The 56110-nt window shown below is 62.5% G+C and carries 51 protein-coding genes (1 of these 51 cut by a window edge); 32 read left to right on the forward strand and 19 right to left on the reverse strand.

Annotated elements, in window-relative coordinates:
* The 3 genes from BUC04_RS24060 to BUC04_RS22285 all read left to right on the forward strand — a co-directional run.
* The coding region (locus BUC04_RS24060; RefSeq protein WP_407643886.1) for a hypothetical protein at positions 1-193 on the forward strand (193 nt) is incomplete at its 5' end.
* Between the two features lie 258 nt (positions 194-451).
* Complete coding sequence (gene folA, locus BUC04_RS22280; protein WP_067665264.1) at positions 452-937, forward strand: type 3 dihydrofolate reductase; 486 nt, start codon at positions 452-454, stop codon at positions 935-937.
* A 105-nt stretch (positions 938-1042) separates the two neighbouring features.
* Complete coding sequence (locus BUC04_RS22285; protein WP_067665267.1) at positions 1043-1435, forward strand: DUF3718 domain-containing protein; 393 nt, start codon at positions 1043-1045, stop codon at positions 1433-1435.
* Positions 1436-1496: 61 nt separating this feature from the next.
* Here the strand turns inward: BUC04_RS22285 and BUC04_RS22290 are convergent, their stop codons facing one another.
* The 7 genes from BUC04_RS22290 to lptD form a co-directional block, all read right to left on the reverse strand.
* Entirely contained in the window at positions 1497-3530 is a 2034-nt protein-coding gene (locus tag BUC04_RS22290; protein WP_073326161.1) for a methyl-accepting chemotaxis protein, read from the reverse strand.
* Between the two features lie 83 nt (positions 3531-3613).
* Positions 3614-4438: a symmetrical bis(5'-nucleosyl)-tetraphosphatase gene (locus BUC04_RS22295; RefSeq protein WP_067665273.1), complete on the reverse strand. Its 825-nt coding sequence runs from the start codon at positions 4436-4438 to the stop codon at positions 3614-3616.
* Positions 4439-4443: 5 nt separating this feature from the next.
* Positions 4444-4830 (reverse strand): Co2+/Mg2+ efflux protein ApaG, encoded by a 387-nt coding sequence (gene apaG, locus BUC04_RS22300; RefSeq protein ID WP_067665277.1) that lies wholly within the window; start codon positions 4828-4830, stop codon positions 4444-4446.
* The gene (gene rsmA / locus BUC04_RS22305; protein ID WP_067665280.1) at positions 4823-5626 is read right to left on the reverse strand and encodes a 16S rRNA (adenine(1518)-N(6)/adenine(1519)-N(6))-dimethyltransferase RsmA; all 804 of its coding nucleotides are present in this window, start codon (positions 5624-5626) and stop codon (positions 4823-4825) included. Before rsmA ends, apaG begins: the two co-directional genes overlap by 8 nt.
* Complete coding sequence (gene pdxA / locus BUC04_RS22310) at positions 5623-6609, reverse strand: 4-hydroxythreonine-4-phosphate dehydrogenase PdxA (protein WP_067665283.1); 987 nt, start codon at positions 6607-6609, stop codon at positions 5623-5625. The genes rsmA and pdxA overlap by 4 nt, the downstream gene beginning before the upstream one ends.
* 1 nt (position 6610) lies before the next feature.
* Entirely contained in the window at positions 6611-7900 is a 1290-nt protein-coding gene (surA, locus tag BUC04_RS22315; protein ID WP_067665285.1) for a peptidylprolyl isomerase SurA, read from the reverse strand.
* 78 nt (positions 7901-7978) lie between these two features.
* Positions 7979-10243 carry an LPS assembly protein LptD gene (gene lptD / locus BUC04_RS22320; RefSeq protein WP_067665288.1) on the reverse strand — a complete coding sequence of 755 codons (2265 nt, stop codon included), beginning with the start codon at positions 10241-10243 and terminating at the stop codon, positions 7979-7981.
* A 168-nt stretch (positions 10244-10411) separates the two neighbouring features.
* Here lptD and BUC04_RS22325 point away from each other — a divergent pair, with 168 nt between their 5' ends.
* Genes BUC04_RS22325 through BUC04_RS22340 form a run of 4 tightly spaced genes read left to right on the forward strand, consistent with a single transcriptional unit; the run spans position 10412 to position 13439 of the window.
* On the forward strand, positions 10412-11410 hold the full coding sequence (locus tag BUC04_RS22325) for an aminoglycoside phosphotransferase family protein (RefSeq protein WP_067665290.1): 999 nt from the start codon (positions 10412-10414) through the stop codon (positions 11408-11410).
* Positions 11407-12081 carry an N-acetylmuramate alpha-1-phosphate uridylyltransferase MurU gene (murU, locus tag BUC04_RS22330; RefSeq protein ID WP_067665293.1) on the forward strand — a complete coding sequence of 225 codons (675 nt, stop codon included), beginning with the start codon at positions 11407-11409 and terminating at the stop codon, positions 12079-12081. Before BUC04_RS22325 ends, murU begins: the two co-directional genes overlap by 4 nt.
* On the forward strand, positions 12065-12793 hold the full coding sequence (gene djlA / locus BUC04_RS22335; protein ID WP_067665296.1) for a co-chaperone DjlA: 729 nt from the start codon (positions 12065-12067) through the stop codon (positions 12791-12793). The genes murU and djlA overlap by 17 nt, the downstream gene beginning before the upstream one ends.
* 7 nt (positions 12794-12800) lie before the next feature.
* The gene (locus tag BUC04_RS22340; protein WP_067665298.1) at positions 12801-13439 is read left to right on the forward strand and encodes an outer membrane beta-barrel protein; all 639 of its coding nucleotides are present in this window, start codon (positions 12801-12803) and stop codon (positions 13437-13439) included.
* A gap of 38 nt (positions 13440-13477) precedes the next feature.
* Here the strand turns inward: BUC04_RS22340 and BUC04_RS22345 are convergent, their stop codons facing one another.
* Positions 13478-14071 carry a class I SAM-dependent methyltransferase gene (locus tag BUC04_RS22345; protein ID WP_067665301.1) on the reverse strand — a complete coding sequence of 198 codons (594 nt, stop codon included), beginning with the start codon at positions 14069-14071 and terminating at the stop codon, positions 13478-13480.
* Positions 14072-14154: 83 nt separating this feature from the next.
* Here BUC04_RS22345 and BUC04_RS22350 point away from each other — a divergent pair, with 83 nt between their 5' ends.
* The 9 genes from BUC04_RS22350 (at position 14155) to BUC04_RS22390 (ending at position 20462) form a co-directional block, all read left to right on the forward strand.
* Positions 14155-14547: a hypothetical protein gene (locus BUC04_RS22350; RefSeq protein WP_067665305.1), complete on the forward strand. Its 393-nt coding sequence runs from the start codon at positions 14155-14157 to the stop codon at positions 14545-14547.
* Between the two features lie 102 nt (positions 14548-14649).
* Positions 14650-15039, forward strand: coding sequence for a hypothetical protein (locus tag BUC04_RS22355; protein ID WP_067665308.1), 390 nt, complete (start codon positions 14650-14652; stop codon positions 15037-15039).
* A 12-nt stretch (positions 15040-15051) separates the two neighbouring features.
* Positions 15052-16008 carry a D-2-hydroxyacid dehydrogenase gene (locus tag BUC04_RS22360; RefSeq protein WP_067665311.1) on the forward strand — a complete coding sequence of 319 codons (957 nt, stop codon included), beginning with the start codon at positions 15052-15054 and terminating at the stop codon, positions 16006-16008.
* A 173-nt stretch (positions 16009-16181) separates the two neighbouring features.
* The gene (locus BUC04_RS22365; protein ID WP_067665314.1) at positions 16182-16376 is read left to right on the forward strand and encodes a hypothetical protein; all 195 of its coding nucleotides are present in this window, start codon (positions 16182-16184) and stop codon (positions 16374-16376) included.
* A 171-nt stretch (positions 16377-16547) separates the two neighbouring features.
* The gene (locus BUC04_RS22370; protein WP_067665317.1) at positions 16548-18512 is read left to right on the forward strand and encodes an exoribonuclease II; all 1965 of its coding nucleotides are present in this window, start codon (positions 16548-16550) and stop codon (positions 18510-18512) included.
* 144 nt (positions 18513-18656) lie between these two features.
* Complete coding sequence (locus tag BUC04_RS22375) at positions 18657-19043, forward strand: hypothetical protein (RefSeq protein WP_067665320.1); 387 nt, start codon at positions 18657-18659, stop codon at positions 19041-19043.
* 145 nt (positions 19044-19188) lie between these two features.
* The gene (locus tag BUC04_RS22380; protein ID WP_067665323.1) at positions 19189-19581 is read left to right on the forward strand and encodes a hypothetical protein; all 393 of its coding nucleotides are present in this window, start codon (positions 19189-19191) and stop codon (positions 19579-19581) included.
* A gap of 121 nt (positions 19582-19702) precedes the next feature.
* On the forward strand, positions 19703-20086 hold the full coding sequence (locus BUC04_RS22385) for a hypothetical protein (RefSeq protein WP_067665326.1): 384 nt from the start codon (positions 19703-19705) through the stop codon (positions 20084-20086).
* Between the two features lie 61 nt (positions 20087-20147).
* On the forward strand, positions 20148-20462 hold the full coding sequence (locus BUC04_RS22390; protein WP_143165847.1) for a hypothetical protein: 315 nt from the start codon (positions 20148-20150) through the stop codon (positions 20460-20462).
* Between the two features lie 57 nt (positions 20463-20519).
* Here the strand turns inward: BUC04_RS22390 and mgtE are convergent, their stop codons facing one another.
* Positions 20520-21869 carry a magnesium transporter gene (mgtE, locus tag BUC04_RS22395; protein ID WP_067665332.1) on the reverse strand — a complete coding sequence of 450 codons (1350 nt, stop codon included), beginning with the start codon at positions 21867-21869 and terminating at the stop codon, positions 20520-20522.
* Between the two features lie 305 nt (positions 21870-22174).
* Here mgtE and BUC04_RS22400 point away from each other — a divergent pair, with 305 nt between their 5' ends.
* Positions 22175-22795 carry a hypothetical protein gene (locus tag BUC04_RS22400; RefSeq protein ID WP_067665335.1) on the forward strand — a complete coding sequence of 207 codons (621 nt, stop codon included), beginning with the start codon at positions 22175-22177 and terminating at the stop codon, positions 22793-22795.
* 59 nt (positions 22796-22854) lie between these two features.
* Here BUC04_RS22400 and BUC04_RS22405 read toward each other — a convergent pair whose 3' ends face one another.
* Positions 22855-23829, reverse strand: coding sequence for a cytochrome-c peroxidase (locus tag BUC04_RS22405; RefSeq protein ID WP_073326165.1), 975 nt, complete (start codon positions 23827-23829; stop codon positions 22855-22857).
* A gap of 432 nt (positions 23830-24261) precedes the next feature.
* Between BUC04_RS22405 and BUC04_RS22410 the strand changes: the two genes are divergently transcribed.
* On the forward strand, positions 24262-25083 hold the full coding sequence (locus BUC04_RS22410; protein WP_067665341.1) for a putative porin: 822 nt from the start codon (positions 24262-24264) through the stop codon (positions 25081-25083).
* 91 nt (positions 25084-25174) lie between these two features.
* On the opposite strand, the gene rapA is transcribed toward BUC04_RS22410, so the two are convergent.
* The gene (rapA, locus tag BUC04_RS22415) at positions 25175-28066 is read right to left on the reverse strand and encodes an RNA polymerase-associated protein RapA (protein ID WP_067665344.1); all 2892 of its coding nucleotides are present in this window, start codon (positions 28064-28066) and stop codon (positions 25175-25177) included.
* Between the two features lie 240 nt (positions 28067-28306).
* On the opposite strand from rapA, the gene BUC04_RS22420 reads away from it, so the two are divergent.
* The 3 genes from BUC04_RS22420 (at position 28307) to BUC04_RS22430 (ending at position 33892) form a co-directional block, all read left to right on the forward strand.
* Positions 28307-29698: a PhoH family protein gene (locus BUC04_RS22420; protein WP_067665347.1), complete on the forward strand. Its 1392-nt coding sequence runs from the start codon at positions 28307-28309 to the stop codon at positions 29696-29698.
* A gap of 166 nt (positions 29699-29864) precedes the next feature.
* Positions 29865-33485 carry a response regulator gene (locus BUC04_RS22425; protein WP_082766809.1) on the forward strand — a complete coding sequence of 1207 codons (3621 nt, stop codon included), beginning with the start codon at positions 29865-29867 and terminating at the stop codon, positions 33483-33485.
* Entirely contained in the window at positions 33482-33892 is a 411-nt protein-coding gene (locus BUC04_RS22430) for a YbaN family protein (protein WP_234977479.1), read from the forward strand. The genes BUC04_RS22425 and BUC04_RS22430 overlap by 4 nt, the downstream gene beginning before the upstream one ends.
* Positions 33893-33940: 48 nt before the next feature.
* Here the strand turns inward: BUC04_RS22430 and hutW are convergent, their stop codons facing one another.
* Positions 33941-36055: a heme anaerobic degradation radical SAM methyltransferase ChuW/HutW gene (hutW, locus tag BUC04_RS22435; RefSeq protein ID WP_073326162.1), complete on the reverse strand. Its 2115-nt coding sequence runs from the start codon at positions 36053-36055 to the stop codon at positions 33941-33943.
* Between the two features lie 86 nt (positions 36056-36141).
* On the opposite strand from hutW, the gene BUC04_RS22440 reads away from it, so the two are divergent.
* Positions 36142-36609 (forward strand): YbaN family protein, encoded by a 468-nt coding sequence (locus BUC04_RS22440; RefSeq protein ID WP_234977481.1) that lies wholly within the window; start codon positions 36142-36144, stop codon positions 36607-36609.
* Positions 36610-36665: 56 nt separating this feature from the next.
* A complete protein-coding gene (locus BUC04_RS22445; protein ID WP_067665358.1) occupies positions 36666-38987 on the forward strand; it encodes a zinc-dependent metalloprotease in 2322 nt (773 codons plus the stop codon).
* A gap of 18 nt (positions 38988-39005) precedes the next feature.
* Here the strand turns inward: BUC04_RS22445 and BUC04_RS22450 are convergent, their stop codons facing one another.
* A complete protein-coding gene (locus BUC04_RS22450; protein ID WP_067665361.1) occupies positions 39006-40841 on the reverse strand; it encodes a protein kinase domain-containing protein in 1836 nt (611 codons plus the stop codon).
* Positions 40842-40996: 155 nt separating this feature from the next.
* Here BUC04_RS22450 and BUC04_RS22455 point away from each other — a divergent pair, with 155 nt between their 5' ends.
* Together BUC04_RS22455 and BUC04_RS22460 are read left to right on the forward strand one after the other, a co-directional pair.
* The gene (locus tag BUC04_RS22455) at positions 40997-41356 is read left to right on the forward strand and encodes a hypothetical protein (protein ID WP_067665364.1); all 360 of its coding nucleotides are present in this window, start codon (positions 40997-40999) and stop codon (positions 41354-41356) included.
* 78 nt (positions 41357-41434) lie between these two features.
* Complete coding sequence (locus tag BUC04_RS22460; protein ID WP_067665367.1) at positions 41435-42088, forward strand: thiopurine S-methyltransferase; 654 nt, start codon at positions 41435-41437, stop codon at positions 42086-42088.
* Positions 42089-42162: 74 nt separating this feature from the next.
* Here the strand turns inward: BUC04_RS22460 and BUC04_RS22465 are convergent, their stop codons facing one another.
* Entirely contained in the window at positions 42163-43185 is a 1023-nt protein-coding gene (locus tag BUC04_RS22465; protein WP_067665370.1) for a porin, read from the reverse strand.
* 348 nt (positions 43186-43533) lie between these two features.
* On the opposite strand from BUC04_RS22465, the gene tcdA reads away from it, so the two are divergent.
* On the forward strand, positions 43534-44328 hold the full coding sequence (gene tcdA / locus BUC04_RS22470) for a tRNA cyclic N6-threonylcarbamoyladenosine(37) synthase TcdA (protein ID WP_067665373.1): 795 nt from the start codon (positions 43534-43536) through the stop codon (positions 44326-44328).
* A 64-nt stretch (positions 44329-44392) separates the two neighbouring features.
* Positions 44393-45358: a hypothetical protein gene (locus tag BUC04_RS22475; protein WP_067665376.1), complete on the forward strand. Its 966-nt coding sequence runs from the start codon at positions 44393-44395 to the stop codon at positions 45356-45358.
* Here the strand turns inward: BUC04_RS22475 and BUC04_RS22480 are convergent.
* The 3 genes from BUC04_RS22480 to yjjX form a co-directional block, all read right to left on the reverse strand.
* Positions 45355-45804: a SufE family protein gene (locus BUC04_RS22480; RefSeq protein ID WP_234977483.1), complete on the reverse strand. Its 450-nt coding sequence runs from the start codon at positions 45802-45804 to the stop codon at positions 45355-45357. The two genes, BUC04_RS22475 and BUC04_RS22480, sit on opposite strands and share 4 nt — an antisense overlap.
* Complete coding sequence (locus tag BUC04_RS22485; protein WP_067665379.1) at positions 45791-47008, reverse strand: aminotransferase class V-fold PLP-dependent enzyme; 1218 nt, start codon at positions 47006-47008, stop codon at positions 45791-45793. Before BUC04_RS22485 ends, BUC04_RS22480 begins: the two co-directional genes overlap by 14 nt.
* Positions 47009-47089: 81 nt before the next feature.
* On the reverse strand, positions 47090-47626 hold the full coding sequence (gene yjjX / locus BUC04_RS22490; RefSeq protein WP_067665382.1) for an inosine/xanthosine triphosphatase: 537 nt from the start codon (positions 47624-47626) through the stop codon (positions 47090-47092).
* Between the two features lie 89 nt (positions 47627-47715).
* On the opposite strand from yjjX, the gene BUC04_RS22495 reads away from it, so the two are divergent.
* From BUC04_RS22495 to BUC04_RS22505, 3 genes are all read left to right on the forward strand, one after another.
* Entirely contained in the window at positions 47716-48504 is a 789-nt protein-coding gene (locus BUC04_RS22495) for a sulfite exporter TauE/SafE family protein (protein WP_067665416.1), read from the forward strand.
* Between the two features lie 264 nt (positions 48505-48768).
* Positions 48769-50043 carry an aromatic amino acid transport family protein gene (locus BUC04_RS22500; RefSeq protein WP_067665385.1) on the forward strand — a complete coding sequence of 425 codons (1275 nt, stop codon included), beginning with the start codon at positions 48769-48771 and terminating at the stop codon, positions 50041-50043.
* 78 nt (positions 50044-50121) lie between these two features.
* The gene (locus tag BUC04_RS22505; RefSeq protein WP_067665388.1) at positions 50122-51483 is read left to right on the forward strand and encodes an L-serine ammonia-lyase; all 1362 of its coding nucleotides are present in this window, start codon (positions 50122-50124) and stop codon (positions 51481-51483) included.
* Positions 51484-51547: 64 nt separating this feature from the next.
* Here BUC04_RS22505 and BUC04_RS22510 read toward each other — a convergent pair whose 3' ends face one another.
* Positions 51548-53998 carry a putative bifunctional diguanylate cyclase/phosphodiesterase gene (locus BUC04_RS22510; protein ID WP_067665391.1) on the reverse strand — a complete coding sequence of 817 codons (2451 nt, stop codon included), beginning with the start codon at positions 53996-53998 and terminating at the stop codon, positions 51548-51550.
* A gap of 296 nt (positions 53999-54294) precedes the next feature.
* Positions 54295-54648, reverse strand: a complete 354-nt coding sequence (locus BUC04_RS22515; RefSeq protein WP_073326164.1) for a MaoP family protein — start codon at positions 54646-54648, stop codon at positions 54295-54297.
* 355 nt (positions 54649-55003) lie between these two features.
* Between BUC04_RS22515 and BUC04_RS22520 the strand changes: the two genes are divergently transcribed.
* Both BUC04_RS22520 and BUC04_RS22525 read left to right on the forward strand, forming a co-directional pair.
* Positions 55004-55354, forward strand: coding sequence for a DUF3302 domain-containing protein (locus BUC04_RS22520; protein ID WP_067665394.1), 351 nt, complete (start codon positions 55004-55006; stop codon positions 55352-55354).
* Positions 55354-56110: the 5' portion of an efflux RND transporter periplasmic adaptor subunit gene (locus BUC04_RS22525; protein WP_067665397.1), read on the forward strand. The gene runs 239 nt beyond the window's last position; the window shows 757 of its 996 coding nt (coding positions 1-757); the start codon lies at positions 55354-55356; the stop codon falls past the right edge of the window. The genes BUC04_RS22520 and BUC04_RS22525 overlap by 1 nt, the downstream gene beginning before the upstream one ends.

The following is a 56110-nucleotide window of genomic DNA, read 5'->3' on the forward strand; positions in this document are numbered from 1 at the left end:
CAGGGCTGAGCGTGACAAGCAGGCAGAACTGAAGCGCGACTACCGTGAACAGCGGGACAGTTTCCAGGCATTGGCTGATGACGTGGTAAAGCGTGAGAACGCTCTGCTGTTTCGCTGTCACGAGCTCCAGTTGGAGCTGAATGCGCGTGATAACACGAAGGTTGTCCCGCTGCAGGACAAAGGCCGAGTGTGAAAAGTGGCGCTCGATACGCTCGGTTATTCACAGGAATTGTGGAAATGTTCGGGGATAATGAGAAATAACACTAAGGTAGTGTTTTTATTCGCAATTCACCCAACAACTCTCATAATTTACGTAACAGTGAGACTGGACGACTACGACGTGGAAGTGGTCTACCAGAAGTGATGGTCTCGCCTTGAGCCGTTGAAATATGAGAGAGTAAGGCGCCCTGAGGGGCGCCTTATTTTTTGCCTATGACGAAGGAGAGTGTGCGTGCACATTGCAATGATCGCCTGCATGGCAAGGGACCGGGTGATCGGTCGGGACAACCAGATGCCCTGGCACCTGCCGGCGGATCTGAAGCACTTTAAAGCGGTGACCCTGGGCAAGCCGGTGGTGATGGGGCGCAAGACCTATGAGTCCATCGGACGGCCGCTGCCGGGGCGGCATAACATCGTGATCAGCCGTCAGAGCGGCTACGCCCCGGAGGGGGTAACCGTGGTGGCCGACATCGAAGCGGCGTTGACCGCAGCGGGCGAGGTGGAGGAGTTGATGATCATCGGTGGTGGCCAGCTCTACCAGGCGATGCTGCCCCGGGCCAAGCGTCTTTACCTGACCGAGGTGGCGCTGACGGTGGAGGGGGATACCCGCTTCCCGGAATACGCGGATCAGCCGTGGCGAGAGCTGTCGAGGGAGGTGCGTCCGGCGGACGAGGCCAATCCCCATGAGATGACCTTCCTGACCCTGGAGCGATGCTAAACCCCTGGGCGACAAAGTTTGATTTTGTGTTACATTAATGCAGCATAATGAACGCCTTATATTCAGGCTAACAAAATCAATAAGAGTGTCGTTGAGGGAAAAACTATGCGTCTTACTGTAGCTGCCGTCGCCATCGGAGTGGGGATCGCCAGCCTGGGGTACAGCCCCGCAAGCCATGCCAACCTGGACCAGCTGGCTGCCAGCGTCTGTGATTACGTGGCCTCCGATGATAAGAACCGGCTGCGTCGCAAGCTGAAGGATCACCGCCTGAAGCTGCGCAACATCTATGACAATGTGCAGTGTGAGGGGGTCAGCCTGCTGCGTCTGGCGATGATCAAGGATGCCCAGGACGTGGGGGTGTTCATTGCCAAGCAGGTGCCCAAGCGGACCCTGACTGAGCCGGAGAGCGACGGCGCCACTGTACTGCAATGGGCCGAGAGCAACGGCCATGGTGGCAGCCAGATCGTGCAGGAGATCGGCGAGCGTACCGCCAGCTGAGGCTTCACCTGTCCCAATAAAAAAGCGCCGCATCTGCGGCGCTTTTTTTGTTGCCGGGTGATCACACCCGGAAGCGGCGAACCTCGCCTTGCAGCTCCTCGGCCAGCTGGGCCACCTGCTGGCTGGAGGAGGCGGTCTGGATAGCGCCAGTGCTGGTCTCCTCGGCAATGCCGGCGATCTGGTCGAGACGCTCGGAGATGTTCTGCGACACCTGGTCCTGTTCGCGGGCCGCCTGGGAGATCTGGTTGCCGGCACTGTAGACCCGCTCCACCGCCTGGGCGATGGACTCCAGCATGCGGCTGGCCTCTTCGGTCTTGGCCACGCTCTGCTGGGCCTGCTGCTGACCCTGCTCCATCACGGATACGGCCTGCTGTGCTCCCTGCTGCAGCACCTCGATCATCTCCTGGATCTCAGTGGTGGAGTCCTGGGTGCGGGAGGCGAGCGAGCGCACCTCATCCGCCACCACGGCAAAGCCACGACCCTGTTCACCGGCCCGGGCGGCCTCGATGGCGGCGTTGAGCGCCAGCAGGTTGGTCTGATCGGCGATGCCCCGGATCACGTCGAGGATGCCACCGATGGCGGCGCTGTCGGCATGCAGCTTGTGGATCACGCTGCTGGCCTGCTCCACTTCCCGGGCCAAAGCCTGGATGGTCTCACCGTTCTCCACCGACAGCTGACGAACCTGCTGGGCCTCGTCGTCGGCCAGCTTGATCTCACCCAGGGTGTCGTTGGCACGGGTCGCCACCTGGGTGGCGGAAGCGGACAGCTCGGTAGTGGCACTGGCAACCTGCTCCACCTGGCTGCGCTGCTCCTGGATCCCGGAGGTTGTCTGGGCGGTGATGGCGGAGGTCTCCTCCGCCGCCGTGGCCAGCTGATTGGAGCGATCCATGATCGCCTTGACCAGCCCCTGCAGGCTGTTCACCAGCTTATTGGTGTTGCCCACCAGGCGGCCAAACTCGTCGCGATGTGGGTAGCTCAGCTGCTCGGTCAGGTCGCCCTGGGCCAGCACCGACAGGGCGTTGTTGACCTGGTTCAGCGGCCGGGTGATGGCGCGGATGGTGACAAAGCCGATCAGGCTGGCGGCGACGATGGAGAGCAGCATCACCAGCAGGGTGCGGACACGGCTGTCGCTGATGGCGCTCTCTGCTGCTGCTGCGGCCTGGTTGCTCACCGTCAGCACCTGCGCCTGCAGCCCATCCAGGCTCTGTTGCAGCTGCTGCCACAGGGCCTGGGCCTGATCCCGGGCGGCGCTGGCCTGTTGCTGCGCCTCCACCTGCTGGCGCTGCAGTGCGGTCAGCCCGGTCTCGGTGTGGAAGTGCTCGCGGATTTGGCCGAGGTAGCCGGTGAGCTCATTGAGGGTGTTGCCGGACAGCACCTGGCCGCCGGTTTGGGCGTTCTGCTCCAGCAGGTCCTGGGTCAACAGGGCGGAGCTGCTGATCAGGTAAGCCAGCTCACCCTGCAGGGTGTCGACCCGCTCCAGGCTGTCCTGCAGCGGCAGCTCCAGGGACAGAGCGAACAGGCCGTTGAGATCGGTATCCAGCATGTTGGCCTGACCGGCCATCTGCTGATCCTGGGCGTTGTCGGAGAACTCCAGGTCCATCACGTCCAGCAGGATGGAGCTGCTGTCATCCACCAAATCCTCCAGCTGGCCCAGCTGCTGCTGTAGCGCCACCTGCTGTTGCAGCGCGGACTGACGGGCACGGTGAAGCTGATCGCTGGCCTGCTGATAGCGCTGGTATTGCTGTTGGAATTGTTCAAGGATGGCTTGAGACTGGGGCTGGCTGGCCAGCAGGGGGGTAAGGAGATCGAGCTGAGCCTGCATCTCGTCGTGTTGACGGGCGGCGCTGCTGGTGTGCTGGCCTTGCTCTGCCGGGGACTGGCTATGGTAGCTGGCCAGCAGGGTCAGTTGCTGTGCCGCCAGGCCGCGCTCCAGGGCGCTGGCTCCGTCCTTGGCCGGCAGTGTAAATTGCTGGAAGCTGCGGGTCTGTTCACCCACCCGATTCATGCTCCACAGCGACATTCCCCCCAGCAACAGCAACAGCAGCGTCACCAGAGTGAATCCGGCGATAATCCTTAGCGCCACCGTGATTCTCATACCCTCTCCCTAAGTATTTCTAATAGTTTTCAGCCATGTTACCAAGAAAAGAACGGCCTTTACCAAGGGGGAATTGAATCGGATTAACTGTAACTGAGCTCCAGGGCCGGCTGCTCGATGCGCTGCCGATCCTCCAGCCGCCAGAAGGTGAGGCTGCCGCCCCAGCAACAGCCGGTGTCCAGGGCGATGGCGTTAGGGTGGCTGCTGTGCCCCTCCAGGGCGGCCCAGTGGCCAAACACCAGGGTGTTCTTCTTCAGCAGCTTGTGCTTGGGGTACTCGAACCAGGGGCGTAGCTCAGTGGCGTCGCCGGGTCCGCTTTTGCAGGCAAAATCCAGTCGACCGTCCGGGTAGAGGAAGCGCATCCGGGTCAGGGCATTGACGGTGTAGATCTGCTGATCCCGCTTGCTCAGGGTTGGCTCGTCCGCATCGGGCTTCTCGCCATACATGGTGCCGATGAAATCGAGGTAGTCGTCCCGCTTGAGGGTCTTGCTGACCGCCTCGGCCCGCTTAAGCGCGGTGTTCAAGCCCCAGTGCGGCGGCAGGCCGGCATGGCTGAGCAGCAACTGGTGCTCCGGCAGGTGGCGCAGCAGGGGTTGCTGACGCAGCCAGTGGATCAGCTCCGCCAGGTCCGGGGCATCGAGTAGCGGCTGCTGGCGATCCTTGGGCTTGGCCCGTTTGAGTCCTGCTGCCACCGCCATCAGGTGCAGATCGTGGTTGCCCAGCACCACCCGGGCGGCGTCACCGAGCTGGCGGAACAGGCGCAATACCTTGAGGGAGTCGGGGCCCCGGGCCACCAGGTCGCCGCAGCTCCAGAGCCGGTCTCGGCTGGGATCAAACTGGACCCGGTCCAGCAGGCGGGCGAGTTCGGCGTAGCAGCCCTGAACGTCGCCGACAAAGTAGTTCGACATAGCTTTCAGTGTAGTGTGCCGGGTTGGCTCAATGAGAAGGGGGCGATGGGGGCCCGCACTTCCTGGCCGTTGCAGCTTAAGGTGTAGAATCCCTGCATGGTACCGACCGGCGTCGGCAGTGTCACTGAGCTGGTGTAGCGATATTGGGTGCCGGGGGAGAGGGTGGGGGTTTCCCCGACCACGCCGGGGCCCTCCACCTCGCTGCGCTCGCCGTTGCCGTCGGTGATAAACCAGTGGCGCCGCTCCAGCTTGAGGGTATCGTCGCCATGGTTGCGCAGGGTGATGGTGTAGAGGAAGAGATAGACCCCTTTGGCCGGCTCGGAGTGCTCCGGCGCATACTGGGTCGCCACCTCGATATGAAGTGGCGACAGCGCAGTCGGGTCGTTAGCCACGACGGGCCACCAGGTTGGCCATGGCTACGTACTGGGCCACGGTGATGCGCTCCGGACGCAGGCTGGGATCGATCCCCAACTGCTCGAACTCGGCGTCGTTGATCTGGCCCTTGAAGTTGTTGCGCAGGGTTTTGCGGCGCATGGCAAAGGCGCTGGCGACTACCCGCTCCAGGGTGGCGACATCGTCCGCCGGATGGGGCTTTTCGAGGTGGGGCACCAGGCGCACCACGGCGGAGTCGACCTTGGGCGGCGGGGTGAAGCAACCGGGCGGTACCTCCAGCACCGGCAGACACTTGCAGTAGTACTGCGCCATCACGGTGAGGCGGCCATAGTTCTTGTGACCCGGGCCGGCACAGAGGCGCTGTACCACCTCTTTTTGCAGCATGAAGTGCATCGACTCGACGCTGTCGACGGTTTCAAACAGGTGGAACATCAGCGGGGTGGAGATGTTGTAGGGCAGATTGCCAAACACCTTCATCCGTCGACCCGGCTCGGCCAGCTGATTGAAATCGAACTTGAGCGCGTCCCCTTCATGAATGGTCAACTTGCGGCCCCAGCGTGGCTGATGGCGCAGGCGTTCGGCCAGGTCCCGATCCAGCTCCACCACGTTGAGGTGCTCGACCTGCTCGGCCACTGGCTCGGTCAGGGCGCCCAGGCCCGGGCCGATCTCCACCAGAACGTGGTCATCGTCCGGGGCGATGGCGGCGACAATGCGGTCGATCACGTTGTGGTCATGGAGGAAGTTCTGACCAAAACGTTTGCGGGCGCGGTGGCCCATATGGATGTTGTTACTCATGAATTCTGGTTGTTCGCAAGCTCAATGGCTTTGTTCAGGGCGACGTGGAAACTGCCTGCGTCTGCCTGGCCGGTGCCAGCCAGATCCAGCGCAGTGCCATGATCGACGGAAGTACGGATAAAGGGCAGGCCAAGCGTGATATTCAATGACTTGCCAAACCCCTTGTATTTTAGCACCGGTAATCCTTGGTCATGGTACATCGCCAGCACCGCATCGGCGTTGGCCAGGTACTTGTCCTGAAACAGCGTGTCGGCGGGCAGTGGACCGGTCAGGTTCATCCCCTCCTCACGCAGTGCCGCCAGGGTGGGTTCGATCACCTCGATCTCTTCCCGGCCCAGGTGGCCGCCCTCGCCGGCGTGGGGGTTGAGGCCACACACCAGGATATGGGGCTGAGCCAGCCCAAACTTGCTTTGCAGATCGCTGTGGAGGATGCGGATGATCCGATCCAGTCGATCCGGGGTGATCGCCTTGGCCACGTAGGCCAGGGGGATATGGGTGGTGACCAGCGCCACCTGCAGCCCCTCGGTGGCCAGCAGCATCACCACGTCCTGGCAGCCGGCCTGCTGGGCAAAAAACTCGGTGTGGCCGGAGAAGGGCACACCGGCCTGGTTGATGATCCCCTTGTGCACCGGGCCTGTGACCACGGCATCGAACTCGCCGGCCAGGTTGTGCTCACTGGCAAAGCGCAGGGTCTCCACCACGTAAGCGCTGTTGGCCTCGTTGAGGGTGCCGGCCACCGCCGGCTCCGCCAGGCGGGTGGGGGCGATGGTCAGGCTGCCCGCCTCCTGGGGCTGGGCGGGTTGACCGGGCTGGTAGGGGCGCAGGTGCAGCGGCAGATGCAGCAGCTTGGCCCGCTGCAGCAGCAGATCGGGATCGGCGCACACCACCAGCTCCACCGGCCAGGCCTGTTGGGCCAGCTGCACCACCAGATCGGGGCCGACCCCGGCGGGCTCTCCAGGGGTGATGGCGATACGACGGGTCATGTTAGCGACGGCTCCGACGATCGTCTCGCTCGATCACCTCGATGTAGGCGGCGGCGCGCATCTCATCCTGCCAGGCGTTCACCTGCTCGCCGAACTTACGGCGGTAGATCAGCTGGTATGCACGGTCGTTGTTGAAGCTGTCGGTGGCGTCGGTGGTGCGACGCTCCATCAGCTGTACCACGTGCCAGCCGTGGCTGGAGCGGAAGGGCTCGGAGTACTCGCCCTCGTTCAGACGGCCCAGGGTGTCACGGAAGGCCGGCACGTACATGTTGGGATCGGCCCAACCCAACTCACCACCGCGCACCGCGGAGCCCGGGTCATCGGAGTGCTGGCGCGCCAGCTCGGCGAAGTCGGCGTTGCCCGCCTCGACGTCGGCCATGAACTCTTCCAGCAGCTGCTGGGCCATGTCTTCACTGAGGATGGGGGAGGGCTGCAGCAGGATGTGGCGGGAGTTGACCTCTTGCACCTCCTGCACCTCGACACCGCGGGATTCGAACACGGTGATGATGTGGAAGCCGGCGCCGCTTTTGATCGGGCCGATGATATCGCCGGTTTTGGCGTCGGTCATTACCTCGGCAAACAGGGTGGGCATCTCGTTGACGTTCATAAAGCCCCAGTCACCGCCTTCCAGCGCCTTGGGGCCGGAAGAGGCGGCCAGTGCGGTCTGGCGGAAGTCGTTGCCGTCGTTGAGCAGCTCCAGCACCTTGTCGGCCCGCTCCCGCGCTGCGGTCTCGTCACCGGCGACGTCAATGAGGATGTGGCCGATGTGGAACTCGGCGTTCTGCAGCCCCTGCTCCTGGATCAGACCCACCAGGGTGTCGATCTCCTGGGGGGAGATCTGGATGCGGCGCTGCATCTGGATCCGCTGCACCTGACCGATGGTGATCTCCTTGCGGATCTCCTCGCGGTAGCTGGCGTAGCTGGCGCCCTGGTTCTCTACCTCGTCACGCATCTGCTGCAGGCTCAGGCCCTGCTCGGCGGCCATGTTCTCCAGGGTCTGGTCCAGCTGGATATCACTGATCACCAGGCCCATGCGATCGGCCATCTGCAGCTGCAGGTTCTCGGCGATCAGGCGGTCGATCACCTGGGTGCGCAGGGCGGAGGCGGAGGGCAGTTGTTGACCGGCTTGCAGGGCATTGCGGCGTACCATCTCTTCCCGTTCGGCGATCTCGCTTTCCAGGATCACGCCATCGTTGACCAGCACAGAAACCTGGTCCAGTACGGTGGGGGCCGCTAGGGTGGCCATCGGCACCAGCATCAGGGCGCCCAATAAGGTGTTACGAAGTTTCATTGCTTTTATCCATCCTGGCAAAAACGTCGGCCAATGATTAATCGGTCGCATTGCGCCACTTTATCACAGTCGTTCTGGTCAGTTCCGCAAGTAATAGGGCTTGCGGTAGTTAAACAGGCCTTCATTGAGCATGTCGGTGACGCCCAGCGGACCGGTGGAGCCGAGGCCCTTGAGCACAAACTTGAGGGAGACGCCGCTGTCGAAGTCATCCCGTGGGTTGATGGTGGTGAAGTCCACGTCATCGTAATTGGTGTTGAGGTGGCGGTGGTAGGCCAGGCGGATGGCCCAGCAGCAGGACTCGTACTGAACGCCTGCGTAGTTCTCCACCGAGCGATCCAGGTTGAGGTCGTAATACCAGTTGCCGACGAAGTAGATCTCGTCGGTGAGCGGCCAGCTGGCCCGCACCCCGGCCTGGTTGATGTCAATGCTGTTGCCCTCCACGTCGGTGCCCAGATCCGGCACGTAGCGGTGGGAGAACTGCAACAGGCGGTTGTCACTGAGGCGGTAATCCAGCAGCAGCTCGCTCTTGTTGGTGTGGCCGCTCTCGGTGTCGAACTGGATGCCGCCGCGCAGGAACCAGTGATCCGATGCTTGCAGCTGCAGATCCGCCGCCAGGGCCGAGTTGGAGCGGTTCATCGTCTCCTCCTCGCCCAGGGTGACCCGGGGATCGCTGAAGAAGAAGATCTGACCCAGAGAGATCTGGGCCCGCTCGCGGTTGCCATCGTCGAGGAAGCGGGTGGCCAGACCCAGGGTCAGCTGGTTGGCATCGGAGATCCGATCCAGCCCCGAGTAGCGGCGATCCCGGAACAGGCCGTAGTAGTCTTCCTGCAGCAGCGCAGTGTCGTACAGGCCGATGTCGGACTGGTCCTCGTAGGGGATATAGAGGTACTGGAACTGGGGCTCCAGCACCTGCAGGTAGCGGTCGCCGCGATAGGTCATGTCCCGCTCCAGGTTGACCTGACCGTGCAGGCGGAACTGGGGCAGGGTCCGGCTGACAAAGTCCTCCAGCTGATCGTTGGGATCACGCTGCTCATAGAAGGTCTGCATCAGCTTCAGCTCGGAGGTGAGGCTGCCCGCCGGTGCCTGGTAGGGCAGGGTCAGGGTCGGTTCAACGTGCCAGCGGGTGGCGGTCAGGTGATTATCGCGCTTGTGGGCAAAGTGGGTCAGCTCGGTGCTGAAGGCAAAATCCACCGGGCCATACAGATCCGGCTGGTGGTAGTTCAGGCTGAGGCTGGGCATCACCTGGAACGGCTTCTCGCTGTCGCCGAGCACCTCGATGTCCTGCACCCGGATGGCGGCGTTCCAGTTGTCGGTGTAGTAGGACGCCTCGCCCTCCCGGCTGATCTGGTTATCGGTGGAGGCCTGCACCGAGGAGCTGAAATCGTTGAAGTAGTTGTCGTCGCTGACCTTGGTGTAGTTGCCGTACAGGCGCCAGTTTTCGTCCAGCTTGCCGCCGTGATCGAAGTGCAGCAGCCAGCGCTCCGGTGCGTCATCCACCAGGCGGTCGGAACCGATGTACTCCAGGTTGACTCGACCCGCGCCCCAGTCCTGCAGGTAGCGCCCCTCGGTTTGCAGGAACAGGCCCCGGGCACTCATGTACTGGGTGGTCAGGGTCATGTCGTAGTTTGGTGCGATGTTCCAGTAGAACGGCGCGGCGAGGTCGATGCCGTTTTTGGAGCTGGTGCTGATGTTGGGAAACAGGAAGCCGGTCTTGCGCTTATCGGAGACGGGCACCGTCATATAGGGCACGTAGAACACCGGCACATCGAAGATCTTGACCTTGGCGTTCCAGATCTGGCCCCACTCCTCCTCGGCGTCGATGGCGATGGTCTTGGCCTCCAGCAGCCAATCCGGGTCGTCCTGGGGGCAGGTGGTAAAGGTGGCGCCGGTCAGCAGCAGGCTGTCTTCGCCGTCGATCTGCAGCGACTCGGCGGTGCCGTGTACTTGCTGGCCGTTGAGCCAGTACTGGGCTTTATCCAACCGGGCCTGGTTATCATCCACGTCGGCATTCAGGGAGTCGGCGCTGATCACCACGCTGGGGTCTTCGTAGACCAGGCCACCGGTGGCGGAGAAGGTGCCCTCCAGCTGGCGGACCTCGGCACTCTCGGTACGGATCCGGCGGGCACCCTGGGTCAGGCGCACATTACCCTCGAAGCGTGCGGCGTCGGTCTGGGCGTCGCTGCGGTCGGCCTGAACACGGATGGCCGGATCGGTTTCATCGAGCGGTTGCTCGGAAACGCGAACCTGATCAGGGATCTTGACCAGGCATTGGTCCTGTGGGGCCGAGTCGGCCCACACGGCCGAGGAGGTCACACAGACAGCTAGGGTGAGGGGAAAGCGCATTATGTCCCTAAAATGTAAAAACTTTATTAGCCCTTTTCATTCAAGGGCACCCAAAACGGGATTCTATCGGCTCAGACCCGCATTCACCGCGAGGGGTTCAATTTGGGCAGCAAAACCTTGGTATGATAAAGCAAATTTCAGGATTCGACCATTGGGAGACCGGCCAGTATGGACCCCAGACAGCGTGAGTTAAGCCTCTGGCTCAAGCAGCATCGAGGGCAGGGGATCACTGACCCTGAGGCGATCTTTGCCGACGCCAGTTTTCGCCGCTATTTCCGCTATTGGCGCGATGGCCAGAGCGAGGTGGCAATGGACGCGCCGCCGCCCCAGGAGGATTGCCGCCCCTTCGTCGCGATCACCCAGGCCTACCAGGCCCAGGGCCTGCCGGTGCCTGCGCTGCTGGCGCAGGACCTGGAGCGGGGCTACCTGGCCCTGCAGGATCTGGGGGACGAGCATCTCTATCGTCGCCTGGTGGGGCCCGAGCCGCTGCCCTGGTACCGCCAAGCGATGGCGCTGCTGCCGGCCATTGCCCGGATCACCGGGACGGAGCTGGGCCCGCTACCGGACTATGACCGGGCACTGCTAACCCGGGAGCTGGCGATCTTTCCCGAATGGCTGCTGCAGCACCATGCTGGCCTGACCCTCAGTGAAAAGGAGCTGGCTCTCTGGCAACGCAGCTGTGAGCTGTTGATCGACAACGCCCTGTCGCAGCCCCAGGTGGGGATCCACCGCGACTTCCACAGCCGCAACCTGATGGTGCAGGACGACCAGCTGGCGCTGATCGATTACCAGGGGGCGCTGTTGGGCCCCATCACCTACGACGCGGTATCGCTGCTGCGGGACTGCTACCGGGTGCTGCCGGAGGCGGAGGTCAGCACCCTGCTCAAGGCCCACTGGCAGGCCCTCAAGACTGAGGGGCTGCTGGCGCCGGAGGTCTCCCTGGATTTGTACCAGCGCTGGTTTGATCTGATGGGGATGCAGCGTCATCTCAAGGCCGCCGGGATCTTCGCCCGACTGCATCATCGCGATGGCAAGTCCGGTTACCTGGCGGATCTGCCCCGGGTGTTCAACTACCTGGTGGAGGTGGGTCAGCGTCATGAGGAGACCCGCGAGCTGGCCCAGTGGCTGGCGGCGGAGGTGCAGCCGCGAATGGAGCAAGCCCAATGAAAGCGATGATCCTGGCCGCTGGCCGGGGTGAGCGGATGCGTCCGCTCACCGACCATACCCCCAAGCCGCTGCTGCCGGTAGCGGGCAAGCCCCTGATCCAGTACCACCTGGAGGCGTTGGCCAGGGCGGGGGTCAGCGAGGTGGTGATCAACCACGCCTGGCTGGGTGCGCAACTACCGGCGACCCTGGGCGACGGCGCTCGTTGGGGCCTGAAGCTGCACTACAGCGACGAGCAGGGCCAGGCGCTGGAGACCGGCGGTGGCATCCAGCGAGCACTGCCGCTGCTGGGGTCGGAGCCCTTTTTGGTGATCAATGGCGACATCCACTGTCCCTACCCCTGGGACGCGCTGCCGGCGCTGGCTTCGGGAGATCTGGCCCACTTGTTGTTGGTGGCCAACCCGGAGCACAACCCCGATGGCGACTTCGCCCTGCAGGGCGGTCGGGTGGCCAGCGAGGGGCCGGGCAAGCTGACTTTTGCCGGTGCTGGCGTTTACCACCCGGCCCTGTTCGCCGATTGCGGGCCTGGCCACTTTGCCCTGGCGCCGCTGCTGCGCGCAGCGATGGCGCAGCAAAAGGTTAGCGGCGAGAAGATTACGGTGCCCTGGTGCGATGTGGGCACCCCGGCACGATTAGAGGCGTTGGAGAGTCGACTGAATGCGGATCTGGGGTAAGTTAATTGGTGCCGGCATCGGCTTCTTGATGGGCCGATGGTTTGGCGCCCTGTTGGGGGCCTACCTTGGCCACCGTCTGTTCGACCGTCGTCCCCGTACCAATCCCTTCTTTCACACCACCTTTGCGGTGATGGGCCACCTGGCCAAGAGCAGTGGCCGGGTGACCGAACAGGACATCGCCCTGGCCTCGGCGCTGATGGATCAGATCGGCCTTACCGGGCGGGCTCGCACCGCAGCACAGCAGGCTTATCGTCAGGGCAAGGCCAGCGACTATCCGCTGCAGGCCCAGTTGCGTCTGCTGGCCTCCGGGCTGCGTTTTCGTCGGGATCTGGCCCGCATGTTCCTGGAGATCCAGGTACAGGCGGCGCTGGTGGATGGCGAGTTGACGGTGAAGGAGCGCCAGCTGCTGACCTTGATTGCCAAGGAGCTGGGGTTTGATGAGGGGGAACTGGCGCGGATCATCCGGATGTGGCACGGCGAGCGGGCCGGTCAGCGTGCGGGGATGTCAGACAAAGACGCCTGTGAGATCTTAGGTGTGTCAGAAACCGATGATTTGCGTACAATTAAACGAGCTTATCGCCGATTGATGGCGCAGCATCATCCGGACAAACTGGCCAGCCAGGGGCTGCCACCGGAGATGGCCAGCGTGGCACGGCAGAAGAGTCAGGACATTCAAAACGCCTGGGAGCGACTCCGGGCCAGCCGAGGATAGGAACTCGATGAACAACACCGTGACCGTTGCGGCCGTAATGGCCAGTGCCCTGTTGGCGGCCCCCGCCCAGGCGGATCGTACCTACTTCTTCGCCCCAATGGCGGGCTTCAATACCGGTGGCACCCTGTCGGTGACCGATCGCTTGCCGGAGGAGGACAACGACCGGGTCAAGATCGGCGAGATGAAGGTAGACAGTTCCGAGTCGTTCGGCCTGATGCTGGGGGTGGAGACCTACCACCCGGGCAACGTCTATCTGCTGGTCAACCGGCAAAGCACCGAATTTGAGTCCGGCAGCTACGCCGGCCTGGGTGGCCAGGGTGTGACCCTGGACTACTACCACCTGGGGGGCTCGCTGTTCTTCCCTCGGGGCAACTTCGAGCCCTACGTCACCGCCAGTGTCGGGGTGACCTACTTCAACCCGGATGAACTCTCCTCCGACACTCGAGGCTCCATGGGCTTCGGCGTGGGCGCACGCTACATGCTGTTTAAGAACCTGGCGGTCTACGCCGACATTCGCGGCTTTGCCACCTTCTTCAGCGACAACAATGAGATCTTCTGTGGTGGTGAGGAGGGCTGTAAGATCCGCCTGGAGGGCGAGTCGCTGCTGCAGGGCCAGGCCAACGCCGGCTTGATGATCCGGTTCTGACCGCTGTCTCCGTGCCTAACGAAGAAAAAAAGCCGCGCTTAGCGCGGCTTTTCTAATACGGCCCAGCCCATCCCCTGGGTGAGGGTCTGCTGCCCCAGCAGCTGCCAGCCCTGCTGCTGCCACGCCTCGATGAACTCGTCGTGGGAGAAGCGGTTGTGCTGTGGGTGTTCCAGTACGCGCCGCCACAGTGGGTGACAGATCAGCGCCCGGTACACCTCCATCGCATAAAGCCGGGCACCGGGGCGGGCGATCCGGTCCAGCTCCACCACCGCATCCTGCCACTGCGGCACATGATGGATCACGCCAAAATCAAACAGCGCACCGACCGAGTGAGACGGTAAGGGCAGCGCGGTACAATCCGCCTGGATGAAGTGCAGCCCCGGGGTTTCGCCGCAGCGCTGGCGCGCTCGCTGGCTCATCGCCAGGTCCAGATCGACGCTCACCACCTCGCTAGCGCCGAAGCGCTGCTGTATCACCCGCGCCCCTTCGCCCTGGCCGCCGCCGATCTCCAGCGCCAGCTCGCCATCGCAGCGTCCGCCCATCTCCAGCAGCCTCGGCGTCTCGAAATGGTGTTGTAGCCAGGCGCGGACCGGATTGTTCACCACCAGTCGCTCAAATCCATTCAGCCTCACAGAGTGCTCCTTTGGGGCTTTAGACCAGACATAACCCTCATTACAATGCCGAACCCAATTCGGTTCACCTGTAGGAGACCTCAATGAAACGTATTCTGACCGCCCTGACCGGGCTGCTGCTGGCCACCCAGGTACAGGCACAAAGCCTGGACGGTGCGTCGCTGGGTGTGATGCTGGGCAGCGACTCCGGCGTGGCCGTGGGTTACCACCACTGGGACATGGGCATTGCCGTCGAGCACTTCAAGGTGAACGTGGACCGTCGCTTTCATACCGACGTGCACCCCAATCTCTACTTCGGCCTGGGCGGCTCGCTGTCGGAGTTCAGCGGCCAGCGAGTGGGCCTGCGCACCAAGGTGGGCTTGAGCACCCGGGTCGACGCGGTGGAGTTCTTCGGTGAGCTGGTGCCCAACGTCACCTTTGGCAGCAACGGCAAGTTCCACTTCGATTATGCCCTGGGGATGCGGCTGCATTTCTGAGGCCCATCCACCGGTGCAAGCCAATCAAGTTTGTCCGCTCATCGTCCGTTTTCCTAACACTGCCCTTATTGCCGCGTGCGCGGCCCTGATGCTGGAGTTTGCATGAAGAAGATACTTGCCCTGGTGGCTGCCCTGACCCTGCCTGCCGTTGTTACCCCTGCCCACGCGGAGCTGGGTCTGGGCTACCAGTTGGGAAGCCAGGAGGGGGTCAGCCTGGGGGTCAACCGCTGGGACGTCGGTGTCGGCATTGATAAGTTCTCCCTCAGCCTGGATCGCCGCTTTAGCACCCGCGAGTTCCCCAATCTCTATTTTGGCCTGGGTGGCCAGGTGGAAGACAGCAACGGCACCCAGGTGGGTCTGCGTGGTAAGGTAGGCCTCTCCGCCCGTGCGGGCATTGCCGAGCTGTTCGGTGAGGCGGTTCCCACCGCCACCTTCGGTGACAATGGCGATCTGGAACTGAACTACGCACTGGGCTTTCGGATCTGGTTTTAAGCAGGAAGCAGTATGCAACGAATCGTCGTGTTGGACGGGGTCCCGTTAAACCCCGGTGATCTGGACTGGCAACCGCTGGCGGCGCTGGGGGCGCTGCAGGTGCATCAACGGACGCTACCGGAGCAGGTGGTGGAGCGGGCGCAAGAGGCGGAGTTCGTCCTCACTAACAAGGTGGTGCTGGACGAGACCACCTTGGCCCAGTTGCCCAAGTTGCGCTACATCGGGGTGTTGGCCACCGGCGTCAACGTGGTCGACCTGGCCGCCGCGGCGCGCCGCGGCATCGTGGTCACCAATGTGCCGGGCTATGGCCCTGAGTCGGTGGCGCAGATGGCCTTTGCCCACCTGCTGCACCACACCAGCCGCCTGGCGCAGCACGACGCGGCGGTGAAGGCCGGCCAGTGGAGTGAAAGCCCGGATTTCTGTTTCTGGCACAGCCCCTTGACCGCCCTGGCGGGCAAAACCCTGGGGGTGGTGGGCTTCGGTGACATCGGTCAGGCGGTGGCGCGCATCGCCCACGGCTTTGGCATGTCGGTGTTGGTGCACACCCGTCGCGAGCGCACCGATCTGCCGACAGGCTATCGCTGGGTGTCCCAGTCGGCGCTGTTCGCCGAGTCGGACGTAGTCAGCCTGCACTGTCCGCAGACCGAGGCCAACCAGGGCTTCGTCAATGCCGCATTGCTGCGCACCATGAAGCCCTCTGCTTTCTTGCTCAACACCGCCCGTGGTGGCCTGATCCAGGAAGCGGATCTGGCCGCGGCCCTGCGTGATGGGGTGATTGCCGGCGCCGGCCTCGACGTGCTCTCCAGCGAGCCACCCAGCGCCGATAACCCGCTGCTGGCGGCGCCCAACTGCAGCATCTCGCCGCACAACTCCTGGGCGACCCTGGAGGCTCGGCAAAACCTGCTTAACATCGCCATCGGCAACCTGGCGGCGTTCCAGTCCGGCACGCCCCGCCATCAGGTCAACTGAGGGTTTTTTTACCCAACCAAGGCAGCCGCAAGGCTGCCTTTTTGTTTGCCCTGCCCGTGGGGTGGCGAGGGGGCAACTGGACCAAAGTCGAACCGAGCCGGTTGGCCAAACTGGGTAAGGTTAGGGGGCGCAGTGTTGTCCGTGTTCCCCACAACAATAATAAGGAGCGTCCCATGCTCAGCACCGTCTACCTGACCTTGGTGGTTGTTACCCTGGCCCTGATTGGTTACCTCTGCTTTCGCAAGCTGGACCACCCCGTATTAGGGCTGGTCTGGGGGGCGATGCTGGCCACGGTGCCACCGGCGGGCTGGGTCTATCTCTGCTTCCTCTACAACACCCAGGATCGCAGCCTGCGCCAGCCTGGCTGAAGGCGGTTGGCCCCAGGCCACGATTCCCGTACAATTGCCGCTTTTATGGCCGCCCCCTTGGGGGGCGGCCATTATTATGTCCATTGCATTGTGCGTTTGAGTCCTCAGATTGAAAGATGAAGCGCTTAATCTAATTGGCATTATTGTCCCGTAACCAAGGGTAAATTTCGGATGTTCCAAGACAATCCGCTGCTGCAGCAACTGAAAGCTCAGATCCGCGAAACCCTGCCCACTGTTGAGGGCACCATCAAAGCCACCGGCCGGGGCTTTGGCTTTATCGAAACCGACAAGGGCGAGAGCCACTTCGTGCCACCGCCGATGATGAAGAAGGTGGTCCATGGGGATCGGGTCAGCGCTGTGCTGCGCACCGAGAATGACAAGACCGCGGCGGAGCCGGAGCAGCTGCTGGAGCCGGCGCTGGATCGCTTCGTCGCCCGCATCAAGCGCTTCAAGGGCCGCCTCAACCTGGTGCCGGACCACCCGCTGATGAAGGATGCCATCCGCGCCCGCTGCAAAAAGACCGTGGACGAGGAGTCACTGCAGGATGGCGATTACGTGGTGGCCCACCTCAAGCGCCATCCGCTGCGTGAGGGGGATAACACCTTCCTGGCTGAGATCAGCCAGCTGGTGGCCAAGACCGACGACCCCCATGTGCCCTGGTGGGTGATCCTGGCCAAGCACGACCTGGCCAAGGTGGAGCCGGAAGACCCGGCTGGCTGGCAGCTGGACGACGCGGCCGAGCGCCGTGACCTGACTGCGCTGCCCTTTGTCACCATCGATGCCGAGTCCACCAAGGATATGGACGATGCCCTGCACATCCAGGCCCGCGATGGCGGCTGGACCCTGACCGTGGCCATCGCCGATCCCACCGCCTACGTCCACCCGGGCGATGCGGTCGACCAAGAGGCATTGAAGCGGGCCTACACCCAATACCTGCCGGGCTTTAACGTCCCGATGCTGCCGCGCCAGCTAGCAGACGAGCTGTGCTCGCTGGTGGAGGGGGAGGACCGTCCCACCCTCTGTGCCGAGATCCAGATCGGCGCCGATGGCGCTCAGCAGGGCAGTGCCGAGTTCTTCCTCGCTACCATCCGCTCCCAAGGCAAGCTGGCCTACGACAAGGTGTCGGATCGACTGGAAGGGGGCGAGGGTGCCTGGCAGCCGGATAGCCCGGTTATCGCCGAGCAGGTTGACCTGCTGCATGCCCTGGCCAATGCCCGTACTGCCTGGCGCCATGAGCACGCACTGGTGTTCCCGGACCGCCCGGATTTCCGCTTCGAGGTGGATGACCAGGGTAACGTGCTGGCGATCCACGCCGATCACCGCCGTACCGGCAATCGCATCGTTGAGGAGTGCATGATCCTGGCCAACGCCGCCTGTGCTGAGCGGCTGGGTGCCACCCTGGGCCAGGGGATCTTCAATGCCCACGCCGGCCTGGAGCCGGACCGCATCGCCCCGGCGGTGGAGATGCTGGCAGAGCACGGTCTTAACTACGACGCCGAGCGCCTGGCCACCCTGGAAGGTTACTGCGAGCTGCGCCGCGACCTGGACCGCCAGGAGACCGGCTACCTGGATGCCCGTATCCGTCGGATGCAGGCGTTCTCCGAGATGGCAGCGACCCCGCAGCCCCACTTCGGTATGGGCCTGATGGGTTACGCCACCTGGACCTCGCCGATCCGTAAGTATTCCGACATGGTCAACCACCGCCTGCTCAAGGCGATGATCCAGCAGGGCGAACCGAGCCAGAACGTCGATGAGCCGCTGCTGGAGCAACTGGCCAAGATGCGCAAGCTGCACCGCATGTGCGAGCGTCACGTTGGCGATTGGCTCTATGCCCGCTACCTGGCGCCCCAGGCGGGCAGCGAACAGGCCTATGACGCGGAGATCATCGATCTCAACCGCGGTGGTGCCCGGGTGCGCTTGCAGGCCAACGGTGCCGTGGCCTTTATCCCCGCCAGCAGCCTCTGTGCCGAGAAGGGCCGGATGGTGATCCAGGCGGACAAGGGCCAGGCCCTGCTCGATGACGAGCCGGCACTGCAGGTAGCGGATCGCATCACGGTGTTGATCGACAAGGTGGATGTGGACGAGCGCAGCGTGCTGGCCAAGCCGCAGCGGCCGCTGGGCGCGCCGATTGAGTAAGCCGGTGCATTGCTAGCTGAAGAAAAAAGACCACGTAAGTGGTCTTTTTTTGTACACTTTCTGCACGGGCGAGGCTGCATTCCGTCCCCCTTATCATGTCCGGTGCCGTTGTGGCGCCCCGGAGACGGAACACAGGAGTGTGCAATGCGAACCCTTGTTTGTCTGATCGCCTTGGCAGCCAGCGGCTGTGCCTACAACCAGAAACCGGTGGTGGATCTGTCCGGTGTGGATAGCGCCCGCTACCAGCAGGATGTGACCTACTGCCAGGGCTTTGCCGAGTCGGTGGATAAGGGCGAGTCTGCCAGGGTGGCGGCGCTCAACGGCGCTGCGACCTGGGGCAGCACCGGCGCACTCTACGGTGCCCTGGAGGATGGCTTTGGTGGCGCCGGTGTCGGCGTCCTGGTGGGCGGGTTATTGGGCTCGGTGCTGGGGGCGGCGGAGGGCGCCAACATGGCCACCGAGCAGCAGGCCCTGGTGCTGCGTCGCTGCTTGTCGGATAAGGGTTACCGGGTTTATGACCTGCAAACCTGAGCGCAGCTTGAACTGAGCGTGTAAGACTTTCACAAAGAAATGTAAATGGGTGAAAAAGGCCGCATTTTTCGGCTTTTTCTGTGGGTTTATTGGTCGCGCGCGGGTATCCTCGCCGCAGCAAAACTCCCTTAATAAAAGAGTCTCTATGATGCGAACTCCCGCTCTGATGGCCGCCCTGCTGCTGATGGCAGGCTGTGCCTATAACCAAAAACCCGTGGTCGATCTGGATGGCGTCGACATGGCCCAATATGAGCAGGATTTCGCTCGCTGTCAGCACTACGCCGAATCGGTGGATAAGGGCGAAGCCGCCCGCGTGGGTGCGGTCAACTCCGGTGTGGCCGGTGCAGCCGGTGGCGCCATTGTTGGTGCCATCGAGGACGGCGGCAGCGGTGCCGTGGTCGGCGCTGCAGCTGGCGGTCTGTTCGGCGGCCTGTTCGGTGCCGCCGGTGGGGCCACCGAGGCCACCGGCCAGCAAGCCTATGTGCTGCGCAAGTGTCTGTCCGAGCGCGGCTACACCGTGTACGACTACCGCGACTAAGGCACGCGCCTTAATCTTTGAAAAAAACGCTGCCCTGGCAGCGTTTTTTTGTGGGCTGTCACACCCTGACAGTGTCGCTGAGGTAGAGTGTCAGCCACCCTCCAGTGATACCAATAACAAGATGAAAAAAATCCTACTCTGTCTCCCCCTGTGCCTGTCCGGCTGTGCCTATAACGCCAATCCCCGGGTTGACCTGGAGGCGGGAACTGAGCAGCAGTATCAGCAGGACCTGCTGGCCTGTCGCGACATTGCCGAGCAGGTCGACAAGGCCGAGGCCGTGCGAGTGAGTGCGGGCAACGAGGCAGCTCTGACGGCACTGGATTTTGGTGGTGAGATGGCCCTGGAAGAGGGGACGGCCGGTGCCGTGGCCGGCTCGCTGTCCGGTGCCCTGGTCGGAGGGCTGGCCGGGATTGTACGCGGGGCTTCCCGGGCCAATCGCGATAAGACCCTGGTGCTCAACAACTGCCTGCGCCACCGCGGCTACACCGTATTGAGCAAGCCCTGAGCCGTCGTGATGGCGGCAGGCACTCTACACTTGGCTAAGTCAGAGTAAGTGGGAGAGTGCAATGAGAGGGTTAGGGATCCTGTTGGTCTGCCTGCTGGCCGGTTGTGCCAGCGATCAGGACCGATTGCGGGAGAGCGGCTTCAGCGTCAGCTATGCCCAGGGCTACGACGACGGCTGTCATAGCGGCCGCCGGGTCGCGGGCGGTGAGTTTGACCATATGCGCCGTGACCAGATGCAGTTCGATAACGACTCCGACTATCGGCAGGGCTGGGAGGACGCCTTCAAGGTGTGCGAGCGGGATGCAGAGCGGGTCGAGGAAGAGGTGCAAAACGATCTGCGTCGCCAGCAGCAGGAGCGCCAGCAGATCAATCCGTAAGTTGCACTCAGCCTGCGGCCATCAACAACAAAGGCGCCTTGCGGCGCCTTTGTCTTGTCACAGTGTCAGGCCCAGCACCACGGTGGCGAAGCCCAGGTAGATCACCACGCCGATGGCATCGACGATGGTGGTGACCAGCGGACCGGAAGCGGTGGCCGGGTCCATATTGATGCGGGACAGGATAAAGGGGAGACACAGGCCGATCAGTGAGCCGGCCAGTACCACGCAGACCATGGCGGCGGCGACGGTGATGGCGATGTCCGGTCCGCCGCGGAACAGGCCCAGGCCAAACACGGCAAAGGCCATGGTCAGGCCCAGTGCACCGGCGACGAAGATCTCACGCCCCAGTACCTTGACCCAGTCCTTCATCTCCACCTCACCTGTGGCCAGGGCCCGCACCATCAGGGCGGCGGACTGGGAGCCGGCGTTACCGCCCGCACCTACCAACAGGGGCATAAAGAACACCAGGGCGACGTTGGACTCGATGATCTCTTCAAAGTGGGCGATACCGGCACCGGAGAGCAGGGCGCCGAACACCAGCAGCACCAGCCAGCCAACCCGCTTGCGATACAGCTCCCAGGAGCTGACGGTGGCCATTGGCGCCTCCAGGGCGGCAACGGACGCACTCTTGTGGGCATCCTCGGTGGCCTCTTCCACCACGGCGTCCATGGCGTCATCGTAGGTCACGATCCCCACCAGCCGCTCGGCGCTGTCCAGCACCGGCAGCGCCAACAGGTCGTAGTGGCGGATCTTCTCAGCCACGTCTTCCTGGTCCTCGTCCACCCGGACAAACACCACTTCGGTCAGCATGATGTCCGCCACCAGGGATTCCGGGTTGCTGAGGATCAATTCACGCAGCGAGATGGTGCCCACCAGGTGACGGTCGCCGTCGATGACGTAGGTCTGGTAGATGGTTTCCTTGTCCGGGGCTTCCAGCCGCAGCCGTTGCAGTGCCTTGCGCACGGTCCAGTGACTGCGCAAGGTGGCGTAGTCGCTGCTCATCTGGGCGCCGGCGGTTTTCTCCGGGTAGCTGGCCAGACGGCGAACGTCCTCCCGCTCGGCCTGGGCCAGGCCCGGCAGCAGGGACTGCTGTTGCTCTTTGCTCAGCTGGTTAAACAGATCCGCGCGCTCATCGGATTCCATCTGGGAGAACAGGGCCGCCAGCTCGTTGCGAGGCATCTGGGCGGCGATGTCGGCCTGCATCTGGGGAACCAGGTAGGGGAACACCTCGGCGTGATCCGGCAGGGACAAGAGATCCAGCAGCTTGGCTGCCAGGGGGGCATTAAATTCGTTGACCGCCAACGCAAAGTCGGCAGCGTGCATCTGTTCCAACTCCGCACGGACGGCGCGTTTGTCGTTGGCAGCGAGCGCTTCGCTCAGGGTGGCAAAAAGTTGCTCTTTTTGCATACTCCACCTCCGGGATCCGGTGGCAGAGCAGCAGGGAGGCGATCCCTATCAGGTATGGACTCTGCGAACCGGACTGATTCGTTGATTTTTCGTCGTTTTTATATCCCACCTGGGACTGGGAACGGGGTCCATAAAGGGTTTCCTAATAGAAATTCCGCGGCGATTTTAGGTTCTTAGCGGTCGCTAGGCAAGCTTAACCGGCTAAATGCCTTGATTTTTTGACTCACTCTATGGCATTGAGCTTTAAAGGAGCCGCTAGGCTAAATTTCAAACAGACCCAAAACGATAGGCAAAGGATAGTCGCAATGATCTCAGTATTTGCGCTGGCGGCGGCAGCGCTGCTGCAAGGCGCCGTGATGGCAGCGGAACCCGAGGATGAGGTGGGTGCCCTGGTGGATCCGCCCACCAGTGTAGGAGACGACCTGGTGCTGCTTACCCGGCCGGCCCAGTGGCGCGGCGAGCGCATTCTGCTGCCACCGGAGTTTGCCCCCCAGATGGCCCAGCGCGGCATCGAGGAGCTGCGCTTCGCCCCGGGCATGTACGAGCCGGAGGCGGAGGATTTCTTCAGCTACCTGTTCGTGTTCCAGTTTGAGCGACGGGAGCCGCTGACCGCCGATGAGCTGGAGGCGATGCTGCTGGCCTATTACCTGGGGTTGTGTCAAACCGTGGCGGAGGATAACGCCTTTGCCTGCCCGGCCGAGTCGGTGACACTGACCCTGGATCCGGTGCTGGGAGGCTACCTGGCCCGGCTTGACTGGGTGGAACCCTTTGTCACCGGTCAGCCGCAGCGGCTTTACCTGGAGCTGACCCCGGTGAGCGGCGATAGCGGTGCTCTGTTGTATGGCGCGGTGTCGCCACAACCGCTGGACCATGCACTGTGGAGCACCCTGCGTCGGGGCATCCCCTTGAGTAAACCGCAACAATAAGAAAAGCGCCCGACAGGGCGCTTTTTTTTTGCTCACTCGAAGGTTTCCGAACGTCAGGCTTACTTGAACGGCGCCGGACGCGGGGTGTTCGGGTTGGACGGCGGCAGGATCGGCAGGGTGATCTGCGGCTGGTCACCGGTCAGGGTCTTGAGGAAGATGGCAATCTTCTCAGCCTCTTCGTCGGACAGCGGCAGGCCCAGCTGAACCTCTTGCATCACCTTAACCGCTTCGGTCAGATCCCAGACGGAACCGTCGTGGAAGTAGGGGTAGGTCAGCTCGATGTTACGCAGGGTCGGTACCTTGAACACGTTCTTGTCGCTTTCCTTGCCGGTCACGTTGTAGCGACCCAGCTCCGGGTTGTCGGTGATGTATTCCTTAACCAGACCCATCTTCTGGAAGGAGGTACCGCCTACGGCCGGGCCGTTGTGACAGGCGCTACAGGCGTTGGCTTTGAACAGCTCGTAGCCTTCCAGCTCTACCTCGGTGATGGCGTTCTTGTCGCCGGCCAGGTACTGGTCGAAACGGCTGTTGGGGGTTACCAGGGTCTCTTCAAACGCAGCGATGGCGTCGGTCACGGTGTCCATGGTGATGCCTTGGTCGCCGAAAACGGCAGCGAACTCATCCTGGTAGGCCGGAATGGTGCGCAGCACTTCCAGCGCCACATCGTGGGGCAGGGCCATCTCTTTCGGGTTTTCGATCGGGCCAGCAGCCTGCTCTTTCAGGTCTGCAGCACGGCCATCCCAGAACTGGGCCAGCATGTATTTGGCGTTCAGTACGGTGGGGGAGTTGATCGGGCCTTCCTGCCAGTTGTGACCGATGGAGGTCGGCAGGGCGTCAACGCCACCCAGGCTCAGGTTGTGGCAGCTGTTGCAGGACAGGAAGCCAGATTTGGACAGGCGCGGTTCGAAGAACAGCTTTTTGCCCAGCTCTACCTTCTCCGGCTCGGTGATTACGGCCGGTTCAATGATCTGGATCGGCTCAGCTTGAACGGTGGTGGCCATCAGGCCAGCGGCCACAATGGCCAGGGTTTGCATTTTCATCGAGGTCATCTCCCTAAGATTTGTGGGGAGAATAATCTGCGGTAAGGCTGAGGAAAATCAGATTGATAAGATTACAACCATCGCCCAACTCGATGCTTATGACGTGATCTGCGCCCTTGCTTTTGCCGCTTGCTCTGGCAGGGTGAGGGCCTGAAGTAAGGGATTTTTCCCGTACCTTGCCATTGTGTGATCTGGCGCGTGTTTGCCCACCTTGCATCAATCGTCGATCAGCCCCTTTTTACTGCCCGCCCCCTCGGGGACAGTGACCCAAGCGGCATGCGCCCAAGCCGACACCCACCCTGCCGCCTGTCTGCAAAGAAATTCGATTCATGGTTTAACGCATTGAATTCACTGGTGTGTTTTTGTAATGTGCCCAGTGCCATGGGCAGGAGGCCCTGGTGAATTGTGGATCTAAGGAGATGCAGGATGCAGACCCCTCTTGGCCGTGCCCTTGTGGCGCTGGCTCCCTTGATGCTGACCACGCCAGTGATGGCCCAGGGCAGCTTTCAACACCAGGCGGATCTTAGCCTGGGTACCCGTACCAGTGACTTCGGTGATGGCTTCTGGCAAGCCAGCTACCAGTACTATTTTATCCCGGTGGATGTTACCGGACCCTACGCGCTGGCGGATTTTCTTACCCCCCGCTCTTCGTTGCGAGCCGCCTACTTCACCTTCGATTCGGAAGTGGACTCCTACTCCCTGGGCGGTACTTATCACACCCCGAGCAATTGGCAGGGCAGCTTCGATTACACCCACAGCAACACCAGAACCACTGATTACGATCGTTACCGGGTCACCTTGGGCTATTACTGGCTGGACACCGGCCTGCTTAGCCTCAGCTATGAGAACACGGAACAAGATGGCAGTGGCTATAGCTACGACATGGATGAGTTTGGGGTGAACTGGCGTCACTTCTGGCGCTACCAGGGTGACAGTGGCCTCGACTGGTCGCTGGATTACCGCCACCAAAGCCACAGCAGTCACATCTACCTGCCGGACTGGCTGGATGGCTGGAAGGAGTCAGTGAACGTTTACCATGGTCGGGCTGACTGGTACTTCAACCGCTCCTGGTATCTTGGCGCCGCGGTGCACTATCACGATGGTATCGAGGACTTCGACTACCGGGTGCGCACCGGCTACTGGTGGCAGTTCAGCCGCCACGTGGCGCTCAACAGCAGCCTGGGCACCGACTTCGATTCCGACGAGAGCGGGGTGGCCATCGGCCTGGCGCTGGTAGGCCGCTTCTAGCTGTCAGCCGCTTCTAGTTCCAGGCCGTTTCAGTTATTAGACGGCCAAAAAAAACGCCCCGCTACTGCGGGGCGTTGTGCTTTATGCCGGGTTATTCCGGGGTCACCACGATCAGGCGGATGGCGTCCAACTGGATCTGGGCGCGCCCCAGGTGGGCCCGCACCAGGTTCATCTGTTCGCTGATGGCGTCCAGCTCGCTGTCACGGATGTTGGGGTTCACTGCTTTCAACGCCTTGAGGCGATCCAGCTCACCGCCCAGTTCGTCGGTCATCTTCTGTTCCGCCTTTGCCACCAGGGCCGCCAGCTTGGTTTGCACCTGCGTCTCGGCAGCGGCGATCAGCGGGTGCAGCACCGCCTGGGAGGCGGACACCAGCTTGGAGCCGGTGTGGCGATTGATGGGGGTGAGCTGACGGTTGAAGCTGTCGAAGTCGATGTTGCTGCCCAAATCCTTGCCGGACTTGTCCATTAGCAGACGGATCGGGGTGGGCGGCAGGAAGCGGCCCAGTTGGGCCTCCGCCGGGGCGATCGCTTCGGCCAGGTAGATCATCTCCAGGAACAGGGTGCCCGCCGGCAGCGCCTTGTTCTTCAGCAGCGACACCGCGGTGCAGCCAGTCTCACTGGTGGTGAGCAGATCGATGCCCGCCGCCACCAGCGGGTGGGCCGGAGTAACAAACTGGAAATCGTCCCGGCTCAGGGCGGTGTCCCGGTCGAAGGTGATGGAGACGCCGTCGTCCGGCAGACCCGGGTAGCTGGGGAATAGCATGTGCTCGGTGGGGGTCAGCACCACGGCGTTCTCGCCGCGATCGTCCTGGTTCACACCGATAACGTCCCAGATCTTCAGCATAAAGCTGATGAAGTCGGTATTGTTGTCGGCATCTTCGATCGCCGCCACCAGAGCCTGGGCATCGGCACCGCCGTTGGAGGTGATCTCCAGCAGTCGATCGCGGCCCGCCTCCATCGCCGCCTTGTGCTCGGCAGCACGCTCGGCGGTCTGGGCGATCAGGCTGTCCAGCTGGTCGCTGTTGCCGGCCAGCACCTCCAGCAGGGGCTCGCCAAACTCGGCATGGAGCAGATGGCCGCCGGGGCAGTTGTGCTCGAAGGCATCCATACCACAATCGAACCACTCCAGCAGCTGCTGCTGGGCGCTGTCTTCGATGAAGGGCACGTGGATCTGCACATCCTTGGTCTGGCCGATGCGGTCGAGACGGCCGATGCGCTGCTCCAGCAGATCCGGGTTTTGCGGCAGATCGAACATCACCAGGTCTTGGGCGAACTGGAAGTTGCGGCCTTCGGAGCCGATCTCGGAACAGATCAACACCTGGGCACCGCCCTCCATCTGGGCGAAATAGGCGGCGGCCTTGTCCCGCTCCAGGATCGACATCCCCTCGTGGAACACGCTGGCGGCGATCCCTTCCCGGGTGCGCAGCGCCTCTTCCAGCTGCAGCGCGGTGGCGGCCTGGGAGGCGATCACCAGCACCTTCTTGCTGCGGTTCTGCTTGAGGAACTCCATCAGCCAGTTGACCCGGGGATCGAACTGCCACCAGCTGCTGCCGCTGCCGCCCTCGAACTGCTGGTACAGCTTCTCCGGGTAGAGGTTGTTGATCACCTTCTGCTCGGCGGGCACGGTGCCGCTGCCCAGCATGTTGTTGACCTTGATGGCGGTGGCGTACTGGGTCGGCAGGGCCACCGGGTGGCGGTTGAGCTTACGGGCGGTAAAGCCGCTGACGCCGCCACGGGTGTTGCGGAACAGCACCCGGCCGGTGCCGTGGCGGTCCAGCAGCTGCTTGAGCAGGGTGTGACGGGCCTGGTCATCGCCGGCCTGGATCGCGGTCAGGGCGCTGCGGATGTCCTGCTCCTGCAGCAGCTGGGTCAGGGCTGCGATCTCTGCGTCGTTCAGCGGGCGCTGCTCCAGCAGCGATTCCGCCGCCTGGGCCACCTGCTGGTACTCGCTCTCCTCCTGCAGGAAGGCCTCATAGTCGTAGAAGCGATCGGGGTCGAGCAGGCGCAGTCGGGCGAAGTGGCTCTGGTGGCCGAGCTGATCCGGGGTGGCGGTGAGCAGCAGCACGCCGGGCACCTCTTCGGCCAGGGATTCCACCACCTGGTAGGCGCGGGAGGGGCGGGTTTCGCTCCACTCCAGGTGGTGGGCCTCGTCCACCACCAGCAGATCCCAGCTGGCCTCCAGGGCCTGCTCGAACCGCTTCTTCTTGCGCAGCAGGTCCAGTGAGCAGATCACCAGCTGTTCGGTATCGAACGGGTTGTCGCTGTCGGCGAACGCCTCGACACAACGCTCCTCATCAAACAGGGCAAAACGCAGGTTGAAGCGGCGCAGCATCTCCACCAGCCACTGGTGCTGCAAGGTTTCCGGCACCAGGATCAGCACCCGCTCGGCGCGGCCGGAGAGCAGCTGTTGGTGCAGGATGTGACCGGCCTCGATGGTCTTACCCAGGCCCACCTCGTCTGCCAGCAGCACCCGCGGTGCGTGCCGGGTGCCCACCTCGTTGGCGATGTAGAGCTGGTGCGGGATCAGGCCGGCGCGAGGCCCCTGCAGCGCACGCAGGGCGTCCTGCTGCATGCCGTGGCGCTGTTGCTGGCAAAGGTAGCGGGTAACGAAGTACTCCATCCGGTCGATCTGGCCTGCGAACAGGCGGTCTTGCGGCTTGTTGAAGCGGATCTGGTGATCCAGAAGGGTTTCCCGCAGTTGGGCCTCTTCGCCAGTCTCGCTGTGGGTACCCAGGTAGGTGATCAGCCCGCCACTCTCCTCCAGATCGGTAACGGTCAGCTTCCAGCCTTCGGCACTGGTGATCTCATCACCCTGGTTGAACACCACGCGGGTGAGGGGGGCGTCCTGGATGGCGAACAGGCGGTTGTCGCCGGTGGCGGGGAACAGAACGGTCACCATACGGCCCTCGAGGGCGACCACAGTACCCAGGCCGAGATCAGATTCGGTATCGCTGATCCAGCGTTGACCCAAAGCAAATGACATAGAAAACGCGACTCCTGAATGAAGCGGGGTGGCGGAAAAAAGGCGCGTATCTTACACCAAGTTATCCTGTTGAACACCTGCCTGTTTTTGGCTGGTCAAAGCCTGTCCAATCTGTCATGTTAGGGTTGCGAGGGGCGCGTTGGTCGCCCTTGCCGGCGACAGCGAAGCCCCGTTAAGCAACGTCTCGGGAGGTGACTCCCGACAGAGCGACGATAAGTCTAGAAGCATAGCGGAGGTGCCATGGTCCAGGCGGAGAAAAAACTGTTCGTGCTCGATACCAATGTGTTGTTGCATGAACCCCTCGCCATCTATTCGTTTGACGAGCACGACGTGGTGGTCCCCATGACCGTGCTGGAGGAGTTGGACCAGATCAAAGACCGCAAGAAGGATGTCTCGCGGGACGCCCGGATTGCCATTCGAGCCCTGGAGGACGCCGTCGGCGATGCCTCCCCAGAGCAGCTGCTTGCCGGCGTGCAACTGACCGGCGTTGAGTCGGAATCCCCGGCCGGGTCCCTGGCCATCTTCCCAGACCACGAGGTCGAGTTCGAACAGCGCGTGCCGCTGCCGGGCAACAATAACGACAACGACATCATTAACTCCGCGCTCTACCTGCAAGAGACCCGCCCCGACACCGAAGTGGTCCTGGTGACCAAAGACATCAACATGCGCATCAAGGCCAAAGGGGCCGGCCTGCGCCACGTGGAAGATTATCGCAGCGACCAACTGGTGGACGACGTCCGCTACCTGGCCAAGGGCTTCGCCCAGCTCGACGGCGAGCTGTGGCTGAGAGTGGGGGAGGTGGAGAGCCATCAGCATGGCCGCTTCACCGAACACACCCTGGCCCGGCAGCAGTTGGGGGAAGAGCCGCTCTACCTGAACCAGTACCTGATTGATGAGGGTGAGGATTTCTGTGCCCAGGTTAAGGCGGTGGATGAGCATACTGTGACCCTCAAGGACCTGGGTCGTGACCGGCTGATGGGTTACCACGCCTGGGGGATCTCGCCCAAGAACATCTACCAGGGGATGGCGATGCAGGCGCTGATGGACCCCAACATCGACCTGGTGATCCTGACCGGCCCCGCCGGCTCCGGTAAGACCTTGCTGGCGCTGGCCGCCGCGCTGGAGCAGGTGGTGGAGCAGCGCCGCTACGACCGGGTGATCGTCACTCGTAATACCCCGGAGATCGCCGAGTCCATCGGTTTCCTGCCCGGCACCGAGGAGGAGAAGATGATGCCCTGGCTGGCGGCGGTGACCGACACCCTGGAGGTGCTGCACAAGCATGATGAGAGCCCCAGCTCCAGCCTGCAGTACATCATGGACAAGGCCAACATCCAGTTTAAGTCGGTCAACTTCATGCGCGGCCGCTCCATCCAGAACAGCTTTGTGCTGCTGGATGAGTGTCAGAACCTGACCCCCAGCCAGGTTAAGACCATCCTGACCCGGATGGGTGAGGGCAGTAAGCTGGTCTGTTCCGGCAACCTGGCGCAGATCGACTCCAACTACCTCACCGCGGTCACCTCCGGCCTGACCTACCTGGTGGAGCGGTTCAAGATGTTCGATGGCAGTGCCAACGTCTACCTCAACGGGGTGGTGCGCTCGCGTCTGGCCTCCTTCGCAGAAGAGAACCTGTAAAACTGGTGGGAAATTGACCGGCGTCGCGCTTCGCGGCGCCGTTTTTCCGCCTGTCGTCCGCATCTGGTAAACTGCCGGGCATTTCCCGTGTTCATCTTGGTTAGGGTTTCATTTCGTGAAGTTGCCGATCCTGCGTCGCTATAACAAAGCCGTGTTTTACACCTATATGGGGGTGTTGCTGCTCTCCCTGCTGGTGGCCTGGCTGGTGTACGACAACCAGAAGGAGAAGCTGCTCGAAGACAAGTTCGACGAGATCACCCGCCACAGCCACCAGATCGAGATGCTGCTGGACGCCAGTATCCGCGCACTGGAGTCGTTGCGGGACTTTGCCGCCACGCACATCACCATGGGCGAGTTGGCCCGGGTGGATCGCTTCCCGGACATCGGCAGCTTCGATGAGACCGGCAAGTACTTTGCCCTCGAACCCACCTACAAAGACAGCGGCTTGACCTTCGAGGGGATGGGCCGGATCAGCGGCTACGGTGGCCTCACCGAGCGGCAGGACAGCTTCTACCGCGAGCTGGACATGCTCTACCAGATGTCCCTCTCCTTCCCGGTGGCCAGCCGCATGGCGCCCAAGGCCTCGCAGATCTACTACATTTCCGAGCAGCGGATGATGTCGGTGTTCCCCTGGCCCGACAGCGACGACAACTTCAACCGTCGCATCCTTAACTCGCCCCTGTTCAAGCACGCCCGGCCGGAGAACAACCCCAAGCGGGAGCTGTTCTGGACCGAGGTACGACGCAACGCGCAAGGCGATCTGATCACCACCCTGGGGCTGCCGGTCTACCTCAATGACGAGTTCATCGCCTCGGTGTTCCTCGATCTGGAACTGGCGATGCTGTCGCAGCAGATCGAGCGCTACTTTGAGCTGCCGGGTACCGTGCTGCTGCTGGATGGTGAGAACAACATCCTCACCTACCCGGACATGCACCTGGAAACGCTGCCGCGCACCTACCAGCTGAGCCAGAAGATCCCTGCCTCACTGCACAACGTGCCGCTGGATGAACTGCTGCGCTCCACCAATGGCGCCGTGGTGAACGACCACTATGTCCGCTCGGTGGTGCTGGAGAACGCCCCCTGGCGTCTGCTCTACCTGCAGCCGGAAGCAGAGCTGGTGGACGACGTCTGGGACAAGCTGGAGATCACCTTCCTGATGGTGATCCTGGCGCTGTCGGTGCTGGTCACCGCGGTGCACTACCTGACCCGCCGCGCCTTCGTCAGCCCGGCGGCGCGACTGCTGCACCACCTGGAGCTCAGTGCGCAACACCCGCAATCGCCGCCCAAGCATATCCAGCCCGGCTGGGAGCCCTGGTTTGAGCTGATCTCCCGCACCTTCGAGGAGAACCAGCAGTACACCCTGCACCTGGCGGAGCAGAATCGCCGACTGGACAAGCTGGTGGCCAAGCGCACCGAACGCCTGCGCCTGGCTAACGAGCGCCGGGAGCGGGACTTCTCGCTGATGCGCTCGCTGATCGACGCCATCCCCGAGGCGATCGTGTTCAAGGACACCTCCGGCCGCTACCTGGGCTGCAACAAAGCAGCGGAGCGACTGTTGGGCCACTCCGAGTCCGAGATCATCGGTTGCGCCGCGACCGAGATCGATCCCAGCCCGCGGGCTGTGCGGATAGCCAAAGAAGACGCCGCCATCATTGCCGAGCGCAAGGCGGATCGCTACCAGGAGCGGGTCGAAGTGGAGGGCAAATCGCTGCTGCTCGACTCCCTGCGCCTACCGTTCTACAACCGCCGGGGCGAACTGCTGGGCCTCATTGCGGCGTGGCGTGACATCACCCGTGAGTCTCAGCAGCAGGAGCAGATCAAGCGTTCCGAGGAGCGATACCACCTTGCGATGGACGCGGTAGAGGATGGCCTGTGGGACTGGTACCTGGATTCCAACCAGCTGATCTGTAACCCGGCCTACTACACCATGCTGGGCTACCGGCCGGACGAGTTCCCGCTGCTGATCGAGACCTACTACGAGCTGATGCACCCGGACGACCGTCAACGGGTGGAGCGCTACATCGATAACTACCTGGATTTCCCGGACCAGCCCTTCAGCGTCGAGTTCCGTCTGCGCGGTCAGGCCGGCGAGTACCACTGGATCCTGTCCCGTGGCCGGGCGGTGGAGTTTGACGACCTGGGCGAGCCGTTGCGTCTGCTGGGGACCCACAAGGACATCACCCAGCAGAAAGAGAACGAGGTGGCGCTGCTGGAGGCCAAGCAGGACGCGGAGTTGGCTAACCGTACCAAGAGTGAATTCCTGGCCAACATGAGCCACGAGATCCGCACGCCGATGAACGCGGTGTTGGGGATGCTGCAGCTGACCCTGCGCACCGCCCTGGATGGCCGCCAGAAGGATTACCTCGACAAAGCCCGACTCAGTGCCGAGTCGCTGCTACGGATCATCAACGACATCCTCGACTTCTCCAAGATCGAGGCGGGCAAGCTGGAGCTGGAGCAGACCGAGTTTGCCCTGGATAAGGTGCTGGAGCATGCCCTCTCCATCAACACCATCAAGGCCCAGGAGAAGAACGTCGAGTTGCTGCTGTACGCCCCGGTCAGTGCCGGCTTGCACCTGGTGGGGGATCCGCTGCGACTGGGCCAGGTGCTGGTCAACCTGCTGTCCAACGCGGTGAAGTTCACCAACGAGGGCGAGGTGGAGCTGGGTTGTGAGGACATCAAGGACTCCGACGGCCGCATCACCCTCAAGTTCTGGGTACGGGACACCGGTATCGGCATCTCCCCGGCCCAGCAGAAGCGCCTGTTTGACGCCTTCAGCCAGGCCGATGGCTCCACCACCCGCCAGTTCGGTGGCACCGGCCTGGGCCTGTCCATCTCCAAGCACCTGGTGGCGATGATGGGCGGCAACATCGAGGTGGAGAGTGAGCCGGGTCAGGGCACCACCTTCAGCTTTACCATCGACGCCAAGAAGGTGGCCGTACCGGAGCAGGCGCCGGCGATCATGCCCTCCGCCATCGACGGGCTGACCGCCCTGGTGGTGGACGACAACCACAGCGCGCTGCAGATCTACGCCACCTACCTGCGCGACTTCCGCTTCCGGGTGGAGACCGCCGACAGCGGTGCCGCCGCGGTGAAGCGGCTGGAGAAGCTGCAGCCGGACCTGGTGCTGCTGGATTGGATGATGCCAGGGATGGATGGCCTGCAGGTGGTGGAGCAGATCGACCGCCTGGTGGACCAGGGCAAGCTGGAGCGTCGTCCGGAGATCCTGATCATGACCGCCTACTCCGGCGCCGCGGTGCAGGAGCAGGTCAAGCGGGGCCAGGTGGCCGCGCTGCTGCAGAAGCCGTTCAAGGCCTCCAGCCTCTATGACGAGGTGGTTAATGCCTTCGCCGGTGAGGAGACAGAACTGGAGGGGGAGCAGCCCCAGGATGACGCCGGCGACGACAGCGGTGCCCGCATCCTGCTGGTGGAGGACAATCTGATCAACCAGCAGGTGGCCACCGAGCTGCTCAAGAGCGCCGGCTACGACATCACTGTGGTGGACAACGGCGAAGAGGCGGTGAAGCGGGTGGAAGCGGACAGCTTCGACCTGGTGCTGATGGATATCCAGATGCCGGTGATGGATGGCCTTACCGCCACCCGCACCCTGCGTGCGGCGGGCCATACCCTGCCGATCATCGCTATGACCGCCCACGCCATGACCGGCGACCGGGAGAAGAGCCTGGCGGCGGGGATGAACGACCACATCACCAAGCCGATCGTTCTGACCCAGCTGTTTGACACGGTGAAGCGCTACCTCAATGAAACGGAGGAGCAGACCTCGTGAGCGCGCCGAAGATGGCGGCCGGTGGGGTGGCCACCGGGCCGCTGCGTTACCTGCTGATGGCGCTGGGCTGTCTGGCGGTCGCGGCGGGCACCGTGGGTGTGTTTGTGCCGCTGATCCCCACCGTGCCCTTCCTGCTGCTGGCCACCTTCTGCTTCAGTCGCAGCTCGGCCCGGTTGCAGATCTGGCTCTACAACAACCGCCTGCTTGGGCCCTACCTGCGCAACTACCTGCAGCGCAAAGGGCTGACCAAGCGGCAGCTGTGGAGCTCGCTGCTGAGCATGTGGCTGGGGATGGCCATCGCCATCTTCCTGGCACCGGTGCTGGCGGTGAAGATTGGCCTGGCGGTGATCTGCGTCTGTGTCACCATCCACCTGTTGCGAATGAAACGGCTGACACCGGAGTCCTAAGCGCAGACAAAAAAGGCACCCTTCGGGGTGCCTTTTTTGTCTCTGCGGTCAGCTGCCGACCCGCAGCAGGCGTTTCATCGGACAGCGTCGCACTCTGCTGTCGCCATTGGCTTCGACCCCGTCGGCTGCCAGCGCGCTGGCCTTCACGCCACTGATGGGACACACCTTGGGCAGTGCCTGCTGCTGCGCCTTGGCGGCGTCCACTACCTCATCAGGGCAGGGGCTCAGGGCGTCGTCGTTGGCGGCGAAGGTGGTGCTGCCATCTTTGGGAAGACGGGCCGCATTGTCGATGCTGTCGGCGCGATCAGCGGCCAGGAACTCCGCTTCCAGGGCATGGAACTTCTCTACCTGGCAGGTCAGCAGCTGGCGTTCGTCATCACGGCCCAGGTAGATCTTGAAGCTGCACTGGCCCTGTTGGTCAAACAGCCAAAGCGAGCGGGTCTCCATCCGCATAAAGGGGCGCTGAACGAAGGCGATCTTGGCCACCGCCTTGGGGTTGAGGTGGCCGCGCAGGTGCTCCCCTTTGAGATTGTAGAAGCCGTGGCCATAGCTGCCCTCCGGAAAGCCACCCTTGTACTCCAGGATCTGACCCGCCACCTCGATCACCGTGGTGGTGGGGCCAAAGTCGGTCAGTGCTGCCATCAGTCGGTCAAAGTGTCGGCCGTCGGCGATGCGTGCCTCGCTGTCAGGCAGGGCCTGAATGGTGGCCAGCTCAGACAGCCCCAGTTGGCGCCCCACTTGGGCCAGGGAGGAGAGGGGCTGCTTCTTGGCCAGGGCATTAATTTGTTCGTACAGATCGGTCATGGTGCGTGCTTGCTCGCTCTGTTGCTGTTCCAGTTGTTTGTCCAGGAAGGCGGTGATCGCCTGTTGCAGGTTGATGTTCCAGAATTGACCGGCGGCGGTCAGGTTGAGGTATCGGCCATCTTGCTGGGCCAGGCCGTTGTTCTGCCAGGCGTCGAACAGGGGCTGTGCCCGGCTTGCCAGGCCCTCGCCACCGTGCTGACGCAGGCTGTCCAGATCCAGGTAGCCCAGATCGAAGCCCGCCCCCAGGGCAAAGCGCATGCGGTGTTCGGCATGGGGTTGGGTCATCATCACCAGCGGCTTTTCGCCCGCGGCAATCTTATCCAGGTAGTGACACAGCTTGCGTTCGGTCATCACGCCGTGGCCGGCGATACGGCCACCGGCGCCGGAGCCGAAGGGGATCAGATCCGCGCCCGCCTTGGACAGGTGGTTGTAGCGGTTGCGCTCGCGACGGTCACGGCCCCAGTGGCTGACCGACAGGCGATTAAAGTGATGGCGGCTCAGGGTCTCAATGCCGGCATTGAACATCGCCGCTTTCTCTTCAGTGCCCGGCGGCGGAGCAACCAGCCCCTTGTTGACGTCTCGTCCCAGCTTGCTCTGGGGCAGCAGGATCAGCTGATAGAGATCGGCGCCGCCTACGCCGGTGTCGACCAGGGTGTCCAGGTCCGATTGCCAGTGCGCCGGGGTCTGGCCCGGCAGGCCATAGATCAGATCCGCCACGATCACCGCCCGATCCTGACGGGTAAAGTGTTCCAGGCGGCGACGTACGGTCTCGCCATCGTCGATGCGGCCGAGGCGCTGACGCAGTTCGGTCTGGAAGCTTTGCAGGCCCAGGGAGAACCGATTGAAGCCGGCGTCGAGGCAGGCACTGAAGCGGTCGTTATCGAAGCCCTGGAAGCGGGCTTCGAAGGTGATCTCGGCGTCGGTCTTCAGTGGCAGCACCGAGCGGAGCTTCTCCCCCAGGGTGAGGATCTGCGCCGGGCTGAGATCGCTGGGGGTACCGCCGCCGACGTAGATGCCATCGAACGGTGCGCCGACGATGCCGGGCTGGCCCTTGGCCATCTCCAGCTCACGCAGCAGTGCCTGCAGGTAACCGGCAATCTTGTCGTCACTGGAGCGGTTCTGGAAAAAGGCGCAGTAGCTGCAGCGGGTGCGGCAAAAAGGGATATGAACGTAAGCCAAGCGCGGGCCGGGCTTGGCCGGCCGTTGACACAGCTGCTGCCACAGGGCGGCCTGATCCTCACTGGCCACCGGCGCGCCCATCACCTGGATGTGGGCGGTTTCCTTGCGGGTGAACGCGGAGTGCATCGGCTCAGGGCTATGGCGACCGGTCATTTGCTCGGTCAGTGATACAGGCGACATTTTGGAGTAACACCAATGGTAGTGAGAATAATTATTAATTAGACTCGCAGCAATTGAACGGGCTGTCCGTGATGGAGATCGAATTCATGAGCGTAAGTTGCAGCGAATGCGCGGCCAAATGTGGCAATGTTGCAGGCAAGTTGGGTGATAGTGCCGGTTTGGTGGCGGCGCCGTTTCGTCCGTTGCTGATCATGTTGGGCTGTTTGGCCATCGCGTTGGGGAGTATTGGCATCTTTGTGCCCATGTTGCCCACGGTGCCCTTCTTGTTGCTGGCGGCCTGGTGTTTCAGCCGTTCCTCGCCGCGGTTGCGAGCCTGGCTGTTCAACCATCCTCGATTGGGCCCCTACCTGTGTAACTTTATCCAGCGCAAGGGGCTGACCCGGGTCCAGCTGCGACGCTGCCTGCTGGCCAAGTGGTTTGGCATCGGTTTGGCCATCTACCTGGCGCCATTTTTGGCGGTGAAGCTGGGGCTGCTGCTGATCGCCACGGCGGTGTCTTGCTATCTGCTGCGTCTTAAGCGCTTACCGGAAGGGCAGGAAACCACTCCGGCTTGAGCCCGACACCTCCCCGCAGTACCCTGTGACAACACTGATAAATAAGGATATTTATAATGTTGTCACGGATCTCCCTTGGGCTATTGGCGGGCCTGTTGTGGGCCGTTTCCGGCGGGGGATTGGCGGCGGATGCCCGCTGGATCGAACTGCAGCAATCCCCGGACGGTCGGGTCAGTGCTGCGCTGCCGCCACTGGACACGCCGATGCTGATGGTCACCAGCCTGCCCTATGGCCTGGGCTCCAACGACGTTGGACTGGACCGGGGTCAATTGGGCAGTCGTCGGCTGGTTCAGTTTGAACGCCATGGCGAACGGGTGCTGCTGCGCCAGCTCAACCCCCGTTTTCGTGCCGTTAGCGATAACCCGGCAGAGCGGCAGTCGGTGGTCCAGGCCTTCGCCGAATCGGTACTTTGGGTCGGCACACTGCAGCAGGATCAGCTGGACTTAACCCCATTGCTGCTGCAGGACTGGCATGGCATCGCAGCAAGGCTGCAGCAAAGCGAGCAGGGTAGCTATCAGCTCGATACCGAGCGCTCGCTGGTGCTCAGTGACGCCATCAAGGCCTTTCCCCGTAACAGTGATGCCGAGGTGCAGCTGACCTTTCGCAGCGCCGAGCCTGGCCCACAGGTGCAGGCGGTAGCGGCGGACCCTTCCTTGGTCAGCCTGCGGGTGCGCTACTCCTTTGTCGCCCTGCCGGAAGAGCCGATGACCCCGCGCCTGTTCCATCCGGAGGTGGGCTACTTCAGCTACAGCTACGCCGATTACGCTCAGCCTTTGGATGTGCCGATGACGGTGCGCTTGCTGCCCCGCCACCGCTTGGAGAAGCTGGTGCCGGGGGAGGCGCCCTCCAAGGTGAAGGAGCCCATTGTCTACTACCTGGATCCGGCCACGCCGGAGCCGGTGCGCTCGGCGCTGCTGGATGGCGCACGCTGGTGGGCCGAGGCGTTTGAGGCCGCCGGCTTTATCGATGCCTACCGGGTGGAGCTGTTGCCGCCTGAGGCGGATCCCCAGGATATCCGATACAACATGATCCAGTGGGTACACCGCTCTACTCGCGGCTGGTCTTACGGTGACAGCCTGATCGATCCCCGCAGTGGCGAGATCCTCAAGGGCCACGTCACCCTGGGCTCGTTACGGGTACGCCAGGATCATAAGATCTTCCGCGGCCTTACCGCGGGCTGGGCTGATCGGCTCGGTGCCATGGCGATGTCGGAGCAAGCCGCCCTGGCCCGTCTGCGCCAACTCTCCGCCCACGAGGTGGGCCATACCCTGGGTCTGGCCCACAACTTTGCCGCTTCCGCCAACGGCGATCGCTCGGTGATGGATTACCCCCATCCCAGGATCGAGCGCATCGACGAACGGCTGGATCTGAGCCAGGCCTATGGCACCGGATTGAGTGACTGGGATCGCTTCGCCATTGCCTATGGCTACGGTGAGGCGTCGCAGCTGCCCCAGCGCCTGGAGCAGGCCCGCAACGACGGGCTGCTGTTCCTGTCTGATCCCGATGCCCGTGGCTACCACAGCGCCCACCCATTAGCACACCTGTGGGACAACGGCACTGATCCCGTGGCCCAGCTCAATGAGGTGATGGCGATCCGTCAGCAGGCGCTGGCACAGCTTGGCCCCCAGGCACTGCTGCCCGGGGAGCCCAACAGCGCCCTGGGCGAGCTGCTGACCCCGCTTTACCTGATGCACCGCTACCAGGTGGAGGCCGCCTCGGCTTTGCTTGGCGGGGTGGATTACAACTACCAGGGGGCGGGGCAGAGCTTCGTCACCCCGGAGTGGCAGCGTGATGCGTTGCAGGGATTGAAGGCCAGCCTGGCGCCGGAGGCACTGATGTTGCCGGAGCCTCTGCGGCAAAGCTGGGTGCCGCTGGCCTACGGCAGCGAGCCGAACCGGGAGCTGTTTGCCAGCCGCCTGGGGCCGGTGCAGGATCCGCTGGGGCTGGCCGAGGTGGCTGCCCGCTTAACCCTGGAGGCCGTGCTGGACCCGGCTCGACTCAATCGCTTGCAGGCACAGTCCTGGCTGGAGACCGATCTGCCTGGGCCGGAAACGCTGATGGCGGAGCTGGCCGACAGCCTGCTGGCGCTGGGCAGTGAAGGCTATCGCGGCGCGGTGCAGGCCCGGGTGGCGGCGGTGTGGATCGATACCCTGTTGCAGCGCTATCACGACCCCAAGGTGGCACCGGAGGTGCGTGCGGCGCTGTATGCCCGGTTGAGTCAGGATGCCGAGCAGCTGGAGCGGCAGGCCCGCCGCGGTGACAAGCGGGTACGGGCGCAGCAGAGCCTGATGGCCAACACCATCCGGGCTGGACTGGAGGATGCGGCGGTGCGGATGATCGCCGAGCCGCTGCCCGTTCCACCGGGCTCGCCGATCTAGGTTAGTGATGGGCTTCCGTCAGGGCTGGACCGTTTCGCTCCAGCCCTGACGCTTGGGATCCTTGGGATAGAAGCGACTGTTCTGCTGGGCCTGGTGCTCGAACCGACGGGTGTTCTTATAGGGCAGCTTCATAAAGCCGGACACTCCCAGATCGGTGATCTGGTCCACCTGGGCCAGGATCCGCCCCAGGGTAGCGGCAAACTCCGCCTGCTTTCGTGGGTTGAGCAGCCGCAGGTAGGAGTGGATCTTCATATGGTCCGGCAACACCTCGAAGATGATGCAGCCGGTGTGATGGATCAGGTTGAGCCGTCCCAGCTCGTTGAGGATCCCTTGAGGCAGGGTCAGCAGCTCATCGGGGTCCTTGCCATCCTCGAAGTAGGAGTGCAGGCGGCTCTTGTCCTCAAGCTCTGGCGCTGGGCTTACCTCAAACGGCAGCTGGGCATCGGCGGGCAGACTAAAGCGCTCCTCCGGGCCACTGCGCTCCAGGTGCAGGGTGTCCCGGGCGTTGAAGAAGCAGGCCTTGAACACCGCCTGGTCCTGGTTGGGTTGCTGGGCCTGGGCCAGCATCACCAGGTTGTTGACCGCCTGGGCAAAGGGCGCCTTTAGCTTGGGATCCTGCAGGTTCAAACTGGAATCGATCTCCACCCCACCGTCACGCCAGTGCAATGCCAGCCCCCCCAGCAGCGGGTAGTGGCCCAGCTGGTTCACCGCCACCACGAACGCCTTCTCGTTGTCCCCCATGCCGTTGAGAAAATCCCGGTAGTAGTGGGCGATCTGCAGATCCTTTTCCCGCTCCTTGGCCAGCGGCGCTTGCTGATGATCCCGCAGGAACGATTTGCGCGAGCTGTAGGCGACGCTTTCCACCGGGCGATCCCCCGGCTGGTGCCAGACCGGCAGCAGCGGCCGCACCGGGCTATCCGGTGGTGGCAACAGCAGCCAGTGCCGGCTGGCGGGCAGGGTGGAGAGAAAATGGTCTCCGCCCTGTTGGCGCAGGGTGGGATCCTCGCTGAGCATGGCATCGAGGATCTCCGCCAGAGGTTGGGGCAGCCCCAAACTGCGCGCTGGCCGGATCCGGTGACCAAAGCGGCTGCTCTGGCCTGACGCCAGGGCATAGAGGGTGGCGGCGGCGCCCTGCTCGTCAAAGCGGGGCGAGGAGGGGGTGCCGTCCAGTTGGTCCTGGCCGATGAAATAGATGTCGCCCATGCGGGCATTGCTGCCCTGGTCCCCTTCGTAGAGCCCCAGGCTGCTGTTGACGGCATCGCCCTGGGCATCGCGCTGGGCCAGCACCGCCGAGCCCCAGTCCACCAGCGAGAGAAAGCGGCGTTCCGGGTCATACATCAGGTTGGAGGGCTTGATGTCGCCGTGTACCACCGGGCGGGGCAGCTGGCGCAGGTAGAGCAGCAGCTCCGCCAACTGCGCGGCGATGGGCACCAGGTCTACCACCGGCAGGGGGCCTCGCTGACGGGCCAGCTGCGACAGGTCCTGGCCCGGTGCGCGGGCCATCTGCAGGATAGGTTGACCCGAGGCACGGACAAAATGGCTGAAGGCAGGGATGTGGGGATGGTCGAGCATCGCCAGGATCTCCGCCTCCTCCTCGAGGCGGGCCTGCAACTGGCCCGGCAGGGTTCGACGGCTGAACTTGAACACCTGCTCGTGCTGGTCAGAAAAGCCTGCAAAAACAAAGCCGAAGATCCCTTTTCCCACGTAGTGGACGCGGCGATAGCCGAGCCGATGCAGCTGCTCGCGACAGAGTGCGACCCATTGCCGAAGCTTATTAGCATCGTCTTGTTTTAAAAGGTAAATAGACTGCTCTTCCGCGATATAGAAGTGCTGAAGCCCGGGCTGGTTGGTCACGGCGATCTCCCTGAATGCCTGTCCCCTAGCATACCTGATCCCAGCTTGGGAAAAAGAACGTGATCCAATCCACACCCGGTTGATCTCAATCATGGGGAACTGGCGCATTTGTGACAGACTAAAACTGTTGATTAGGCCTTTAAAAGGGGACGGCTATGACAACAATCCAATGGGAGGTATCCCGGGAGGAGCTGGCGGAACTGCTGGCGTACCCCAGGCGCAAGATGCGGGACAACATGGACGTACGATTCTGCCCCCATGCCGCATTTTACAATCCGGTGGACGAGCGCTGCATCTACTGTCACCAGGACATGGAGTGCAAATGGCTCAACCACAATGACGAGCTGGTTTCCATCGAGGATAAGTCCGACGAGGACATCAAGCGCGAGCTGACCAAGGCGATGGACTATGTGGAGGCCCAGCTGACCGCGGCCCACCTGAACCGTCGTGCCTGCACCTGTGATAACTGCAACTGGCTGAACCGGGTACGAAAGGTATTGGCTGTCGCCCGCTGATCTCTGTTCGCTGAGGCTGGCCAGAGTGCGATCAAATCCGTACCCTGTGTGATCTTTCGCACAGTATGAGGTCGCACCATGGAAGCCAGCTTCTGGCACGCCAAGTGGGAGCAGAACCAGATCGGCTTCCACTTGGACCACATTAATCCCTATCTCCAGCGCCACTGGCCAGAACTCGGCCTGAGTGGCGGCACTGTCTTTGTTCCCCTTTGTGGCAAGAGCCTGGATCTCACCTGGCTGGCTCGGCAGGGCTTCAGCCCGGTAGGTGCCGAGCTGGATCGCCGTGCTGTTGAGCAGTTGTTTGATGAGCAAGGCATGGTTCCCACGATCACCCCCGAGCCGCCGCTGCATCGCTTTGCAGGCGCAGGCATTGAGGTGCTGCAGGGGGATTTCTTTGCCCTGACTCCTGACCACCTGCCGCGTTGTGATGCCTTCTATGACCGGGCGGCACTGATTGCTCTGCCGGAGCAGATGCGGGCGCGCTATGTGACCCAGTTGGCGGCACTGGTGCCAGCCGGTGCCCGGGGACTGCTGGTGACCCTGGAGTACCCGCAGGCGCAGTTGGCCGGACCCCCGTTCTCGGTACCGGAGTCTGAGGTACAGGCGCTGCTGGCGCCCCACTTCGAGCTGGAGTTGCTGTCTCGCCAGGATGTGCTGGCGGACAACGGCCGCTTCCAGGCCAAAGGAGTGGAGCGACTCGAGGAGTGCTGTTACCGCTTGGTGCGCCGCTAGCGCCTCGACCGTCAAAGCAAACGGCATAAAAAAACGGCAGCCCCAGGGGGCTGCCGTTCTCGCTTCTGGGGTGTTTAGAAGCGGTAACGCAGGCCGACGGTCACCATGTTGTCGTCCACGTCGCCTTCGACGTCGTGGGACGCGTCCAGGTAGGTGTAGTGGCCGTAGATGTAGGCAGCCTTGGTCAGGGTGTACTCGGCACCGATGGAGTAGTTGGTCACTTCCGCACCTTCACCCATCTGGTCGTCGTAGGCGGCTTGGGCGAACTTACCCAGACCGGAATCGTCGTAACCGAACTGGCCCTTGATGTTCCAGTCGCCGATGCGGTACTGAGCGGACACCAGGTAGCCGGTACCGTCCAGATCGCCCTTCTCGGAGTCCTGGAACATGGCGCCCAGCTTCAGGTCGCCCAGCTTGTAGGTACCCACGACACGCAGTGCTTCCAGGCCGTTGAGGCCATCGGCGTAGGATACGGCCACGTAGTAGGGGGTCTTGCCCATGCCGCGGTCGCCAAAGCTGGCGGCGATGGCGTAGTTGTTGCCATCGTTGAGCTCGGCGGCGTCACTGCCACCATAGAAATCATCTTCCAGCACGTAGGTGGCGTTGATGTTGAAGCCGGCGATGGAGGCAGACTTGAAGGTGATGGAATCGCCCAGGCGGTCCTGACCGACAAACAGACGATCCAGGTCGGCGTTGAGGTTACCGAAGGCGTCGACGCTGCCTTCAGAGGACTTGAACACGGTGTCGTTGCGGCCAAACACCACCTCACCGAAGTTGCCACCCAGACCGAAGTAAGTGTTACGGCTGTTGAACGGGTTGGAGCCGTTGGACTGGTCTTCCCCGTTTACCCCAACCTCGGCCTTATAGACCACGTTCAGGCCGGCACCGATGTCATGGGTACCCTTCACACCGATGTTGGTGAAGTTGTTTTCCAGGCCAAAGCCATCGTTCATACCGGGGTTGGTAACCAGGCCCTTGTCGGCGTTGGTCAGGGACATGTTGAAGTCACCGTAAAACACCGGGGTCTCGGCAAAGGCGGGGGCAGTCATGCCGGCAACCAGGGTGGCTACGGCGATGGCAGACAGGCGTGCTTTCATTCCAGGTCTTCCTCTTTGAGTACAACGTGCCCCGTTTCAGATGCTCACAAGGGCACATCAAAAATCCGTTTGTAAACCGCAAGTTAAATCGGCAGGGAGGCGCCTATGCGATTTCGCCCGGAGTGTGTCACGAGGGATGGGAGCTGTAATCCAAAAGCGGGATGAAATTTGATTCAGATCAGGTGTTTCTGTAATAAAACTGACACGAATGTTGTTCGCATGTGAGCGCACAAAAATGGCCCTTGCGGATGAGTGTTTAGCTAATTAGGGTGGTGGGTTTGGGCCCGATTTTGTCTGCGGGCCGCTGCTGCTATACTCCTCGCCTTTCATTTTCCACGAGGGCATCTAATGACTCCCGACTATCAGCAGCGCTTTGGCGGTATCGGCCGACTCTATGGCGTCGATGCCCTGACCACCTTCCACCAGGCACATGTCTGCGTGGTGGGGATCGGTGGGGTCGGTACTTGGGCGGCAGAGGCGCTGGCCCGCTCTGGCATCGGCACCCTGACCCTGATCGATCTGGACGACATCTGCACCACCAACACCAACCGGCAGATCCATGCCCTCAGCGACACCATCGGTCAGTCCAAGGTGGCGGTGATGGCCGCGCGGATCCGCGCCATCAATCCCGACTGTGTGGTGCACGAGGTGGAGGAGTTTGTCGACCTGGACAACCTGGATGAGGTGTTGCCCGACGGGTTGGACTACCTGGTGGATTGCATCGATGCGGTTAAGCCTAAGGCGGCGCTGATCGCCCATTGCAAGCGGCGTAAGCTGCGCCTGGTGACCGTGGGCGGCGCCGGCGGTCAACTGGACCCGACCCGGGTGCAGGTGGCGGACCTGGCTAAAACCTACCAGGACCCGCTGGCGGCCAAGGTGCGCAACCTGCTGCGGCGGGAATACAACTTCTCCAAGAACCCCAAGCGTCGCTTCCAGGTGGAGTGCGTGTTCTCCGATGAGCAGCTGCGCTACCCCGGTGCCGATGGCAGCGTCTGCCTGACCAAGGCCGGAGCCGAGGGCCCCAAGGCGATGGATTGTGCCAGCGGCTTTGGCGCTGTCACCAATGTCACCGGCACCTTTGGCTTTGTTGCCGCTAGTCGGGTGCTGCTCAAGCTGGCAGAGCGGGGGCGCCGCCAAGCGTAGCCGATTGGTTTCCGCTTTCGGGAAGGATATCATTGGTTAATAAGATGTTATTCCCGGAGTTGCGATGCCGTCCCCCTGGCTGTTGGTTGCCGCATCGCTGTTGGCAGCCAACAACATCCCGATAAAGGAAAAGGCCGAGCAGGCCTCGGAGATCGAGGATCCCGTCACCGAGCAGGAGCAGCGCTGGTTCGACAAGGCGCACACCCTGCTGTCGAGCCGGGGTCAAACCAGCGCCGCCTGGTTCGATGCCTTCTTTGGCCCCTCCGATGCGGCGGATCAGGCCGATGCCTGGTTTCGTTTGCGGCTGCAACAGCAGATGTTGGAGCGGGAATCCAACAGCCTTAAGCTGCGGGTGTCCGCCGCCTACCACCTGCCCAAGACCCGGGAGCAGCTCAAGCTGTTGATCGAGTCCGATGAGGACAGCGAGCTGAGCAACCTGCGGGATCTCGATGACGACAGCAGTGAGGCCTCCACCCGGGCGGCGCTGCGCTGGACCCCCTTGGATTACCGGGTCTGGGATCTCTCCTTTGACCTGGGTGTCTCCCTTAACTCCGGACTGGATCCCTTCGCCCGTACCCGGGCCCGCTACTTTCACTCACTGGATGACCGCACAGTGCTGCGCCTGAGCCAGGAGCTCAAGGCGGAATCCCGCGATGGCTTGAGTGAGACCACTCGAGTGGTATGGGAGCGGTTGTACGACGATCACGGCTATCGTGTCAGCAGCCGGGCCCGCTTTGGCGAATCCACCGATGGGCTGGAGTGGAGCCTGACCGCGGCCCACGGCGTCAAGCTGACTGAGCGCAGCGCCATGTCGGTGTTCTTCACCTTTTCCGGGGCGACCCGGGATGAGGAGGAGGAGAGTGAGATCGTGCGCTTTGGTGCCAATTACCGCCGCAACTTCCTGCGCAGCTGGCTGTTCTACGAGGTAGAGCCGCAGCTGACCTACCCCAAGAAGTTCGATTACCAACCCAACTGGGAGCTGCGCCTGACCCTGGAGAGCCAGTTCGGCAGCCCCTCATTGAGTCGTTAGCCGGCTTGGGTGCACTGCTGGATCCTGGCCACCACCGCCGCCAGACCATTGCTGCGTGACGGGCTGAGGTGATCCGCCAGGCCCAGCGCGCCGAACCACTGCTGCCAGTCAACTGCCGCGATGGCATCGCCGCTTTGTCCATTGCTGGCGCTGAGCACCAGCACCAGCAGGCCGCGCACAATGCGCGAGTCCGAGTCCGCCAGGAAGTAATGGCGCCCCTCCTGCTGATGGTGATAGAGCCAGGTGGTGCTCTCACAGCCGGACACCTCGGCCTCCTCGCGATGCCAGCTGGCGTCCAGCTTTTCCATCCTGTTACCCAGTTTCATCAGCACCCGGTAGCGGGCCTGCCAGTGGGGCTGGCTCAGCAGCTCCTCGGTCAGCCCCTGCTGGCTGATCTCGCTGCCCAGGGGCGAGCACAGAAAGGCGTTGGCGTCAGGCATCGTCATAGAGAAACTCCTGGTAGTCATTGAGCGCGGCCAGAAAGGCCTCGATCTCCTCCTCGCTGTTGTAGGCCGCCACCGACATGCGGCAACTGCCCCTGATCCCCAGCTGCTGCATCAGCGGCTGGCAGCAGTGGTGGCCACAACGCACTGCTATACCGGCCTGATCCAGCCAGATCCCGACATCCTGGTGATGCTCGCCGTCCAGGTTGAAGGCCAGGGCACCGACATTATCGTCAAAGGCACTGTAGAGGGTGACGCCGTCCAGCTGGCTCAGACCGGTTCGGGCCCGGGCCAGCAGTTGGGCCTCGTGCCGCGCCATGGCAGCGCGGTCCTGCTGCTGCAGCCAGTGGGCAGCGGCCCCCAGACCGATGGCCTGGGCGATGGCCGGGGTGCCCGCCTCGAACTTGAACGGCAGGGTATTGAAGCTGGTCTGCTCGAAGCTCACCTTATGGATCATCTCACCGCCGAAGCGGTAAGGGGGCATGGCGTCGAGCAGATCGGCCCGTCCCCACAGCACACCGATGCCGGTGGGACCATACATCTTATGGCCGGAGAAGGCGTAGAAGTCGCAGCCCAACCTCTGCAGATCCACCGGCTCATGGCCCACCGCCTGGGCCCCGTCCACCACGGTCAGGGCACCGGCTTGCCGGGCCAGCGGCAGCCAGCGAGCCAACGGGGTACGACTGCCCAGGGCGTTGCAGATCTGGGTCAGTACCACCACCTTGGGCTTGTCCTGCAGCAGTGCCATAAAGGCAGCTTCGTCCAGATCGCCGCGCTCGGACAGCGGGATGGGCACCAGCTGGGCACCGGCACGCAGCGCCGCCTGCTGCCAGGGCACAATGCTGGCGTGGTGGGCCCAGCCGTCAATCAACACGCTGTCCCCCGGGGTCAGCACCATCTGACCCAGGCTGCTGGCCAGCAGGTTCATGCCGTCGGTGGTGCCGCCGGTGAAGATCACCTCTTCGCTGGCGGGGGCGTTGAGAAACTCCGCCAGTTGATGCCGCGCGCCCTCGAACGCCCGGGTTGCCCGGGCGGAGAGACGGTGGGCGCCGCGGTGCACATTGGCGTTGTCCTGCTGGTAGAAGCGGGTCATCGCCGCCAGGACCGCCTGGGGCTTGTGGGTGGTGGCGGCGTTGTCCAGGTAGACGGTGCCGGTCTGGCTCAACGCGGGGAACTCGGCCCTGAGGGCGTCTGGGTCAAAGCTCATGGGTTCTCGGGTTTGGGTTGGTCGGCAACCGCCGGGCATAGCCTGAGGCTAGCAACGGCGGATCCCGCGGTAAAGTGGGGGTTAACGGAACAGCTCTGGATGCAGCCAGGGTGCCAGCAACAGGCACAGGGTATCCCGGTAGATGCCAGTGCGATCCACCAGGTGCTGGGTCAGCACGCCGATGGCACCGCCTTTCTGCTTGATGTTGTGGTCGTTGAACAGCTGGTCCATCAGTGGCCCCAGCTCGCCCCCCTGCTCCAGCGCCTGGCCGATGGACTCCGGCAGGGGCAGGGTGCCGGTGCGACCCACCTGGGTGCGTTTACCGTCACTGATGGCGATATAGGCAAAGGTAAAAGGCTGACCCTGGATGCGGTCGTAGCCGCCCTCGATGGCGGCGAAGAAATCCGCCTGCGGACACTGGGCCATCAGTGCCTGCAGCCGCTGTTCGGCGCCCCGTCGGGTCTCCGCTTCGCTTAGGGGTTGCTCCGCCACCCCGGAAGGGACCGGCTGGGCGTTGACCTGCCAATGGGTGTCGGTAAAGGCACGACTCAGGGCCTGCTCGGCCGCGTTGATCTTGACCGGATTGGCCGAGGCCACCGCCAGTGTTTTTGTCGACATGCGTTGATTTAACTCCAGAATGAGCCTGTTATTTTGCCATGACCACTGCGACAATGGCGCGAGATTTTTTTGCTTTGGGTGTCTTGTCGATGTTGACCCTCCTTCTCTATCTGGGCCTGGGTGCGGTGGCGGGCCTGTTGTCCGGCTTGTTTGGCATTGGTGGTGGCCTGGTGATCGTACCGGTGCTGATCACCACCTTCACCCTGCTGGGCATGCCTGACACCGTCTACCTGCATATGGCGATCGGCACCTCCTTGGCGTGCATCGTCTTTACCTCCCTGAGTGCCATCCACACCCACAACAAACGGGGGAACGTTGACTGGGCGGTGGTGAAGCGGTTCCTGCCCGGGGTGTTGGTGGGGGCGTATCTCGGGGGCCTGGTGGCGGATCGGATGGCCCCGGCCCTGCTAGAGAACCTGCTGGCCTTCTTCCTACTGGCGGTCGCCGCCAAGATGATGTTCGGCTTCAAGCCCAACAGCGAGCGCAGCCTGCCCGGGCCGATGGGGCTGACCGCCAGTGGTGGCGTGATCGGCGGCCTCTCTGCCATGTTCGGCATCGGTGGGGCCACCTTGAGCGTACCCTACCTGCGCTGGTGCTCAGTGGTAATGACCCGCGCCGTGGGTACCTCGGCAACCCTGGCCCTACCCATCGCCCTGGGGGGCGTGAGCAGCTACATCATCAATGGCTGGGGCCACCCGGACCTGCCGGAGTGGACCCTGGGTTATGTCTACCTGCCGGCGCTGTTTGGCATCGTGTTGATCAGCACCCAGTGCGTGCGCTTTGGTGCGGCGGCGGGGGCAAAGATGTCGCAGCTGTGGCTGCAACGCAGCTTTGCCGTGCTGCTGCTGATCCTGGGCTTGCGCCTGGCGCTGAGTTGAAATCACCCGAAATGGTTAATTTGTCGGCAGCCTAGGGGCTTTGCCAGTGGAATCGTGGGCGTGATGCAGATCACGCCCATTTTTTGTGCTTGTGATCTGGCTCACGGGCAAGTGGTCTGACCAATCGGTGGTGATTGCGATCTTTGCTGGCGCTCTGTGAGCGTGGTCACTAAAGATCTTTTTGAAGGTGATTTGAATCACGTTATCCGTCGTCAGAATCCCTATTCTTGTGCCCGCTAACTCGAACTTCCATAGGTGAAACTAATGCAGCAAAACACCACTGCAACTGCCGCCGACACCAAAGCGGTAGCCTTTACCAAGCAAGACTTTACTTGGTCCCTTTCCATGTTCGGCACCGCGGTGGGTGCGGGCGTCCTGTTCCTGCCGATCCGCGCTGGCCTGGAAGGCTTCTGGCCGCTGATCATCATCGCCCTGCTGGTCGGTCCGATGACCTACCTGGCGCACCGTGCCCTGGCTCGCTTCGTGCTGTCCTCCGGCAAGAGCGGCGCCGACATCACCGAGGTAGTGGAAGAGCATTTCGGCAAATCCGCCGGTCTGCTGATCACCTTCCTGTACTTCTTCGCCATCTACCCGATCGTACTGATCTACGGTAATGCCATCACCAACACCATCGATTCCTTCATGGTCAACCAGCTGGGCCTGGCCTCCATGCCGCGCTGGCTGCTGTCTGGTGTGCTGGTCGCTGCCATGATGAGCGTAATGATCCTGGGTCAGCGCCTGATGCTGAAGGCCACCGAGATGCTGGTATACCCGCTGGTGTTCATCCTGCTGGCGATGTCCGTCTACCTGATCCCGCAGTGGTCTTTCGAGGCGATGAGCTTCTCCGCGGCGCCGTCCTTCAGCGCCACCATGGTGGCGGTGTACCTGACCATCCCGATGCTGATCTTCTCCTTCAACCACAGCCCGGCGGTGTCCTCCATGGCACTGGCGCAGCGTGAAGCCCACGGTGCTGATGCGGTTGCCAAGTCCGACATGATCCTCAAGCGTGCCTCCGTGATGCTGCTGGGTTTCGTGATGTTCTTCGTGTTCTCCTGCGTCCTGGCTCTGTCTCCGGAGCAGCTGGCCGCGGCTAAGGACTCCAATCTGCCGATCCTGAGCTACCTGGCCAACGAGCTGAACTCCCCGCTGATCTCCGTACTGGGTCCGCTGGTAGCCTTCCTGGCCATCTTCTCCTCCTTCTTCGGTCACTACCTGGGTGCCAAAGAGGGCCTGGCGGGCATCGTTAAGAAAGCGGCTCCCTCCGTGGTTGAGAACCTGGGCGAGAAGAAATTCGACAAGGCCCTGGTGGCGTTCTTCTTCCTCACCGTGTGGGGTGTGGCCATCATCAACCCGTCTGTACTGGGCATGATTGAAGACCTGGGTGCGCCGTTCATCGCCGCCATCCTGTTCCTGATGCCGATGTACGCCATCAAGAAGGTTCCGAGCATGCAGAAGTACAGCGGCAAGCTGTCCAACGTGTTCGTGACCGTGATGGGCATCATCGCCATCTCCGCCATCGTGCGTGGTCTGCTGTTCTAATTCGAATCCAGACAGACTCTTTCAAGGCCGGAGTCACCCGCTCCGGCTTTTTTCTCATGATTTCTGAGGTTTCCCCTGATGTTCAGTGTGTTTGATATTTTTAAGATTGGCGTTGGCCCCTCCAGCTCCCACACCGTGGGTCCGATGAAGGCGGCCAAGCAGTTCGTGGACGACCTGCACGCCAATGCGCAGCTGCGGGGTGTCACCCGCATCAGCGTGGATATCTATGGCTCCCTCTCCCTCACCGGGAAGGGCCACCACACCGACATCGCCATTATCATGGGCCTGGCGGGCAACAGCCCGGAGAGCGTCGACATCGACAGCATCCCGGGTTTCATCCAGCGGGTGGAGCAGAGCGAACGTCTTGTTCTGGGCCACGGCCAGGTGGTGGACTTCCCCACCGGGTCGGTTCACTTCCATGAGGAAACCCTGGCGCTGCACGAGAACGGCATGGCGATCCACGCCTACCGCGGCGACGCGCTGGTCTACACCAAGACCTACTACTCCACCGGTGGTGGCTTTGTGGTGGACGAGGAAAACTTCGGCAAGCCGGACAGCAACCTCAAGCCGCTGCCCTATGGCTTCACCGACGCCGAAAGCCTGCTGACGCTGACCCGGGAAACCGGCATGAGCATCAGTGCGCTGATGATGGAGAATGAGAAGGTCTATCACGCCGAGGCGGACATCTACACCGGCTTTGGCCAGGTGTGGAACGTGATGCGCGAATGCATCGAGCGCGGCTGCGCCACCGAGGGGCTGCTGGCTGGCCCGCTCAAGGTGCCGCGCCGTGCCGCTGCGCTGCACCGTCAGCTGATCGCCCATGATCGGATCAGCAACGATCCCATGGCGATCATCGATTGGGTCAACATGTTTGCCCTGGCAGCCTCGGAAGAGAACGCCGCCGGTGGCCGGGTGGTGACTGCCCCCACCAATGGTGCCGCGGGGATCATCCCGGCGGTGCTGGCGTACTACGACAAGTTCATCGAGAAGGTGGATGTGAAGCAGTACACCAAGTTCTACCTGGCGGCAGGGGCGGTCGGTGCGTTGTACAAGATGAACGCCTCCATCTCCGGTGCCGAGGTGGGCTGTCAGGGTGAGGTGGGTGTGGCCTGCTCCATGGCCGCAGCCGGTTTGGCCGAGTTGATGGGCGCCAGCCCGTCCCAGGTGTGCATCGCGGCGGAGATCGCCATGGAGCACCACCTGGGGCTGACCTGCGATCCGGTGGCGGGCCAGGTGCAGGTGCCCTGCATCGAGCGCAACGCCATCGCCGCGGTAAAGGCGATCAACTCCACCCGGATGGCGATGCGCCGCAACTCCGATCCCTGTGTGTCGTTGGACAAGGTGATCGCCACCATGTACGAGACCGGCAAGGACATGCATCCCAAATACCGCGAGACCTCCCGTGGCGGCCTGGCGATCAAGGTACTGAACGTCTGCTGATCCTCGCTTCGTTGAAAGAGATAAAAAACCGGCCATTAGGCCGGTTTTTTGTGTCTTTGCCGTGTTAGCCGGAGAGCTTGCCGGCGAGGAAGTCGCTGACCGCCTCGGCGGGCAGCGGTCGGCCCAGCAGGTAACCCTGGCCGTAGTGACAGCCCATCGCCTGCAGTCGCTGAACCTGCTCCTTGTTGTCGATCCCCTCGGCGTTGACCTTCATCCCCAGTGCCTGGGCCAGCCGCAGGATCGCCTCGATCACCGCCTCAGCGCGGGCATCCTGGTGCATCCGGGCGATAAAGCTGCGGTCGATCTTGACCACGTCCAGCGGCAGCCGGTGCAGGTAGCTCAGCGACGAGTAACCGGTACCGAAGTCGTCCATCATCAGCCGGATCCCCATCCGTCTCAGCTGTCCCAGGATCTGGGCAGCCTGCTCCGGGTGGTGCATCAGCGAGCGCTCGGTGATCTCCAGCAGCAGCGCCTGGGCCGGCAGCCCGGTGTCCTTGAGGGTCTGCATGATGATGTCCAACGCATCGTTGCGGTTGAACCATTCAGAGCTGAGGTTGACGCTGATCCCCACCCGCTGCAGGCGTGGGTACTTCTCCTGCCAGCGGGCGAACTGCTGGCAGGACTGATCCAGTACCCAGCGATCCAGCGCCAGGATCTGGCGGGTTTCTTCCATCACCTCGATAAAGTCCCCCGGTGGCAGCAGGCCCCGCTCCGGGTGGCGCCAGCGCACCAGCGCCTCGAAGCCAATAAGTTGCTGTGAGTCCAGCCGCCAAACCGGCTGGTAGTGCACCTCGAATTGCTGCAACTCCAGCGCCCGCTGCAGTTCGTTCTCCAGCTTCATCCGATATTGGGCGGCGTCGCGCATGCTGGCGTCGAACACCACCGGTGCGCTGCCACTGCCCTGTTTGGCGCGGTACATCGCCACGTCGGCATCCCGCAGCAGCTCGGAGGGCTCCTGGTAGCTGACGTCACCCAGGGCGATACCGATGCTGGCGCCGCTGTAGATCTCCTCGCCATCGATGTAGAACGGCTTGGTCAGCACCGCGTGGATCCGTCGCGCGGTCTGGATCGCATCGTCGTTGCACTGCAGGTGATCCAGCAGGATAGCGAACTCATCGCCACCGAGGCGGGCCACGGTGTCGGAGCCACGCAGACAGTCGCTCAGTCGCTTGGCCACCTGGCTTAGCAGGGTGTCGCCGGTGAGGTGGCCGAGGGAGTCGTTGATCACCTTGAAGCGGTTGAGATCAAGGTAGAGCAGGGCGTAGTTGAAGTCGTCCTGGCGGGCCTTGATCGACAGCACCTGGTAGAGCCGCTGCATGATCATCGCCCGGTTGGGCAGCCCGGTCAGGTCGTCGTGCAGGGTGTCATGGCGCAACTGGGTTTCCACCCGGCGTCGCTCATGGATCTCCCGCTCCAGCTCCGCGGTGCGGGCCAACACCGCCTGCTCCAGGGCTTGCTGATTCTGCGCCAACTGGGTCTGGGCCCGGCGGGTGCCGATCACATTGGCGATGTGGTGGGCCAGGTAGCGAAACAGCGACAGCTGCTCTTCGCCGTAGGTCTGGCTGTCGCGGTAATCCTGCAGCACCACCGCTCCAAGGGTCTGGCCGGCGTAGTGCAGGGGGGCACCGAGCCAGCATTGGGCCCGCTGGCCACTGGCCTCGATCTCGCCCAGCTGCAGCAGCTCGCTGATCTGGGATTCAGTCAGCAGCAAGGCCCCGGGTTGGCGCAGCAGGTATTCGGTCAGGCCGCGTCCGGCCTGGCGGGAACTGGGGCGTTGCTCCAGCTGATCCAGGCAGAACGGAAAGTGCAGGGTCTGCTCGTCGTCCAGCAGGGCGATAAAGCAGTTGCTGGCGGGCATCAGTTGCGCCAGCAGACGATGGAAATCCTGGTAGAGCTGATCCAAGGGGGCATCGGATTGGCACAGCTCGGTGATGTCGCACATCACCTTGAGGGTTTGCTCTGCCTGGGCCTGTTGGCGCACGACCCGGGCCTGGGCTTGCTGTTGTTGGCGTTGATTGAGCTGCAGCAGGGCGCGGCCAACGGTGGGCGCGATCTGGTCGAGCCAACGCAGTTGTCGATTGTCGTAGCGCTGCCCTTCGTAGACCTGCATCGCCAAGGAGGCATAGGGTTGACCCGCTACCTGGATCAATATCCCCGCCCAGCTGTGGGGCATGGTGCCGTGCAGGCGCAGTTGACGCCGACTGAGCAGGCCACTGATCTCCATCTGATGCAGGATCATGGAGCGACCGTGGCGCAGCAGGGTATGGGTCAGGCTGTCGGCCAGACTGGTGGGGGCGGTCGGGGTGCGGCGGTCCTGGTACCAGAGTAGCTGGGGTTGTGGGCCCACCAGATCGGCCAGGGTCAGGCTATCGACAGGCAGGTGACGGGACAACAGCAGCTGCAGTGACTGGCAAAAGCCCTTCACATCTGCCGCCTCCTTGGCGATCTGGTCAATGGCATCAGCCACCTCCTCGCTGGGAGGCAGTGCCACACCGTGCTCTAGCTCGGAAAACATTCCCTGTCGTCAATATTGTTGGATACCGGTTTGCTGGCGCTATCTTGCCATGTTGGTGACGGATCCTCCACAACTACCCGTGGATAGCGGGCTGAAGGGTTGTCGGCTGGCAGTGGACTTTGGCCGATTGGCGCTGGTAGCGAGGGCGATTGTCCGACCCATATGGGGCCTGACAGGGCTCGAGCGGAGAAAGACCAAGCCTTGACGGCAGAGTGCATGCGGCCGCTACCGTTACCGGAGCCGGCAACGGTAGAGACAGCCAACAAAAAACGCCCGCGAGGTGCGGGCGTTTTCGGTTATTCGGCGGTCAGGGCGGCCACGGATTTTGCCGGGGCTCGTCCACCTGTGCTGGGGGCGGCGTTGCCCACGGTGTGGATCCTTTTACCCTTGCTGGCCTTGAGGTACTTGGCCCAGATCTTCTCCAACTGGGTCTCTGCCGGGCGTGCCCCCTGTGCAAACTGCACAAAGGCCTCCTCTTCCGGGCAGATGGGCTCACGTTTGCCCTCGCTCAGCTCCTGCATGGCAAAGCCACAGCTCTCTAGCAGGTCTGCTTCGGTAATGGTGAAAGACCCGCTGCGACGAAAACCGCGGGGAAAGTGGCGGTCATCAAAAAACTTCTGTACGCAAGAAAAGCTCTGGCTGGCACTCATAAGATACTCCCTCGTCCATGTGGATCACTCATCGCTGTGAAAACTATATGAGTGTTGGCATCCAGTAAAGGTCTATTTCTGTGACGATTTTTCTTTATTCTTTCATCTGGGAAAAGAGCAAGTGGACGGAACAGTGAGAGAGCGCACGGGTTAAAGCTAGAGTGATGAATTAAAACAGGTTTTTGTTTTGATTTGGGCGCCATTAGTGAGTTGAACTAACCACCGACGGAACGCCAGAAAACAGTGTTCTGAAAATCTTCAACTTACTCTTATTAGTGAGAAAAGTTTCTGGACGAATAGTGCTCGCTGCTTCAAGCTTGTAGGCAGTCTCTCCCTGCCCAAAATGGAGCTTTGGATGTTTCTAGACTACTTCGCCTTGGGGCTGCTGGTTTTTGTCGCACTGGTGCTGTTTTACGGCATCATCGCCATCCACGACATCCCCTATGAGATTGCCAAACACCGTGACCACCCGCACCAGGATGCCATCCATGTGGCGGGCTGGATCAGCCTGTTCACGCTGCACGCCATCTGGCCCTTCCTGTGGATCTGGGCCACCCTCTACCGTCCCGAGCGGGGCTGGGGTTTTGTTAAGCGCCAGGAGGCGCTGGAACAACAGGAGGCGGAACTGGAGTCGGACATGGCGCAGTTAAAAGCCGAGGTGGCGGAGCTGCGGGCGCAGTTGAACCGGATGCAGGGAGATAGCTGATGGATCTGTTATTGATTCTGACTTATGCCGCGTTGTGCGTGGGGATCTTCAAGGTGTTCAAGATCCCGCTGAACAAGTGGACGGTACCCACCGCGGTACTGGGGGGCGTGGTGCTGATCGGCGCGCTGCTGCTGTTGATGAACTACAACCACCCCTTTACCCCGATGGCTCGTGAGGTGTATGTCTCGACTCCCATCGTGCCCTCGGTACGTGGCCCGGTAACGGAAGTGCCGGTAACCCCTAACCAGATGCTGCAAAAAGGCGATGTGCTGTTCCGGCTGGATGACACCCGCTACCGTGAGGCGCGTGACCAGGCCGACGCTCAACGTGAGGCGGCTCAGGCGGAGCGGGATCGCACCTTCAGTGCCTTTAAGCGTTATGAAGAGGGCTTCAAGAAAGGCGGCGCCTTCACCGAGTTGGAACTGGATAATCGCCGTCAGGTTTACTTTGCTGCAGAAGCGACCCTGACCGCGGCCCAATCGGCGCTGGAGAAGGCGGAGTACGACCTGTCCGAAACCGTGGTACGGGCCCCGGACGATGGCTACGTTACCCAGGTGGCGTTGCGCCCGGGCATGATGGCGGTGCCTCTGCCGCTGCGACCGGTGATGGTGTTTATCCATAAGGACCAATCGATGCTGATCGGGGCCTTTAACCAGAAATCGTTGCTGCGTCTGCGAGAGGGACATGATGCCGAGGTGATCTTCGAGGCGATCCCGGGTCGGGTGTTCAAGGGCAAGGTGGACCAGGTCCTTCCCA

Origin of the sequence: Ferrimonas marina (assembly GCF_900129905.1) — a bacterium.
GTDB classification, from domain to species: domain Bacteria; phylum Pseudomonadota; class Gammaproteobacteria; order Enterobacterales; family Shewanellaceae; genus Ferrimonas; species Ferrimonas marina.

Excerpts from the sequence above, each read along its gene's own strand:
- BUC04_RS22285 (WP_067665267.1), top strand. The coding sequence starts at position 1,043 with ATGCGTCTTACTGTAGCTGCCGTCGCCATCGGAGTGGGGATCGCCAGC.
- BUC04_RS22290 (WP_073326161.1), bottom strand. The coding sequence starts at position 3,530 with ATGAGAATCACGGTGGCGCTAAGGATTATCGCCGGATTCACTCTGGTG.
- BUC04_RS22295 (WP_067665273.1), bottom strand. The coding sequence starts at position 4,438 with ATGTCGAACTACTTTGTCGGCGACGTTCAGGGCTGCTACGCCGAACTC.
- rsmA (WP_067665280.1), bottom strand. The coding sequence starts at position 5,626 with ATGAGTAACAACATCCATATGGGCCACCGCGCCCGCAAACGTTTTGGT.
- pdxA (WP_067665283.1), bottom strand. The coding sequence starts at position 6,609 with ATGACCCGTCGTATCGCCATCACCCCTGGAGAGCCCGCCGGGGTCGGC.
- surA (WP_067665285.1), bottom strand. The coding sequence starts at position 7,900 with ATGAAACTTCGTAACACCTTATTGGGCGCCCTGATGCTGGTGCCGATG.
- lptD (WP_067665288.1), bottom strand. The coding sequence starts at position 10,243 with ATGCGCTTTCCCCTCACCCTAGCTGTCTGTGTGACCTCCTCGGCCGTG.
- BUC04_RS22325 (WP_067665290.1), top strand. The coding sequence starts at position 10,412 with ATGGACCCCAGACAGCGTGAGTTAAGCCTCTGGCTCAAGCAGCATCGA.
- murU (WP_067665293.1), top strand. The coding sequence starts at position 11,407 with ATGAAAGCGATGATCCTGGCCGCTGGCCGGGGTGAGCGGATGCGTCCG.
- djlA (WP_067665296.1), top strand. The coding sequence starts at position 12,065 with ATGCGGATCTGGGGTAAGTTAATTGGTGCCGGCATCGGCTTCTTGATG.
- BUC04_RS22340 (WP_067665298.1), top strand. The coding sequence starts at position 12,801 with ATGAACAACACCGTGACCGTTGCGGCCGTAATGGCCAGTGCCCTGTTG.
- BUC04_RS22350 (WP_067665305.1), top strand. The coding sequence starts at position 14,155 with ATGAAACGTATTCTGACCGCCCTGACCGGGCTGCTGCTGGCCACCCAG.
- BUC04_RS22355 (WP_067665308.1), top strand. The coding sequence starts at position 14,650 with ATGAAGAAGATACTTGCCCTGGTGGCTGCCCTGACCCTGCCTGCCGTT.
- BUC04_RS22360 (WP_067665311.1), top strand. The coding sequence starts at position 15,052 with ATGCAACGAATCGTCGTGTTGGACGGGGTCCCGTTAAACCCCGGTGAT.
- BUC04_RS22365 (WP_067665314.1), top strand. The coding sequence starts at position 16,182 with ATGCTCAGCACCGTCTACCTGACCTTGGTGGTTGTTACCCTGGCCCTG.
- BUC04_RS22370 (WP_067665317.1), top strand. The coding sequence starts at position 16,548 with ATGTTCCAAGACAATCCGCTGCTGCAGCAACTGAAAGCTCAGATCCGC.
- BUC04_RS22375 (WP_067665320.1), top strand. The coding sequence starts at position 18,657 with ATGCGAACCCTTGTTTGTCTGATCGCCTTGGCAGCCAGCGGCTGTGCC.
- BUC04_RS22380 (WP_067665323.1), top strand. The coding sequence starts at position 19,189 with ATGATGCGAACTCCCGCTCTGATGGCCGCCCTGCTGCTGATGGCAGGC.
- BUC04_RS22385 (WP_067665326.1), top strand. The coding sequence starts at position 19,703 with ATGAAAAAAATCCTACTCTGTCTCCCCCTGTGCCTGTCCGGCTGTGCC.
- BUC04_RS22390 (WP_143165847.1), top strand. The coding sequence starts at position 20,148 with ATGAGAGGGTTAGGGATCCTGTTGGTCTGCCTGCTGGCCGGTTGTGCC.
- mgtE (WP_067665332.1), bottom strand. The coding sequence starts at position 21,869 with ATGCAAAAAGAGCAACTTTTTGCCACCCTGAGCGAAGCGCTCGCTGCC.
- BUC04_RS22400 (WP_067665335.1), top strand. The coding sequence starts at position 22,175 with ATGATCTCAGTATTTGCGCTGGCGGCGGCAGCGCTGCTGCAAGGCGCC.
- BUC04_RS22405 (WP_073326165.1), bottom strand. The coding sequence starts at position 23,829 with ATGCAAACCCTGGCCATTGTGGCCGCTGGCCTGATGGCCACCACCGTT.
- BUC04_RS22410 (WP_067665341.1), top strand. The coding sequence starts at position 24,262 with ATGCAGACCCCTCTTGGCCGTGCCCTTGTGGCGCTGGCTCCCTTGATG.
- rapA (WP_067665344.1), bottom strand. The coding sequence starts at position 28,066 with ATGTCATTTGCTTTGGGTCAACGCTGGATCAGCGATACCGAATCTGAT.
- BUC04_RS22420 (WP_067665347.1), top strand. The coding sequence starts at position 28,307 with ATGGTCCAGGCGGAGAAAAAACTGTTCGTGCTCGATACCAATGTGTTG.
- BUC04_RS22425 (WP_082766809.1), top strand. The coding sequence starts at position 29,865 with ATGGGGGTGTTGCTGCTCTCCCTGCTGGTGGCCTGGCTGGTGTACGAC.
- hutW (WP_073326162.1), bottom strand. The coding sequence starts at position 36,055 with ATGTCGCCTGTATCACTGACCGAGCAAATGACCGGTCGCCATAGCCCT.
- BUC04_RS22440 (WP_234977481.1), top strand. The coding sequence starts at position 36,142 with ATGAGCGTAAGTTGCAGCGAATGCGCGGCCAAATGTGGCAATGTTGCA.
- BUC04_RS22445 (WP_067665358.1), top strand. The coding sequence starts at position 36,666 with ATGTTGTCACGGATCTCCCTTGGGCTATTGGCGGGCCTGTTGTGGGCC.
- BUC04_RS22455 (WP_067665364.1), top strand. The coding sequence starts at position 40,997 with ATGACAACAATCCAATGGGAGGTATCCCGGGAGGAGCTGGCGGAACTG.
- BUC04_RS22460 (WP_067665367.1), top strand. The coding sequence starts at position 41,435 with ATGGAAGCCAGCTTCTGGCACGCCAAGTGGGAGCAGAACCAGATCGGC.
- BUC04_RS22465 (WP_067665370.1), bottom strand. The coding sequence starts at position 43,185 with ATGAAAGCACGCCTGTCTGCCATCGCCGTAGCCACCCTGGTTGCCGGC.
- tcdA (WP_067665373.1), top strand. The coding sequence starts at position 43,534 with ATGACTCCCGACTATCAGCAGCGCTTTGGCGGTATCGGCCGACTCTAT.
- BUC04_RS22475 (WP_067665376.1), top strand. The coding sequence starts at position 44,393 with ATGCCGTCCCCCTGGCTGTTGGTTGCCGCATCGCTGTTGGCAGCCAAC.
- BUC04_RS22480 (WP_234977483.1), bottom strand. The coding sequence starts at position 45,804 with ATGACGATGCCTGACGCCAACGCCTTTCTGTGCTCGCCCCTGGGCAGC.
- BUC04_RS22485 (WP_067665379.1), bottom strand. The coding sequence starts at position 47,008 with ATGAGCTTTGACCCAGACGCCCTCAGGGCCGAGTTCCCCGCGTTGAGC.
- yjjX (WP_067665382.1), bottom strand. The coding sequence starts at position 47,626 with ATGTCGACAAAAACACTGGCGGTGGCCTCGGCCAATCCGGTCAAGATC.
- BUC04_RS22495 (WP_067665416.1), top strand. The coding sequence starts at position 47,716 with ATGTTGACCCTCCTTCTCTATCTGGGCCTGGGTGCGGTGGCGGGCCTG.
- BUC04_RS22500 (WP_067665385.1), top strand. The coding sequence starts at position 48,769 with ATGCAGCAAAACACCACTGCAACTGCCGCCGACACCAAAGCGGTAGCC.
- BUC04_RS22505 (WP_067665388.1), top strand. The coding sequence starts at position 50,122 with ATGTTCAGTGTGTTTGATATTTTTAAGATTGGCGTTGGCCCCTCCAGC.
- BUC04_RS22510 (WP_067665391.1), bottom strand. The coding sequence starts at position 53,998 with ATGTTTTCCGAGCTAGAGCACGGTGTGGCACTGCCTCCCAGCGAGGAG.
- BUC04_RS22515 (WP_073326164.1), bottom strand. The coding sequence starts at position 54,648 with ATGAGTGCCAGCCAGAGCTTTTCTTGCGTACAGAAGTTTTTTGATGAC.
- BUC04_RS22520 (WP_067665394.1), top strand. The coding sequence starts at position 55,004 with ATGTTTCTAGACTACTTCGCCTTGGGGCTGCTGGTTTTTGTCGCACTG.